The sequence below is a fragment of the Halomonas sp. H10-59 genome (assembly GCF_040070555.1).
Classification (GTDB): Bacteria; Pseudomonadota; Gammaproteobacteria; order Pseudomonadales; family Halomonadaceae; genus Halomonas; species Halomonas litopenaei.
In genome coordinates, this window is sequence record NZ_CP098828.1 from 3489134 (window position 1) to 3546386 (window position 57253).

Genomic DNA, 57253 nt, shown 5'->3' on the forward strand with positions numbered 1-57253 from the left:
CACGAAGAGATTGATGGCCGTACCGCCCTTCAGGGCGAAGCACGGCTCGTCATTGAGAAATGGCAGCAGCGAGACTAGCAGCCTGACCTGTTCGTGGTAGCGAGCGTCAATCGGCATGCAGGAACGCCTCCGGCACCGTCACGTGATATTCCCTGTCCAGCTTGCCGCTCTGGCAGAGCTGCCGCTTGCCTTTGCCAAGGTCCAGTCGGCGTGGTTCCAGACGACCATACCAGGCATGTCCGGCGTGGCGAGCCAGCACCAGGAAAGCCCGCTTGGTTCTCACCGAACGGCACCCCTCCAGCAATGCCTGCAGCCGACGCGGACGCAGCGTATTGAGGCCGCCGAAGGTGTCCACCAGCTCACTGCTGAACAGCAGCGCATTCGGCGTCACGGCGATCCACTCCAGCACCGCTCGCTCGGGGGTCGATACCTGCAAGCTGAAGGCCCTGCTAGCCGGCACGTAGTCCGTGAAGCTGCCGGGAAGCTGCACTGGCAGGCCCTTTTCCGAGTGGAGCACCATCCGCCCTGCCCACTCGGCGTCACTCAACCACCGGGGCAGCCGAGTGGCCTCCTTGCCATACAGGTGCGTCGTGCGCTCACCCATGGGCAGATAGTGGACAACGCCATGCAGTGCCAGGGCTGTCTGGCCACCCGGCCAAAGCGGTGGTATTCCCGTGTCGTCGCTCGCCTGCAGGGCGAAAACAGCGCTCTCCCAGGTAAGAGGCTCTCCCGCTTGGCAGTAGGCGCCGTGCCCCACGCGTTGCAGCCAGCCACTGCCGGCCAGCTTACGCGCCTGATCTGAGGTGACGCCGTGTGATGCCAGCCAGGCGGTCGTAACGACGGCGCCATACGGGATCTTGTGCAGCAGCTGGTTTATTTTCACGTCAAAAAGCGGCCTTAAATTCCGTCTTCAGAGTGAAGAATAAACCACGTTGGTTTATCTTCAAGCACAAAATCGCCATTCAGGGCCGCTTCTACAACAGAATATAAACCGAAAGCTGAGTCTCCGGCCCGGCTTGAGCCCAAATTTAGCGGGAGGAAGCTTGAGGGCAGAAGCCAGGCAGAGAAGGCCACTGCAGGGGACAAAGCGGCCACACATCACGTCAGTCTTGGTAGTGCGTGTACTTCTTTGCACTCCCCTTCACCTGGTCGGCGGGATATTTCTCGGCATTCTTCTCCATCTTCGCCCTGCATGCCGCTTCGATATCCACGTCCAGCTTGCCCGCCAGCCGGATCAGGTAGAGCTGAACATCGGCAATTTCGTCGCGCACGGCGGCCAGTTGCGGCTCATCCAGCTCTCTGGACTGCGCCTCGGTCAGCCACTGGAAGCACTCCTGTAGTTCAGCTGCCTCTACCGTTAGCGCCATGGCCAGGTTCTTGGGCGAGTGGAACTGGTCCCAGTCGCGCTCGGTGGCGAACTGGTCCATGGCGACACGGAGCTGCTTGAACGGGTCTGACATCTAGGGCTCACCTGGTTCTGCGGTATCGGATAGCGGTAAGCATGCCTGCTCAGCCGCTCGCTATCCAGCCAGCATCGGCATAGGCGGCGATCCGGCCGCCCACTCGCTCACAGCACGGAGAGGAATTCACCGATGACCTTCAGGTCCTCAAGCTCGTCCTCGAGCACGATGTCCTTGTAGCCGAAGGCGTTGGTCTGGGGCTTCAGCACGATGCGCTGGTTCACGAAATCGCCGTACTCCTCGACCTTCTCGCTCTGATACTGCTTCACCGTGAAGCTGCCCCCGTGGTCAGGGTCCTCGATGGCGCGATGCTGCACTACGACGACCTTGCCTTGCCGTGTGCCGCCGGGGTTGGCACGGAACAGACACCAGGCGCCATTGGGGATGCGCCGGTTCATCGACTCCCCCACTACCCGGCTGACGAACAGGTCGGGGCTCGCGCGCATGAAGTCCGGCAGCTCGACCCAGTGCTCGGCTTCGGCGATCTGCATCTCGCTGAACTCGCCGGCAGCGATGCTCAGGTCGTACACGGGCACATGGCGCTCGAACGGCACTGCCTCATCACGCGTCACGATGGGAAGGTGCAAGCCATCCAGCGTCTCGGCCTCTTCAGCCTGATCGATATGCTTGGTGGCTGCCTGCGAACGAGCGAAGGCCGCGAAGTACTCGCGGGTCTCGGGGTCCGTGGCATAGACATAACAGCCCTTCTGGCCCCGCGTCATCAGCGTGCGATAGGTGTTCTTGATGATCTGGTCCGCCAGGGCACGGGCATGCTCGGGCTGCTCCTTGAGCATCTTCTTGTAGCCATGCACCGAGCGGTCCTGCCCTGCCCGCTTGGCCGCGTCTGTCACCACGCGACCGTCACGAATCGCGAAGTCGTCCCCGATGATGACGCCGACGTAGTCGAACTCGAGCCCCTGGCAGGTATGGATGCAGCCGACCTGCTCAGCTGATCCATCGGCGATAGCCCACAGCATGCCGTCGTCATCGAGGTTCCACTGGGCTGCGAAGCCGTACTCGGGGAAGACGATGTCCATGGCGTGCTTGTCCTTCTTGCTGGACCAGGGCCAGCAGTAGCCCGCCACCATGCGGGCCTTGTTGGCCTTGCGGTTCTTCTCGAGAATCGCATGGCGCATGGCACTCGGGTCATCGAACACCTGGAAGTCGTAGTCGATGTCCTCCAGGTCGGTGTTGGCCGTTGTGCGAATCTGAAGGGCGTGATCGAGCCAGGCCAGATAGCCATCCGAGCCGTTGCAGCGAAACTGCGACGCCAGCTCGAGTTCGTGGACATCGGCGCCGCACTCGGCTGCCCGCCGCCGGATCTCCTCGACCGTCCCCACGTCCTTCAGCGTCACGCGCTGCGCTTCATCGATGAAGAAGATCGAGAAGCGTGACGCGGCGAGCACCTCCTTGATCTGGCTCTCGCCGAGGTTCTGATACATGCCCGACTTCTCGTTCAGGCGGTGCGCCTCGTCGACGATCAGCGCATGGAAGGTATCTGGCTCGGCGTTGACGTAGCTGCCCGAGCCCTTGAACAGGTTGTCGATGTGCGTCTTCTTGCGCGTGCCGGTCAGCTTCTTCTTGAAGACCTCACGCGGGGCCGAGTTACGCGAGACGTACTGCGTCATCAGCTCACGCTTCGTCAGCTCCACCAGCAAGTTGATGGCCACCACCGACTTGCCGGTGCCTGGCCCGCCCTTGACGATCAGGCACTGCTTGCTCCCGCTGGCCGCGCGATGCGCAAGATCGATGGCGGTTTCATAGACCAGCTTCTGGTCGTCGATCATCAGGAACTCGGCGTTGCCCTGCATCATCGAGGCCAGGGCATCCGCCAGGTTCTTGCTCGGTTTGATCACACCGTGCTCGATGCGATACATGATGTCGTTGCTGTCGCCGTACTTGATGTGCTGGCTCAGAAACTCCGAGAGCTTCAAGGCATCCTGCGAAATAAAGACCGGCGCACGGCTCGTATGGTGGGCATAGAAAGGATCATTGATGGCGTCCCCCTGCTTCATGTTGTGCAGGTAGGCGCAGGGCACCAGGCGGATCGACTCGGAGCGTACCGTCTCGTTGTAGTCCTCGATCAGCGCGCCATAGGACCATGCCTGATATGACGGATGGTTGGTCTCGCGCACTCCACCGCCCAGCTGGGTACGCACGATGGCGTCCTTCTTCGTTACCTCGACGGACTGCCACTGTTTCAGTTCCACGATGACCGCGGCATCGTCCCGCTGGTGGTTCTTGCCGGTCAGGATGAAGTCCACGCGGCGATTGGTCAGCGGGATGTTGTACTCGATGGCCACTCCCGCCGATGCGGGAATGCCCTCATCGAGCAGCACGCTCATCATGAAGCGAAGGGAGTTCTCCCAGGACGTCACCTCACTGCGCGGCGAGTTGCGGTTCAGTCTGCGCGCCACCTCGTTCTCGATGGCGTCGGTGATGACGTTGGCTCGTACATCGTCGATGAACTGCTGCTTGGTGGCGTTGTAGACCAGCATTCCCCACAAACTTCCTTTTTATAAACAAGTAGTTATAGAGATTTCAATATACATGCACCGTATAATTATGCACGCTACTGACTGCTATAACATCACCTGAAGCTCATGTGCCAGCCACAGCGGGCATGGGGAGCCATCCTGGTCGAGGCAGGCTGCGGTCCTGGCGTGGCACTTATCATTCATCGAGTTTGAAACTCAACTGCGTACTATCCGACTCGCTTTCTGGACGACCTCCTGAATCCCCGCCATATGCCGCGATCATCTCTTCGACCCATAGCTCTCCGGCAAACTTGGCGTTCTCGTACTCGACCCTCTTCATCCATCCAACATCGTGAGGTGCAGAAAACACCTCGTATCCTGGAATCTCCCAATCATCCTCAAAGTACCTTAGGACCCAGCCATAGCCTTCCTCCGGAGGGCACGGATCGACCTTGAAGCTATATCTCGGCATTTCCATTCTCCTATGCTCACACCAGATTCCAACGCTTGCGCCCACTGGAAACCAGTACCATTACGCGCTCATTAACCTCCCGCACTCTGTCTTGTAGCTCCTTGATGCTGATTTCTCCCTGGCCCTGATCCTTAATCCGCATGCGAGGCAAACCCAGCTGGGTACCGCCAGCGTTTTCAATGACGTCGGTCAGTGCGAAAGATGCTTGGATCAAGGCCGAGCGCTCATCTTCGTTCATGACCGGCTGACGTAGCAGCGTCGCCCGAATCAGAGCCGAAGCCCAACGAGTGCGATTCGGAAACCCCTCATAGGTGGCACGCTCTGTGATCAACTCCTGCTCCTGCCGAGTCAGCCGAACCGATAACTTGCAGGACTTGGGGCCTCGCATCATATCTCGCCCCTCGTCGGCGATGCTCTCGCCACAAACGCGTTGAATCATCTCCCGCAGCACATCTGACTCCGAACGGCCAGATGCCTCACAAAGGCGTTGCCAGGCTTCCTTCTCGGCTGATGTCAGCCTGGTTTTGACCACTGCTACTTCTGTCATCTCGTCCTCTTTCATCATGTACTTCCCATCGAGTGTGGTACCAAATGCCAGCACGCTGCCGGCAACGGCTGACACTTCGCGAATCCTGCCCTAGCCCAAAATCACGGTCACTTTTCGTACGTAAGAAATTTCTCCAACTTGCCACGATGGCTACTACTGGCCCTTGGTACGTTTTGCTAGCACTTCGCGAATCCTGCCCTAGCCTCAAAACCACCCACACTTTTCGTACGTAAGAAATTTTGACTTCGGGAAGACCCTCTGCGGCGCGATCAACTCAGGACGGCGGTACCATGTGCCGACACTTCGCGAATCCTGCCCTAGGCCACAGTCACGTGGATTTTTCATGCGCACGAAATCTCGCCGACCTCCTATGGCTCCCACAACCAGTGGTACGTTGTGGTACCAGCCCGCGAATCCTGCCCTAGTCCCAACCCCATCCAATCTTTTCGTACGTAAGAAAAATGGCTGCTTCTCGGGCGAGGCTATCAAGCACGGGGATACGCGTTAGGCTTCGCCATTAGTAATACGGACGGACCTGTCTCAAAACTGCTCATCGCCTGGGGCTGATCGGGTGGCTTCGCCATTAGTAATAGGGGAGGCACTTGTCTCAACCGCACCCGTCTCTCCGTGCTCCCGGCGACGCTTGGCCAGCTCAGCTTTCATCCACTGTCCAGAAGCGCGCATCTCAGCTCGCAGGTCCTCGATCTCTTCGGGTGTCAAGCGCCGGTAGCTCATGAGGTCTCCTTCTGAGGTGGATCACGCCGAAGCTCGGGATATATCGTTGCGCGCCAAAGCCACTGGAGAACACACACGGCAATACCGGCCACACAGACAAACAGGGTACGAGCAGCCTCGCCATCGCCAGCAAGAGCGACGCTGACCAAACCAGGCAGTTCAGGGAGCAACGCCACAGACAACAGGATACCCACCACCAGTAACAGGCCCGAGATGACCAGCCCCACCCCACGCTTTACCCGCGCCACACGGGCGCGCCAGGTATCTAACCACTTGATATTGGTATTCATGACTTAGCCTCCTGTCATCGTGTTGCCAGCACCGAAACGCTTCTGGTAGGCACGATAGGCAGACTTGGCGCCACGGTAAGGAGAGGTTGCCGCACTGCCTGCTAAGCGTGCATCACGTTGAACGCCGCGATACTGACGGCGGATTGCTGAGGGACGCATCGCGGACATAGCAGAGCCCAGAGCGCCCTGAGTTGCCAATGCCACACCACCGCCCAATGCAGAAGCAATGGCCGGCACCTGCTTCAGCACGAGGATTCCAAGGGCAAAAAAAGCAATCAGATAGGCACTTGTGGTCATACTGGCCATGCTGCCTGCCGAGGATTCCACGATGTTCATAAACGCTTCGCTGACATCGATGACCATTCGGCCAATGGCTGAGCCCAAAAGCAGCAGCATGCCGAAATTGATCACCATGCCCAACCAGCTCTCGAAAAAGCGTTGGGTGCTGTTAAACAGCAGACCGATGATAAAGAGCGGACCAATTGCCAGCAGCACTGTGGTAGCGACCTTGCTGGCCAGTAAGAGGAACGCCACTACGATGGCAACACCACCACCAAACACCATGATCAGAATTGCCACCAGATACATGCCGAAATCACCACTCATGACTCCCGCTTTATCCCAGGCCTGATCAGCTACGGCGAGAACGCGGGAGAACAGGCTGTCCAAAATGGCCGCTGCGCCTCCATTGGACCCCGTGATGACTGCTGCTACCTTTTCAGGGCCGTGAGCCAGTACGTCCACCACGACGCCCATATAGGTACCGACCGTCAGCCCCAGCGTCATGATGAAGCCGATGCGAAGGATGCGAAAAACGCCCTCCTGCAAGGGCTCACTGACCTTGCCAAACATCATCAAATAGCCCCAGATGGCAATCCAGACGATCAACATGCTGGTAAACATCGGAGTGATGTAAGCGATGAGGTCAGTAGCCGTGTTGATGATGTACTGGTCCAGTGCCTGATCAACGACGGAGAACATGCCTTCAAACAGGTTCATGAGTCCTCCTCGCTCTTAAGGCTAGACAGGTCAAGTTCGAAGGGCTCACCGCTAGACAGTGCCCGTTCTGCCTGGAGTGCATTGATGCAATTCGGCGTCTCCTGGAGTTCGCCAGGGTTGTTGCCGCATGTCTCCAGGGTCACCTTGCGCTCATTGTCATGCGCTTTGTACCAGTCCACGGTCTGCACCGGGCCAGTATCCGGGGTATCATCAAAACACCCAGTCAGCTCAAAGCTGATCAGAACCACAATGGCAATATTTCGTGCGCACGAAATTTTCCTGACATCCATAAGGCCTCCTTACCAATCAAGTTCGAACGGTTCCCCTGATGACGCGACGCGCATCTGCTGCACGCGCTGGTTGTGCATGGCCTGGTTGGCCTCGGCCTGCGAACGGAGCATGGACAGCTTGGCCATCTCGTTTTGCAGCATGACTTGTTCGGCGCCGATACGGGCCTGGAGGTCCAGAATGTCTTTCTGGTCCGGGCTGTTGTTGACCTCAGCCACCAAGCCGGTCAGCTCGCTGAAACGCTCCTGAGCCTGTTCCAGGGACTTTTGGGACTGACCAAGCCAGGTCGCCGTGTTCTGGTTGCCGCTGTCGTACAGGTCCGCCACGTCACCGAACAGGCCGTGTTCGCTCGCACCCCTGATACCGGCGTCACTCAGCACCTGGTTAGGATCGACGTTCACGGCGGTGTCATAGGCCGAGTCGATGACGTTGCCCAGGCCACGAACCCCGCTCATGCTGTCCAACTCCTTGTTGGCCGTTTCGAGCTGGCTTTTCAGTTGCTCGATTTGGTTAAGCATGTGCTGAACCTGCAAAATCTGCTGAGTCAGGCTCGACACGTCGATCACGGGAATCCCGCCCGCCATGGCTGGCTGCGAAAGACCAACGGTGGCCGCGAGAGCGACACCAGCGATTTTTCGTGCGCACGAAATTGTGATGCTCATGATCAAACCTCCTTTTGACGATTCTGGCGGGTCGCCTTGGCCTCCAGACGCCGCTTTGTTCTCTGGAGCGCGAGCGACCGTTTTTCAAAATCTAGACTTTTCAGGTCGATGGACTCCATCACCTCTTTCATCTCCTCGATACAGGTGAAGAAGTCTTCGGGAAGGGCTTCCAACCCTTCGGTGAGAAAATCGCAAGCGTAACCGGCGATGATTGCCAGAGTTTGAATCTCACTCTGGATGGCGTGCTGTTCGACAGCGTGTGATCGGTACAGCCGTGACAGGCCACTGTCGGTGAAGACGGGTGTGATACCCTGTCTGTTAGCCATGTATGCCTCCTATGCAGGCAGTCGTGGTTAGGCGCGGTCGGGGCCATCACCCCCGTTCCGCGCCGCTTGAATCCTATGTGCGGAGGGTTCTTCGCATTTCTTCTACTGCAGGAGCTCCAACCTTGTCACTGCCGTAACGCTTGGCAATGAGATCCGCCCTTCTCCGTCCTAGGTGCTCTGCTAACTCGGCTCGAGGAAGCTCAGCTCTATAATCTTCTGAGGCCTGGGACTTTGACATGGAACGGTTACTATCCGGTTTATTTTCTTCAGCGTTAGAAGAGTAAGATTTTCTACAAAAACTCGACTTCGCTCTTTTTTTCTTAGCCTCCCCCTTTCGGTTTTCTGAACACCAACGTGCAAGCAGGTCATTCCATCCCCTGTCGGTAAGACACCTATCCATTTCTGAGTAATGCCCAACGAAATTGGCCAGTTCCTCAGGACTAGGACTGACAATCTCAGTCATGTTTCGGCGAAGACAAGACTCGTAAAACATATCTAGATTCGGCTTCCAATCGTAATCTAACTGATACTTTTCACGAGGGCTGTCACATGGCCAGTCCATGTGAGTGTGTGTGTTTTTGGTTAAGGACGGTTTGGGTGCAGAATCTGCACCCCGCTCCGCAGGCATTTGCACCCCGTCATCGAAACGAGGTGCAGCATCTGCATCCCGTGATTTTCTGCGGGGTGCAGACCCTTCACCCCGGTGCCCGTTCTCTTCCTCATCAGTTACTAAGAATTTATCAAACCCAAGATCAATGCGAATGTCATATACTACAGGGCGCCGATCAGCTCGCTTTATTTTCGCTTCAGCAATACGTTGATTTCCTCTCACAATCACACCTACATCTTGTAGCAACTTGAGCTTGTCCAACACTGTTCGGCGCTTCAGCCCCGTATAGCGACAGAGCAAATTAACACTTGGATAAGCATCTCGACCCGTATTGTCTGCATGATTGGCTAATGCCACGAGAACATGACGGGCGCTGGCATCAGTCACGACCTGCTGCTCCAAGGCCCAAGAAATTGCCTGAACGCTCATTAGTTATCCAGGTTCAAGACATCTTTGACTTGAAGTGTCCGAAAATACACACGACGCCCCACCTTCACCATTGTCGGCTTAAGTTTTCGCGACACGTCAGTATCTGTGTAAAGGGATACACGTACACCGTCAGGTGAGCGACCCAGCAAATCAGCAAGGTCATTAATACTCATCAAAAGCCCGAAGCGCTGGATAAGATATTCCTCAGCACGCATGACCACACCTCCATAAAGCAACCTTCGACGGAGAAATTGTTAATCTATGCTAGCCAGAATTCAACGAACCAAATCCAGCCCAAGGAACTGCGACAATCAAAACGATATATTTTGACGAAAAAATGTAAACAGATAAGGAAAACCTTTTAATACATTGTCACCTCTACTTCCCAACGAACCTCTTCCAAATCATAGTATTATGAAGGATATAAGCATATTCCAAAAAAATATCAAAAAAACGGGTAAGCGGATTAAATGGTTGATCTTACCTTTGCATGAGAGTGAGACAGACCGGCATCTCATCGGATTATCTGGTTGATGCTTCACCTACTGCTGGTGCATGTTTCCTTCGCTAATTCCAGCAAGAACCCCACACGCCTCAACTTCCCGGTCATCGTTGCAACTCGCTCTCAGTGAAACGAGTTGTTTCTCAAGCGCTTGCAGAGCGGTTATCTGCGACCGCACATGAGAGATGTGATCATCGAGCAAGGCGTTGACGGCGGTACAAGGCTGATGAGGGTCGTCCTGATAGCTCTGTAGTTCGTGAATCTCAGCCAGTGACAGGCCCAGGATTCTGCAGCGACGGATGAAGGCCAGCCCCTCACCATGCTTCTCGGTATAGACACGGTAACCGTTGTCCTGCCGATCAGGCGGCGGCAACAAGCCCTGCTGTTCATAGAAGCGGATCGTCTGTGTTTCGACCCCTACCAACTGCGCCAACTGACCAATGCGCATCAGCCTCCTCCCCAACGGATTCTTTACTCTATTGACCTTATAGTAGCTTTATAGTTTTAAATGGTACCACAACATTGTTCAAGTGGAGTCGTATCATGAGCAAATCCTGTGGTGGCGCCTGTGGCGGTGATGCAACGTCCGCAGCGGATACCGATATACAGGCCTCCTCCGAGGCGCCAGGGAGATGGGTCAGTGTTTATGCCGTGCCGAAGATGGACTGTCCATCAGAAGAACGAATGATTCGCCTAGCCCTGAACGGCTTTGAGGAGATTCGGGCGCTGTCCTTCGACTTGTCGAACCGCCGGCTGAAGGTCGTGCATGACGGCGAGGTCGAGCCCGTCACCTCGAAACTGAAGACCTTGGGGCTAGGCGCCTCGCTTCAGGAAACCGTCGCTGCAAATCCGGAGACCATCAAGGCCGCCGAGTTTTCGGCAGCTTCTGCTAAGCAAGAATCCGGGACCCTGCGCTGGTTGCTCGGCATCAATGCACTTCTGTTCGTGGTGGAAATGACTGCCGGTCTGATCGCCCAGTCCACCGGCCTGATTGGAGAATCCCTGGACAATTTTGCCGATGCGGCGGTGTACGGGCTTGCCCTTTATGCGGTTGGACATAGCGTGAAAATGCAGGTACGTGCCGCGCATCTTGCTGGTGTACTGCAACTGATCTTGGCTGTGGGCGTGCTCGTAGAGGTGGTGAGACGCTTTGTATTCGGTAGTGAGCCTGAATCGCTGGTGATGATGGCTATCGCATTCGTCGCATTGATTGCCAATACCAGTTGTCTGCTGCTCATATCCAAACATCGGGAAGGCGGGGCGCACATGAAGGCAAGCTGGATATTCTCGGCCAACGACGTGGTGATCAACCTGGGGGTCATCACCGCCGGCGCCCTGGTCGCGTGGACCGGTTCCAATTATCCGGATCTGATTATCGGCACCATCGCGGGGGGCATTGTACTTAACGGTGCCAGACGCATTTTGGCGTTGAAGGGTTAAATAATGCTCATTATTGGCAAAAAGCTCTCGCCGTATGCCCTATTGTCCATATCGGGCCTGCTGGCAGCGTCTGATCAGGCTGTAAAGTGGCTGGTGCAGCAATCAATGGCCTATGGCGAGTATGTTTCGGTGACCCCGTTCTTTAACTGGGTGCACCTATGGAACACCGGTGCCGCATTCAGTCTTTTTGCGAATGGTGGAGGCTGGCAGCGCTACTTTTTTATCGGAATCGCGGTAGTGGTCTCGATTTTTCTGATCAAGCTGATCCTTGAAAATCGTCATAAAGGAGAAGCCATCGCTTACAGTCTTATCCTCGGTGGCGCCATGGGCAACCTGATTGACCGGGTCTTTCGCGGCTATGTTGTGGATTCCTTTGATTTCTATTGGCGAGACTGGCATTGGCCGGCCTTCAACCTGGCTGATATTGCAATTGTCCTCGGTGCCTTACTTTTCGTTTCCAGCAGCTTGTTGGGTAAAAAAGCAAACACCAATGCCGAGCCGGATGGATCTGACTGACACCTACGCCTATACAACACCATGACCGAACTTCCCGACAACATCCTTCACCTGCCGCAATACCAAGTACTGGGCTGCAAATCAACCGACGACGAAATGCACTTCCAGGTGGACGTGCCCGATCCCATCGCCTGCGAGGAATGCGGCGTGCAGGGTGAGTTCGTACGGTTCGGCAAGCGTGACGTTCCCTATCGTGATCTGCCCATCCACGGCAAGCGGGTCACTCTCTGGGTGGTCCGCCGCCGATACACCTGCCGGGCCTGCAAGACAACATTCAGGCCCCAGCTACCGGAGATGGTGGACGGATTCCGTATGACACTGCGGCTGCATGAGTACGTGGAGAAGGAATCCTTCAACCACCCCTACACCTTTGTGGCGGCACAGACCGGCCTGGACGAGAAGACGGTGCGCGACATCTTCAACGCCCGCGCCGAGTTCCTGGGGCGCTGGCACCGCTTCGAGACGCCCCGCATCCTGGGCATTGACGAGCTATACCTGAACAAGCGCTACCGCTGCATTCTGACCAACATTGAGGAGCGAACCCTGCTCGACCTGCTGGCCACCCGCCGCCAGGACGTGGTGACCAACTACCTGATGAAGCTGAAAGACCGGCAGAAGGTCGAGATCGTCAGCATGGACATGTGGAACCCCTACCGGGCAGCGGTCAAGGCTGTGCTGCCCCAGGCCCGTATCGTGGTCGATAAGTTCCATGTGGTGCGCATGGCCAACGATGCCCTAGAGAGAGTGCGCAAGGGCCTCAGAAAGGAGCTGAAACCGTCCCAGAGCCGGACTCTCAAGGGAGACCGGAAAATCCTGCTGAAACGCGCTCACGAAGTCTCAGACCGGGAGCGCCTCATCATGGAGACCTGGACAGGCGCGTTCCCGCAACTGCTGGCCGCCTACGAGCACAAGGAGCGCTTCTACGGCATCTGGGACGCCACCACACGGCTCCAGGCAGAAGCCGCCCTGGACGAGTGGATAGCCACCATCCCGAAGGGCCAAAAGGAAGTCTGGAGCGATCTGGTCAGGGCAGTGGGAAACTGGCGCGAAGAGACCATGACCTACTTCGAGACGGACATGCCCGTCACCAACGCTTACACGGAGTCCATCAACCGACTGGCCAAGGACAAGAACCGTGAAGGGCGCGGTTACTCCTTCGAGGTGATGCGGGCACGAATGCTCTACACCACGAAGCACAAGAAGAAGGCACCGACTGCGAAGGTCTCTCCTTTCTACAAGAAAACCATCGGTTACGGACTGCCGGACTTCGCAGAGGAACTCAACTACGGAGTCGATCTATCAACCATCTGAGGGTGGTATCAGATTGATGGGGTGAAGGTGCCCCATCAACCATTAAATCCGTATACCCTTTCTTCGTTATAGAACTCCCCTCCCCCCATCAACAACGCATAAACCCTATTCAAGACACCATAAGAAGAACCAGCTCTTCTATGAAAATAAAAAGCCAATGATAAAACTGCCAACAGCATCGAAAGAAATGCCACTGGAGAACCTAGACTGAATGAATAAAATGACTCCAACACTTCAACCCCTCCCTAGGCTGTTAAGATCGATTTAATCAAATGGAACTTCTATTGATACCATGAACTTTCACTATGGTATACAATCAAGCTTTGCCACTAAGTCTTCTGCTCTAAGGTGCGTATACCGCCTCAGCATCTGCATCGACTTGTGGCCACTGATCGCGGCGACCTCCTGATCGGATAGCCCCGCCTCTACCAAGCGGCTGACGGCCTCATGACGTAGGTCGTGAAAGCGGAAGTCATCGAGCCTGGCCTTCTTCTTGGCCTGGTTCCAGAGCTTGGTGTAGGCGTAAGGGCCGCGCTTGCCATCCTTTCCAGGCTCACCAAAGAACACCAGATCACAGTCAAGCGGGCGCACCGGGTTGTTCAGCGCCTGCTTGAACACCTCCGTGGCGGCCTGAGTCAGCGGCACCAGGCGGGCTTCGTTGTTCTTGGTGTCTGTGAGGCGCACCACGCGGCGTTTCACGTCGACCTGGGAGCGAGTGAGGGTCAGGATCTCCGAGGAGCGCATGCCCGTCTCCAGGGCAATTCTGGCGATCCAAGCCAGCATGGGGTTGCTGTGCTGACGTAGCACGGCGAACAGACGCTTCTCCTCATCAGGACTCAGGCGCCTGTCGCGGCCTTCTCCAGGACTGGGTTTGCGGATGTTCTGGACGGGGTTGTAGGTCAGGCCGAGGCCCCATTCCTGGATGGCCACAGTATAGAGATGGCCAAGCAGAGCGAGCTCCAGACGCACGGTATTGGCGCTGATGGGCTGCCCCCGGCGCCCCAGGCTGTTAAGCCGCGTGTCACGGAAGTTGGCGATCAGCTCCGGCGTCAGGGCTGCGAGGGAATACTTGCCCAGGTGCTCAATCAGCGTGTTGGCCTTGTGGCGTTCGCTCTTCTGGGTGCTGGGCTTCTTGGTGGGGGTAACGTCGGCCAGGTAACGTTTGAGCGCGGCTTCGAGCGTCATGCGCTCCGAGGCGCTGCGCTGGATATAGACGCCACGCACCATTTCGTCTTCGGTGCGGCGTGCCCAGTCCTGGGCATCTCGCTTGGTGCGGAAGGTCTTGGCGGTGGTGGGCCAGCCGGTTTTGCGGATGACGGCTTTCCAGCTTCCGGCGGGGGTCTTGACGATGGTGGCCATAAAAAACTCCAGGGGACTGAAGGATCGGCACTGTACCGAAACTGTACCCTTGGACTATGGGGCTCACCAGTGAAAATTTCTAAGCGATTGATTTTTATGGTGGGCCCAGCTGGACTCGAACCAGCGACCAAGGGATTATGAGTCCCCTGCTCTAACCAACTGAGCTATAGGCCCTTATCAGCGCGGGCGTATGATAGCGAAAGCTGCGGCCGTAGGCTAGCGGGTTTCGGGTGGACGCTTGCCACTGGTCAGTATGGCGGCTTTCGAGGCGCTTTGGCTGTGCCCTTCCTCGCATCACAGCCCTTGTCGCATCATCGTTCCGGCGCCTCGAAGTCCGGTTTTGGCGGCTGGGTGTACCGCAGGCGTACCCGCGGTTGCACCCGCATCGCCCTGCTCCTTCTCACGCTCTATCCCTCTCTACTCCACTCCAGGGCTATCCCGTCTCCGTCTCCGCATCCTGGTTCGATGTGGCGTGGTGCCATGCCTGAACCGCTTCGTGCCTACTGCACCAGTCCGAGGATGGTGTAGGGGGCTTCGCAGCAGCGGCGTTCATCGCGTTCGCTGACGCTGTGCAGGTCGTAGTTGCGGTCGTTGTCGTAGGCGACGAACAGCCGCTCGCGGTCGAGCACGGCGAGGCCTTCGGCCTTGTGTTCGAACTCGAGCACCTTGTCGTTCTCGTCGCGTACCAGGGTGGGTGCCCTGCCCTGGCGGAAGTCGTGCAGCGACATCACCCACAGATAGCCGCCGATGATCTCGTCGTCGCCTTCTTCGGTCTCGAAGCTGGTCAGCAGGTAGAGCTGGCCGTGGTAGGGGTCGTACTCGAGGCTCGACAGGCCACAGATGTGCTCCACGCCGTCGTACTCGCCGGGGTCGAAGCTGAAGACATCGTGCAGGGCGTCGACGAACTCCAGGTTGTCGTCGTCGTTGATGATGTAGTGGGCACCAATGACCCGGCGCACGTAGTCGAAGTCATCGTGGGCCTTGCCCTGCTCGCGGATGCCGAACAGCAAAAGGCCATCACCACGCTCCCCGGGGATCGCGGCCAGACCCTCGATCTTGTAGTAGGGCTCGCCTACGGCTGCGTCCATCTTGCGACGAAATTCGAGCGAGCCTTCCACACCGTCGCGGGGGTCGGGGTCCACCACCTGGACCCGGTCAGGCTCGTGAAGTGGCCAGATCAGCAGGTGGTTGTAGGCGTTGAGTTCGTGGGTCTCGTCGTCGATGCGATCGAAACCGGTGGTGGCGATCATGTGGCGCCCATCGGTGGTCAGGGCGAAGTCTTCATACTTCACCGCTTCCTTGATGGTCTGCTGGGTCAGGTAGTCGATGCGGCTGTCGTCGGGACCATCGGCGGTCAACGGCAGGCTGAAGGCGGCAGAACGCTCGTGGCCGGGAATCGGCTTGTCGCTGGCCATCAACAGTCGCTCGCCGTCGTAGGCCACCGCAGAAATCTCGGCGTTGACCAGCTCGCCCTGGTCGTCACGCAGGCCGGGAGGAAAGCAGTGGATCGTGCCCTGCTTGAGGATCTTTACTCGTGCCATCAGGCCTCCTGATCGTCGCGTGGTAGATGCATCCAGCCTACGCCTTGTGCCTCTGGTCGGCGAGGGGGGGAGCTTGACTTGCACAAATCTTAAAATTGAATACGAACGCTTCGCATTATTTTCACAATTCGCTATATTGCTTGCCGCTGCCGAAGCTGCACACCTGCCCCACGGGCAACACGCAGCTCCCTCGGCAGGTGGCGCGAGACGGGCCGCCAGAAGCCCGGTCCGCCCTGTCCCATCGGCTCGTCTCGACAAGCCGGTCAACATCAGCCAAGCGATCATTCCATGCCTTCCCAGATTCCGACCCAGATCCACACACGCCCGCGGCCCGTTACTACTGCGCCAGTCACCGGCGTTACGTCATATGGCGGCTCTCCCTTGTCAGCGTCACTTTCCCTCGGTGCAGGCCTTTTGCTGCTGGCCGCTGCTCCGTCGCTTAGCTGGGCGCAGGCGGTTGGCGCCGATCAGCCAGGCACCGACGCCAGGGCGGCCACCGACGAGGCAGCTGTCCAATCCCAGGAGACCATGGTGGTGGTCGGCTCGCGCACGCCGAAGTCGATCAGCGAGATTCCCGGTGCGGTGTGGGTGGTGGACCAGCAGCAGCTGGAGACTCAGATCGCGACGGGAGCCGACCTCAAGACCGCGCTGGGCCGGTTGGTACCGGGGCTGGATCTGGCCCCCCAGGGACGCACCAACTATGGCCAGAACATGCGTGGCCGCAGCGTGCAGGTGCTGATCGACGGCGTCTCGTTGAACAGCTCCCGGGGCCTGTCGCGCCAGTTCGACGCCATCGACCCGTTCAACATAGAGCGCGTCGAGGTGCTGTCCGGCGCCAGCAGTCTTTATGGCGGTGGCGCCACCGGTGGCATCATCAATATCGTGACGAAGAAAGGTGACGGCCCCGGTCGCCACTTTTCCACCGCGACGAGCGTCACCAGCGGATTCAATGACAGTGACGACGCCGACTTCCGCCTGGCCCAGTCGATCAGTGGCGGCAGCGAGCGTGTTCAGGGACGTCTGGCGGTGGCCTATCAGGACAATGGACGCTTCTATGACGGGCGCGGCGACGAGATATTCCCGGACATCGCCCAGACCGACCTGCAGGACAATCGCTCCATCGACATCATGGGCAGCGTCGATCTGGCGCTGAGCGCCGAGCAGACGCTGACGCTTGGCGCTCAGCTATACCGCTCGGCCTATGAAGGGGACCGTGGGCTCTACTTCCCCAACCTGGCGCTAGGCAATCTGGAAGGCGCCGAGATCCGCGACGGCTATTCGTCGGATCGCGATCCCGAGACGGATCGTCGCATGGTCAACCTGCAGTACCACCACGCCGACCTGCTGGGTCAGGACTTCTACCTGCAGGCGTTCTATCGGGAAGAAGAGGCCAGCTTCAATGCCTTCCCCTACGCCACCACTCAGGGCGTCGAATTCCGCGCCTCCAAGCAGGATACCGATCTGGGCGGTATCAAGGCGCTGTTCGATGCCGAGCTGGGCGAGCGCGTGTCGCTGACCTATGGCCTCGACATGGACCGTGAGTCCTTCGACGCCGACCAGATGTACTTCGACATCGCCACCTCGAATGCCAGTGGCGGTCTCGTCCAGGAAGAGCGCGAGATCGGCCCGCGCTATCCAAGCTACGAGGTCGACGGCTACGCCGGCTTCGCCCAGGGCGACTGGCGGGTCACCGACGGTCTGACCCTGTCCGCCGGGGTGCGCCAGCAGCATATGGACGTCGAGGTCGAAGACTTCAACGGCGTACCGGGTGGCAAGAATGACTATGACGCCACCCTGGTCAACGCAAGCGCCCTCTACGATTACGGCAACGGCCACCAGAACTGGATCCAGTTCAGCCAGGGCTTTGAGCTGCCGGACCCGGCCAAGTACTACGGCAAGAGCGCCGATGTCAGCGTCGACGACAACCCGCTGGACGCCATCAAGACAGACCAGGTGGAACTCGGCTGGCGCTTCAATGACGCCGACTGGAGTACCCAGGCGGCGATCTACTACGCCTGGTCCGACAAGGCGGTGGAAAATGCCGAAGACCTGTCGGTCAGCGTGGTCGAGGAAAACAAGCGCGACTACGGCCTGGAGGCGGCGGTGACCCGCTTCCTGGACGGCGGTTTCGAGGTCGGCGGCACCCTGCATCTGGTGCGCTCGGAGCAGGAAGACGAGAACGGCAGCTGGGAAAAGCGTGACGCCCGCTATGCGTCGCTGTCCTCCGCTACGGCCTTCGTCGGTTGGCAGGACATGGCGGCAGGACGCAGCGCCCGCCTGCAGGCCAACCATGCCCATAACCTGGAAGATGACGATGACCGCCAGATCGACGGCTACACCACGGTGGACCTGGCGCTGGCACAGGATATCGATATCGGCCGTCTGACGCTGGGTATCGACAACCTGCTCGACGAAGAATATTCCACCGTCTGGGGACAGCGAGCGGCGATGTTCTACTCGCCCTACTACGGTCCGGAGTACCTGTACGACTATCAGGGTCGGGGACGGACCTTCACCCTTGGCTGGACCATGGACTTCTAATATTCGTCCACGGAATTCCCATCCCCACCAAGCGCCGGGCCATTTCGGGTCCGGCGCTTATGGTTTCAGGCTGGTGGCGTCGCTCACCTGGCGTGACGACTTCGGGTAGCATTTCTCTCATTTGATAATGAATTGCATTTGCTTTTGCATCATGGCATGCTCTTGCCCCTCCGCATTTCCGCTTTCCAGGACTGTGAGACGGTTCATGTTCCAGGCCCGGCCCACCAACACACTCGCCAAGGCCCCTGCGTCGCGGGGTGCTGAGCTCTCTTCCGATGCCTCGTCGAAGACCCGCGTCGGGGGCGCCTGGGTGCTGGTCAGCGTGTTGTTGGGCACCTTTACCGTCAGCCTCAACAATAGTGCGCTGAACCTGGCGGTGGCGGAGCTGATGGCGACCTTCGATGCCAGCGCCAGCCAGGTGAACTGGGTCATCACCCTGTTCATGATCAGCATGGCCATGACCATGCCGCTGACCGGCTATCTGGCCGATCGCTTCGGCCGACGGGTGATCTATCTGCTGGGGCTGGTCGGTTTTATCGCCGGTTCTGGCCTCGGCGCCATGGCCGACAGTCTAGACAGCATCATCATCGCTCGGGGCGTCCAGGGCATGGCGGCGGGACTGATGATGCCGCTGTCGCTGGCGCTGATCTTCGCCGCCTACCCGCCCGAACAGCGGGGCCGCGTCAGCGGCATCTGGGGGTTTGCGGTGATGATCGCGCCGGCCATCGGCCCAAGCGTCGGCGGCCTGCTGCTGGAGGTCAGCCACTGGCGGGCGCTGTTCGTCATGAATCTGCCCTTTGCGCTGCTGGGGCTGGTGGTGGGCTGGCGCTGCCTCCATCGGGAGGCGCCCAACCGTGCCAGGCGCTTCGACCTGCCGGGCTTTTTGCTGATCACCCTCGGTATGGGCGCGGTGCTGTTTTCGCTGAGCCGAATCGACAGTCTGGCCGAACTGCTCACGCCCTCGGCGCTCGTCCCCCTGGGCCTCGGACTTGCCGCCCTGGCAGGGTTCGTGGTGGTCGAACGGAGTATGGAGTTCAAGGCAGGGCGAATGCAGGAACGGAAAGCCGACCCAACAGCAGCTCAGGGCACCCCGGCGCCTTTACTGTCGCTGTCCCTGTTTGGACACCGCGCCTTTCGCCTGAGCGTCATCCTGGCCTGCCTGCAGTCCATCATCCTGTTCGGCTGCGTGCTGCTGGTGCCGCTGTGGATGCACCAGGTGCTCGGGGCGAGTCCGCTGACCACCGGGCTTGTGTTTCTGGCCACGGCCCTGATGGCGTCGCTGTCTTCGCCCATCGCCGGGAGGATGATCGACCGCCACCCGCCCCAGTGGTGCCTGCTCGCCGGCCTGGTGCTGACCGCTGTCAGTCTGGCGGGGCTGGCGCTGATGTCGTCGGCGACGCCAGCCTGGGTAGTGGGGCTGTGGATGGGGACGCGTGGTATCGGCCTTGCTTGCGGCTATCTGCCCTCCACCACCGTGGGCATGCGCGCCCTGCCAGACCGGGACATGGCCCAGGCTTCGGCCATGAACAATATGGCGAGGCGGTTGATCGCCTCGCTGGGTCTGGTGGCGCTCTCGCTTTACTACGACACCCGCGTCAGTGGCGTCACCGCCGCTGGCGTGAGTGCCGCCGAGGCCAGCGCCCAGGCCCTGCACGAGACCTTTATCGCCCTGGCCGCCATTGCCCTGCTGTGCCTGCCGCTGGCCTGGGCGCTGGGGCGAGAAATCGGCCACTCGTCGGGCGCCAGACACGCCAATACAGGTGAAGGATCATCCCCATGACGTTCACGCCATCGCTGCGACCGCCGTCGCAACCCTCACCAGGCTCGCGCTCGCCATTTTCATCGCTCATGCCACCCAAGCCGCCGCACCGCTCCGGGCCCCAGCCTCGGCAGGCACCCTCGGTGCTGCGCAGTCTGCTGCTGGTGCTCGGGCTGTTCGCCGGCGTGCTGGCCTTTGTGGCACTCGCCCTGCTCGCCGGGATGCTGTTGTTTGCAGGCGCTGCCGAGGCCGACATCAGGGCTGATACAAGGTCTGATGTAAGCGCGGACTCGGCGGCCGCTGCGACGGTAGTCTCCTCGGCTTCGGCGCCGCGTCTGATCACCTTGTATCAGGGGGGCACGGACAGCGCGGTGGCGCTGGGGGTAACGCCCATCGGGGTGGTCGATGCCTGGATGGAGAAGCCGACCTATCGCTACCTGCGCAAGGCGCTCGATGGCGTCGAGCACGTGGGCCTGGAGACCCAGCCCAACCTGGAAAAAGTGGCCTGGCTCGATCCCGGGGTGATCGTCGCCACCCGCTTTCGACACGAACGGGTGCGCCCGCTGCTCGAGCAGATCGCGCCAACGGTGTTCTCGTCCACGGTGTCTGGCTTCAAGGACTCGCTCGAGCTGGTGGCGGCGGCGACCGGGCGCGAGGCCAGGGCCGAACAACTGCTGGCCTGCTGGGACGACCGGGTGGCAGATCTGCGCGCGAAGATTTCCACGGCGCTGGGCAACGCCTGGCCACAGAAAGCCGCGGTGGTGCGCTTCAAGAGCGACCACGTGCGTCTGTATTCCTCCGGCTTCGCCGGCAGCATCCTGGAGGAGCTGGGCTTCCGCCAGCCTGACGCCGCCAACGACAGCGGCTGGGGCATGAAGTTGACCAGCGAAGAGAACATCCCCGCGCTGGACGCCGACGTCATCTTCGTGCTGCTGGAAGACGACCCAGCGATCGAAAACACCTACCGCCACTGGACCGCCCACCCGCTATGGCAGCGGCTGACCGCGACCCGCGCCGACCGAGTGTACGAGGTGGACACGGTCAACTGGATCATGGGCGGCGGTATCCTCGCCGCAAACGCCATGCTCGATGACCTCTATCGCCACTACGGCCTGGCGCCGCAGGCGCTCTCCCCTTCCTGCGCGCGGGGTGACGCGCTGGGTGAGGAGCCTTCAGCTATTAAAGAGCCTTCAGCTGTGAAAGAGCCTTCAGCTGTGAAAGAGCCGTCGCCAACAACAGACGAGGGTGCGGCCTGATGCTGGAACGCACCTCGACCCGGGCCGCCGGACTGATCCTCGGTACCCTGCTGCTGCTGGCGGCGTTCGGCGCCAGTGTGATCCTCGGTACCACCGAGATCGCGCCGCTGACCGCCCTTGAGGCCATCACCGACTACAACGGTGGCAGGGTCAGCCATATCATCATCCTCAGCGAACGCCTGCCCCGCGCGGTGATCGCCACCCTGACCGGTGCAAGCCTAGCGGTGGCCGGTGCGCTGATGCAGACCATGACGCGCAACCCTCTGGCCTCGCCAAGCATCCTCGGCATCAACGCCGGCGCCATGTTCTTTGTGGTGGTGGCGGTATCGCTGCTGCCGCTGCACACCCCCGGTCAGTACGTGTGGGCGGCCTTGCTCGGCGCACTGGTCGCCGCGCTCGCCGTGGTGGCGCTCAGCCGTGGCCGGCGCGGCGAGCTGTCACCGCTTCGGGTCGTGCTCGCCGGGGTGGCGGTGACGGCGATGTTCGTGTCCTTCAGTCAGGGCCTGTTGATCATCGACCAGCAGAGCTTCGAGAGCGTGCTGTACTGGCTGGCAGGGTCGGTCTCCGGGCGCGAGCTAGAACTGGTGGTGCCGCTGTTGCCGCTGTTTGCCCTGGCCCTTGCGATCACCGCGGCCCTCGCCCGTCAGGCCAACGCCCTGCTGCTGGGCGATGACATGGTCACCGGCCTTGGCATGCGCGCCGGCACCCTGAAGCTTGCCCTGGGTCTGTGCGTGATCCTGCTGGCCGGCAGCTCGGTGGCGCTTGCCGGGATGATCGGCTTCGTCGGCTTGATCGTGCCACACATGGCCCGCGGACTGGTCGGCATCGACCATCGCTGGCTGCTGCCGGCCTGTGCGCTGCTCGGGGCCACGCTGCTGCTGGTCGCCGATATCGCCTCGCGCTTTCTGATGGCGCCCCAGGAGATCCCGGTCGGCGTCATGACCGCGCTGATCGGCACGCCCTTCTTTATCTATCTGGCCCGCAAGAAGCAGGTATCCGCATGAGCAGCTTGTCTGGCGCCAACGCCGAATCCGCCACACAGGATCAGACACCGGGCCATGCACAAGGCCATTCACAAGGCCATACGCAAGAACAGGCCAACCGGCGCTATCGCCGCCTGGTAGCGCTGCTGGCGCTTGCGCTGGTGGCAAGCGCAGGCCTGTCGCTGTCGCTGGGTAGCTTCCCCACTCCACCCATCGAGGTGCTGAAAGCCCTGGCCGCGCCCCAGGCCAGCGACATTGGCTTTATCGTCTGGGAATTGAGGCTGCCGCGCATTCTGCTGGCGGTGCTGGTGGGGGCGGCGCTGGCGGTGGCCGGCGCGGTGCTCCAGGGCATCGTCAGAAATCCCCTGGCCTCGCCGGATGTGATCGGTATCACCAGCGGCGCGGCGCTGGCGGCGGTGGTATTTCTGGCCGGCTTTGCCAGTCAGCTGAGCATCCACCTGCTGCCGCTGGCGGCGCTGGGCGGCGCTGTACTGGCCACCGTGCTGGTGGTGGCGCTGGCCTGGCGTAAAGGGCTCAACCCCAGCCGGGTGGTGCTGGTGGGTATCGGGCTATCCGCCGCCATGGGGGCGGCGACGACCCTGCTGATCGTGATCAGCGACGACGCCTCGGCGCTGCACGCCTACGTATGGCTCACCGGCAGCCTGTATGCGGCCCAGTGGCGCCATGTGCTGTCGCTGCTGCCCTGGCTGCTGGTGGCGATTCCGCTGTGCCTGAGCCTGGCTCGGCATATGGACGCCCTGGCACTGGGCGACGCCGTGGCCGTCGGGCTCGGTGTCGATGTGCTGAGAAGCCGGCTGATTCTGCTGGCCCTCAGCGTGGCGCTAGCCGGCGCGGCGGTGGCGTTTGCCGGGGGGCTCAGCTTCGTCGGCCTGGTGGCGCCCCATCTGGCGGCCCGCCTGGTCGGCCGCAGTCTGGCACGGCTGGTGCCGGTGGCGGCGCTGTGTGGCGCGCTGATCGTGCTCTACGCCGACTTGATCGGTCGGGTGGTCTTTCTGCCCAAGGACCTGCCCGCCGGGGTCTTCGTCTCCGCGGTGGGTGCGCCCTTCTTCGTCTATCTGCTCTATCGCACCCGGCAGTAATGGTGCTAGGTGCCTCGCCGTGATCCGGTCAGCACCCCCTCAGCAACACGTCCGACAGGAGGTCCGATGTTCCACATTGCCCCGCGCAGGGACAGCTTCAGCCAGGCGCAGATCGATCGCTTTGCCGGGCTTGCCACCTCGACCCTGGGCCACTTCAGCGACTTTGGCGCCATCGCCTCGCTGGAGCCGCTGCACCGCCCGGTACGTCTGGTCGGCACCGCGCTGACGGTCAGAATTCCTCATGTCGACGGCGCCATCATCCGCGAGGCGCTGACGCTCGCACGCCCCGGTGACGTGCTGGTGATCGACGTGTCCGGTGATCATCGTCGCGCCTGCTGGGGCGAATTTCGCGCCTACGCGGCGCTGACCAAGGGACTGGCCGGTGTCGTCACCAATGGCGCTGTCACCGACCGGGAGACGCTGTCTCGGCTGACTCTGCCGATGTTTGCTGCGGGTACCAGTCCGCTGACCACCCGCTCGCTGTCGCTGGAGGGTGAGATCAACACTCCGGTATCCATCGACGGGGTCACCATCGAACCCGGCGATCTGGTGCTGGGCGACGACGACGGTCTATTCGTGGTGCCCCCGCACCGAGCCGACGAGCTGGCCGAAAAAGCGCTGACGAAGCAGCAGGACGAAACTCGTCGGCGCGAGGCGATGCTCGCTGAGCATCCCGAATGGCTTCGCTGAATATCCCGTCTCTTGCGCACGAAAAAACGGCGGCATCGGTGTTCACCGATGCCGCCGCTCGTTTACCTGACGGTGAGATCAGGCTTGCTGCAGTGTCCCCAGACGGTCGGCTTCGCCAGCGGTACTGACACCGCATTCAACACCGGCAGTTGCCTCGGCGTTCTGATGCGTCAGCGCCCCCTGGCAGGCCCTCAGCGGATTGACGGTCTCGCTGACGCCAAAAGGCATGCTGCCGGGACCGCCAGCACGCTCGATGATCGGGGCGATCAGGCGCTTGTAGGGCCAGCGCTCGCGCTCGAACAGCGCGGACTTCAAGACATTGCGCTCGGCGGCATCGAAGGGCACGGCGTCGAGCTGGGCCTCGAGCTGAACCGCCAGATCCCGCCATAGCGCGCGCTGGCAAAGGCCATAGTGCCCCGCCAGGGTGTCGATGATGGCGCGCAGGTTGACCTGGATCGCCAGGGTCTGCAGCCAGAACAACAGCGCCTCCTGACTGTTGTGGTAGAGGGTGTTGGCGTGACCCGGCTTGATCCGGTAGCAGGGATCCTGCATGCCGTGACGCTCGAGCTGGCCGACGTTGATACGCAGCGAATCGTGGTCACGCAGCAACAGTCCCTCGACCCTACCCTGGCGCACCACCAGCACGGCGTTCTGGCCGTGCACCTCCGCCAGCATGCCGAGCCTCAGCATGCGCAGGTTGATCTCGAAGAAGCGCGCACACAGCTCACCAAACAGCGCCTGTGCGCTCGCGGCGCCGGCTTCCATGCCACGTAGCGCCATCCAGTCATCGAAGACGTGATGGGCGCTGGTGCGAGCTGGACCGGACGCCCCGACCATCGGTAGCGGCGTGCCCAGGGTCGCCATGGGTACCAGCTGGGTGCCGGCCTGCTCGAGCAGCGCCTGAGGATAGCTGCGCACCATGGCGCTCAGATGGCGCGGGGCCTCATCGAACAGACTGGCGTCCTCGGGCAGGTAGGCCCACCACTTGCCTTCGTCACACAGGTGCAGGGCGCTTTCCAGCAGTGGATCGCGCTGCCGAGCTTCTTCCAACAGCCGTGCGCTCAGATCGCCATTGATCATCTTCACCGCCGGCAGGTAGCGCGAGGCCCCCAGCGAGTGGATGGCCATGGGCAGCTTGAGGCTATGCGCGGCGCCATCTGATGAGGGCGCAGCCGGCAGCAGCGAGCGCAGCGACGAGGTTGGCCACCAGCGCCCGGCCCGTGTCTCCAGGGTGATGCAGTGACCGGCGGCAAAGTCCTCGGCGAGCCACTTCGGCAGGGCATGATCGTGCTGCCAGGGGTGCACCGGCAGTGCCAGGTGGCTGTCGGCGATGCCCTTGGCGCGCATCTCCTCGTCCAGTGCCTGACGCTCCTCGGCCGCGAGCAGCCAGTCTGCGGGTTGTTCCAAAGGGGCGCTCTCTCTATCGGCGCCCGACCCCGCGCCGGCTGTCGCTCTATCGGCGCCCGAAGCCGCGCCGGCTGCGAGCGCCCCCACCCCTGCGCCATGGGTCAGCCGGTGACGCGCGACCGCCACCCAGTAAAGCTCGACGGGGTTGGCAAACTCGGCCATATAGGCACGGTACTCGGCAGCGCTTAAACCCTGTTTAGCCTTGGCGGTGGGATGGTAGGGCCGGTCGAGCAGCGACGCCCACTGCTCCAGAATGGTGAAGTGCTCAAGGGTGCCCAGGGAGGCGAGATGGCGGGTGTCCACGCCGTGGACCATGGAGGCCGTGGCTTGCCACAGGCTGTCCTCCAGGGCGTCGAGAAAGACGCGCTGGCCAGGCGTCAGAGCCTGTTCATCGCCGCCGAACACCCGGCGCATCAATGCCACGGGATCCAGGGGCGACGGAGTCCCCCCATCAAGCGCCAGCACCGGCGTGCCGGGCACCTTCTGCCAGTCCTGGGCAATACCGGGCTCCAGCAGCATCACCAGGCTGATCTTTTGGCTAGCGCCCTGATCCCGCTCTTGGCGCCACAATCGCGCTGCTGGATGGGCGACCAGCACCTCATCACCAAACAGCTCAGCGGCAAACGAGCGGGCATCGCCGTCATCTCCGACCAGCGAGTCGATCTCGAGGATCCCCTCGACCAGCAGGCCATCGACCAGCGATTGAAGGATCTGCTCGCTGGCCAGGCGCCTCGCCTGGGGTGAAGGAACGGGTGAAGAAACGGAATCAAACGAGGCCATATTGGGCTCTCCTTGCAACTGCAACAATCGGGGGCACCGACGAAGGCGCGACAGCAGGGTTCGGGGTTCGGGCAACAGGGGTTCGGGACCCAGGGGCACCGGAAGCAAGCGGCAGCCACCTCATGCGCGTGCCTCCTTCAAGGCGCTCGTCAGGGCGCGAAAGGCGATGCCCCGCTCGTCGCCGAGCAGGAAGGTACGCACTCCGCGCTCGCGCCACTCGGCCTTGGCGTCCGCATGGCGCAGGAAGGCGGCGTAGGGAAGGCCGTGGTCCGCCGCCCGCTGCTGCACCCGGCAGAGCGCCTTTAGCACCTCGGGGTGGGCGGTCTGCCAGCTCACACCCAGGGACTGGGACAGATCGGCGGCGCCCTCCAGCACCAGGTCGAGACCATCGACGGCGCACAGCTCGTCGATGCGCTCGACCCCGGCCCGGCTCTCGATCATGGCAACGACCAGAATCTCGTCGTTGGCCTTGTGAACGTATTCGGCCAGGGAGTGCTTGCCGAAGGCACCGGGGCGCCCGGCGTTGAGGCTGCGCGTGCCCTGGGGGGCGTACTTGCAGGCACGTATCGCAGCGGCCAGCCGCTCGGGGTCTTCGACGCTCGGCAACACGATGCCCTGAGCGCCGCCGTCGAGCAGGCGCAGCAGGGTCTTGGGGTTGTCGTCGGCGACCCGCACCAGCGGCGTCAAGTCATAGCTCTCGGCGGTGCGGATCATATGCTCGACGGTTTCCGGGTTGATCAGCACGTGCTCGGTGTCGATCACCACGAAGTCGAAGCCGGCTTCGGCGATCAGCTCGATCGACGCCGCCGTGGGTAACGAGGCCAGCACGCCGTAGACCTCGCGCTGCTCGCTTAGCGCACGTTTCAGGCGGTTGGTTCTCAGCATGGGGTGCGCTCCTGTGTCCCTGCATCCTTCCCCGTGGTCACAGACGCAGGGCGCGACGCCGGCGCATGCACGGCCAGGGGATTGGGCACCCGCTTGATCTGAGGCACCTCGTCACCGAACAGCCGCCGGCGGGTCAGTGCTTCCACTTCCCACTCGGGGACGAAGACGTCGAACAGGCGATAGCGCTCGGCGTGCTCTGGATGGGCGTCCTGGTAGGCGGTGATGACGTCGGCGACCATGGCCCAGAAGGTGCCCTCGGTGAGTCCGAAGTGGCGCTCGAGGAAGATCGCCATCTCGGCCAGGGCGATAAAGAAGAAGGCGTCGCAGGAGTAGTCGCGCACCGCCGCCAGGTCGTCGGTGACGATAAAGGAGTTGCGGTTGCGCGCGGTGTGGGCCGCCGGCAGCGGCTCCAGGCTGGGGGCCAGCTCCGGGCGGGCCAGCGCCGAGGGACAGAAGCGCACCCCGTCGTGGAAGTCCTTGAGCGCGACTCGCACTGGCCAGCCATCACGATGGATCACCACGATATTCTGGCCGTGGGACTCAAGTCCCACCCCTTCGGCGAACAGCAGGTGGATGATCGGCAGTGTCGCCACCCTCACCAGTTGACGGGTCCAGGCGTCGCGCCCGTGACGGGCGATCCAGTCGGTGATGAAGGGCTCTGCGGGCGCCCCGTCCGGGTCGCGCAGACACTGGCTCAAGCCGTTGAAGGGAACCGCCTGCTCGCCAGGGGCGAGAAAGCCGTCGATATGCTCACGCCACAGGGCGCCGGCCTGGCCGTACACCTCGTCATGGCGCAGGCCGCCAAAGGCGCGTTCGTCCAGGGCAACACCGGCCACCTCGCCAAGGATCACGACGTTGGCCGCCCCGGCGCCAGCGTCGCTCTCCAGAAGCTGCTTGAGCCAGGCAGTAATGATGGGCCCGTTGGTGATGGTATGGCGCGCCAGGATACGAGTGCTGGAGGTGTTGGTGATCCCCAGCGCCAGCTTGAGATAGGGCGTCGGGGACGCGCGTCGATCGTGATCCAGCGGCGCCAGGGTACGAATCGCCTGCTGCGGCCGATAGCGGGTCTCGCCCTCGCCGAGCAGGACGATCTCGCCACTGGCAAGCTCCGGGTAGAGCGCGCCGACCAGCACGTTTTCCCACTGCCAGGGATGCACCGGCAGCAGCACCGCCTGCTCGCGGGTAAGGCCTCGCTCGACTAGCCACCCGGCCAGACGCTGCCTGGCCGGCGACCCCTCGTCGCCCAACTCGGCATCGGCCATGGCCGCGAACGTCGCCAGGGCGCCGAGACCAGGAACAGCCCCCTGATGTGCCAGCCGCGCCGGCAGCGCCAGCCACAGTACCCGCAGCGGCTGGCCGAACTCGGGACCGAAGCGACGGTTGTCGCCAAGCGTGAAACCGAGACGAGACTTGTAGCAGGGATGGTAGCTGTGGGCGTCGGTGAAGTACTGCTCCAGGGCGTCGGCGTCGAGAGCGTGCGGCGCGCTCTGGCCGTCGACGGGCGCTGCTGTCGAAGACTGCAGGTCCTTGATCAGGGTCTGCTTGAGCTCGTTGATGAACCCCGGCTGCAGCCGCCCTTGAAGGCCTCCCTCGGCCATGGCGCTCAGTGTGGACGCCAGGTCGTCCAGAAACTCCGAGAGTGACGGCGACTGGGTCGGGCCATCGTGTCCGGCCAGAGCCGGCGCCTTTGTCGACGCCCGAGCCGACGCCTGTGTCGACGCAACAGCCAGACTCTGATGATCGAGGCGAATCAGCGAGAAGCTGTGGCACAGCCAGCCTCGCACCCGATAGTCGCGCTCCCCCAGGGAGACGACAAAGGTGGTTTCACGCCCCTGCCCTTCACCCTCAATCGGGGCCAGGTGCTCGCAGCGATACTCGAGCACGTCTTCGTACAGCAGCGTCTGCAGCAATTGGCCGATGACCCGCCGCTCGATACGCGGGCGATGACGCCAGTCGTCGGAACTGGCAAAGGGAACGGCAGCGGGAACAGCACTGGGAGCAACACAGGGGGCAACTCGAGGTGCGGCGACGTCAGCGACGGCGTCAGCGGACCCCGTCGCGGGCTCGGCAACGTAGGAAGGTGATGACATGAATAACCTCAGCGTGCGGTGTCGGGTGACGCCCTGTCGGCGCCCATGAAGATCTGCGGCGGCCTTGGGTGGCACAGAAAGTCAGCGTGGGAGATGTTGTAGCCGTAGGCCCCGGCCAGCGGCAGCACCAGAAGATCCCTCGGGGCGACGTCGCCAAGCAGTCGATCGCGCCCCAGCACGTCCTTGGGCGTACACAGCTGCCCCACCACCGTCCAGGGTCGCTTCTCGCCGGACGACGCTTCGCCGCGCTCCCCGCTCGGCAGGTGGATGACCGGGTGGTCGTGGCCCTGGGCCGCGGGCAGCCGGAACTGGTGGGTACCGCCACGACAGACGACGAAACCCTGACCATGGCTGTGCTTGGTGTCCAGCACCTCGATGGCGTAGTAGCCACAGAAGGCACTGAGGAAGCGGCCGATCTCGAAGCGCACCCGCGGGGCCTGAGCCATCGCCGTGAGCCGCGCGTCAAGATGGGCGCACAGCGCCTGCCAGTCGAATTGCCGCTCGGGTTCGAACGGCGCCATATAGTCGACGCCGATGCCACCCCCGACATTGAGCTGGGTGACCCTGGCGGGCGAGGCGGCAAGCGCTCGCCACTCCGGCCAGCGCGCCAGGTAGCTGTCCAGCAACGCCTGGTGGCGCGCCACGCTCGTCTGGTGGGACATGGCGTGGATATGAAAGCCGACCAGGGTGAGATGGGCAGCGGCGTCCACCGCCGCCACTGCCTCGCCAAGCCTGGCTTCGTCGATGCCGAAGGGGGTGGCGGTACCGGCCATGCGCAGACGACTCGACAGCGCCTCGGGCAGGGTCGGATTGATGCGGATCAGCACCGCCTGGTGGCGTCCCCTGGCCGCGGCGAGTCGCTCAAGCCGCGCGATCTCGCCAAGGCTCTCCACGTGAAAGGCCTCGATCCCCTCGTCCATGGCCAACGCCATCTCCGAGTCGAGCTTGCCCGGTCCCGACAGCACCCAGGGCAGCGTGCTCGTCGCCTCACGCATGCGCTCGATCTCGCCACCGGAGGACAGCTCGAAGCCGTCCACGATGGGGGCCAAGGTCCCGAGGACCGGCGCCTCGCTATTGGCCTTGATGGCGTAGTAAAGCTCGACGCCCTCGGGCAGCGCGGCCTTGATCGAGCGCGCCCGGGCGGCGAGTGCATCCAGGTCGTAGACGAAGGCGGCGATGGGACCTTGCGCTTCGGCCTGGTGGGAACGGATCGCCTCCCGCACCGCTGGCGGCAGCCGCTGGGCCTCTCTGCGCCCCGAGACAGCAACACTGTCAGCCATGGGCCACCTCCAGACGCTCACCTGCGAGCTGATGCCAGGGGTTGGGCAGCCACACATAGTCGGCGTGACGATCGGCCCGGGCCATCAGCCTGAGCTTGAGGTTGGTCTTGCACGGCAAGTCGCCGCCGGCGAGCAGCACATCGAGCTCGGGCGTGGCGACTCCGAGCCGTTGCCTGACCCGCGAAAGCTCCTCCCCGGTAGCCATCCACAGACGCTCGGCCAGGGCCGGGCGGCGCCAGCTCAACGCCAGGATCGCCTCGGCCAGGTGGTTGACCAGCAGGCAGTAGGCGATACGCTTCCAGCCCTTGTCGCGGCTGTAGGTCATCGACTCGCGCACGCGCTCATCCAGTGTCTCGCCGGCGAGCCAGTCAAGGCCCTGATCCTCGGTCAGCTTGACGCCTTCGAAGTCGCGCAGCAGTACGCGACGGGGCCAGCCCTGGTCGTGGATCAGCACACAGTTCTGCAGATGCGGCTCGACCACGATGCCATGACGGAAATAGAGCGCCAGCACCGGCTCGACCAGGGCACCAAGATAGGCCTTGTACCAGTCGACGATCCTGTGTTCGGGCACATCGTCGGCGGGGGCGCCGCTCACAGCAGCGGACGCAGGCGAACTCGCGCGCGCCACCAACGATGGCGCCATCGGCTCCAGTTCGGTGTCACGGGCGAATACCGTCGCCGCCAGCAGGCAGCGCTCGGCGCCGAAGCGCCGGCAGAAGTTCTCGCGCAGGATGACCCCGGTCTGCTCACGGAACCAGCGGCGCTGGTCGTCGTCAGCGTCCTGCGGGGCCCAGTGCAGGGTGGCGGGCTCCCGAGCCAGCTCGAGGGTCTCGAGCGCCGGGTCTTCACTGTCGATCAAGCGACTCATGATGCGATCGATCACCAGGGTGCTTTCGAGCTCGTACCAGGCGTTCTTGCGCACGCAGTTGGTGATGCGCACGTTGAGCGAGCCCTTGATGAACCAGGGATGCTCGGGCGCATGCCAGGTACGCATCGAGGCGGTGGGCAGCGCCAGCGGGCCGCTTCTGCCCAGGTCGCGGATGCTGCCGTCGTTGATCCGCGCGGCAACATCCGGCGCCTGGCGAAACAGCTCGGCCTGGACCGGGTGCATGGCCAGCACCACCCGCCCGGCCTCGGGCTCCGCGCTCTGGTCGGCGGCCTGGCTGAGCACCTCACCGGGCTCCAGGCCATTGCAGGCGATCCGTAGCCCTTGCGCCGGAAACGAGAACTGGTGCAAGCGGGTACCCTGACCAAACTCGGGGGAGCAGTCCCTGCCCTGCCCCTTCAAGCCTTGCGGCCACTGCCTGGCCTTGGGGGTGGGGTGATTGGGATGGCCGAACCACAACCCCTGTTCGCTGGCGGCGTAGTCCTTGAGCGGGTCATGGGGGCGTCGCCGAGCGTCCTCGATGATGGAGGCCATCACCGCCTGGCTCTGCAGCACCTGGTCGCCGAACTCGGGGTTGGGGCTGGCCTCGCGCCAGGGGCCATCTTCCAGCAGGGCCGATACCAGCTCGTCGGTATCGGCCTCCCGCCAGGGCTGATCGAGGCTGCGGCGCAGATACAGCGGCGACACAACCTGATGGCAGCCCATCGCCGAGTGGCGATCGACCAGCACGAACAAGGTTAAAGAAGACGACCAGGCGACCTGCAATGGCAGGCCCTGGAGGCTCGTTGGCAGGCCACGCCTGTTGGCGGGCCAGTGGTGGCTCAACAGGTCGTGGGGGATAGCCACTTCCTTGATGATGCCGTTGAGCAGGGCATGCTGTGAGGCATGCCGAGCGATCTCGCCAGGGGTGCGAGTACATGGGGGGAATTGCATGTGCAACCTCCGCAAGGATTCCTTCCTTGTTTTGCTTCCCCGGACGTCGAATCATCGACGCCTTTCGTCAGGGGAAACCGCGCTTTCCTGGCTAGTCACTTGGCGAAGGGTTGTTGTTATGGCGTAGTTGTTATTGCGTACGTTGTTATGAAGTCGTTGATCTGGAAACTGATTCTGCAGATGGCCTGAAAACAGCCTCAGGCGTTGCCTGGTGTCATCGAAGCGGCACCACGGCCCGTCCGCGTGGACCGCCGCCGTCCTGGCGGCGGTCCGGGTCAGCCGACTAGCGGCGCTTACGAAAAGTAGCGCTTTCCAGCCGTAGTGCTTACAAACGCAGCCTTTAGAAGTCGACGCTATACCCTACCGTCAGGGTACGACCACGACCGGCGAAGTAACGGTCGTCGTTGACCAGCGCGCTCTGGGAGTAGTAGGTGATGTAGTCCTCGTCGAGCAGGTTGGACACGCCCACATTCAGCTTGCCGGTAGGCAGTTGGTAGCCCACCGCTGCGTCCACCAGCAGATAGCCGTCGAACTCGCGATCGTCCTCGTCATAGGTCTCATCGAACGAGTAGTTGGCCTGGAGGAAGGTGGACACCTTGTCGGTCCAGTTGGCGGACCAGCTACCGATCAGACGATCCGGCGAGACATCCAGGCCGGACAGTTCGGCATCGAGGTCGCCATCGTCGTCGCTGTCATACAGCCCGGTCATGTGGGAGTAGGCCAGGCGACCGGAGTGGCGCTCGGTAAAGGCGTAGTCCACCGAGGCCTCGATACCGGTGATCTGGGTCTCCTGGCGGTTCATGATGAAGACGCCGTCTTCTTCGGTCAGGCGGCTGCCGAAGTCGGAGGTGGACTCGTAGTAGCTCAGCTCTGCCGACAGGCGATCCCCTTCGAAGCGCACGCCGGTCTCGACGTTCTCGGTCACGATGGGACGCAGGTTGTCGATGCTGTCGACGGACTGTCCCGGGGTATCGATGCCGCGCAGCGCACGACCAACATCAGGGATCGAGAAGCCTTCGGAGTAGTTGGCGAACAGGCTGACGCGATCGACCGGCTTCCACACCGCGCCGACGTTGTAGAGCGTCTCGTCGAAGTCAGGATTGCCGCCCTCGACGTCGACGCCATTGTTGGCCCACACCGTCTGATAGTCATCGATATCCAGCTCGGCGTACTCATAACGCACCCCGGCGGACAGCAGCAACGAGTCGATCGGCTGCAGTTCGGCCTGGAAGAACGGCGACAGGTCGGTGTAATCGGTGGGCGGCACGTAGGTGCGGTTGCTCTGATACAGGTACTGCTCGGTCTCGTCGAACAGCGTATCGAAGCCACCGGTCAGCTTGAGCCGGTCATTCCACAGGTCGTCCTTGGTCAGCGAGATCTTGGTGCCGAACTTCTCGGTCTTGGCCGAGCTCTGGTCGTAGTAGGTGCCTACCGGCGCCAGTGACGGATCCTGGAAGCTGCTGGAGTCGGTGGCGCCGAACAACGCCTCGTAGTCCTGATAGTAGGCCTGGGCGCTAAGGTGCATGCCGGCCAGGTCGTAGTTCTCGTAGCTAAGCCCAGTGGTCCAGACCTCATTGAAGGGGGCGTCGCCCTCGGGGGTGCCACGCACGGAGGTGGTCGGAATCCCGGCGTCGCGATCGCCGGTCACGCTGACGTAGTCGTTGTGACCTTCGATGTCATAGTGATTGAGGGTGAACTGGATGCGCTGGTCATCGTCGATCCAGTAGGCAATCTTGCCGAGCAGGTCATAGCTGCGCGAGTCCATCAGGTCGCCCTGGGTGTTGTCGACACCGACCGGGTCGTCCTTGGCGTCCAGGTACAGCCCCTGGTCCTCGTAGCTCAGACCAAACAGGTAGTCGACGTTGCCCTTGTTGCCGCTGAAGCCGTAGTCGGTCTTGTAGCTCAGGGTGTCCTCGTCCAGCTCGCTGGTCGGGGTGGTCATCTGCACGCCGAAATGCTGATTGAAGGAACCCGGCTCCGGACGCTTGGTGATGATGTTGATCACCCCGCCGGCTGCGCCGACGCCGTTGGTGGCGTTGGCGCCCTGGATCACCTCGATCTGCTCCACCTGGGAGAAATCGATGGTGTGGGCCTCACGACCGGTCGGACGCAGCGGATTCGACTGGGGAATGCCGTCGATCAGAAACAGCGGTGTGCGGCCCCTCAGGGTCTCGCCGCTGCCGGTCATCTTCTGGCGGTTGGGCGAATAGGACGGCAGCAGGTTGCTCAGGATCTGGGAGGAGTCGGTGGTCACGTCCAGCTGCTGGGCGATCTCCTCCTCGCTGATGATGCGCACGGTCTGCGGCGAATCTTCCGCGGTGGTATTGGTCCGCGAGGCGGTTACCACCATGGTCGGGGCCTCGTCGGCACGGGCGCCGTTCGAGGAAGAGGTATCGACGGAGGTCTGCGCCGCGACCTGCTGTGCGGCCACCAGGCCAAGCAGTGAAACGGTGGGCCAGAGAGCATGACGTTTCATGTCGTGCATCGTTCCTTTTGCTAAATCGAATGATCGCGCAAACGCTGACTCGAGGTCTGGCGAGTCCCTCACGCCAGGACGTTGCTCTCGGACGTCGTCCCTGCCCCGTGCTGCCGCTCCCGGCGAACGGTGGCGATGCGATTCGCCACCTTCCCGAAGGGCCGCACCTTACCGAAGCCTCGATGCCGCATTGCGTCGTTTATTGCCATCTCACATACAAATGAGAACGATTATCCTAATTAATCGCTTTCCTGATGTCCACGAAATGCGAACCATTCGTTCGGCATAAGCTAACAACACACTGTGCTAAAACGCCACGCGCCATGCCGACAAGCCGCGCCGATACGGGCTTGGCCGGATTGAAAATGAGAATTTTTTGTCATACCGTGCTGCTGCCACACACCCCCAGGCGGGCCTTGCATGACCTCATCTCAGCCTTCTTTGCCGACCACACCCTCGTCCAGCGCGGCACCCCAACACCGGTGCGATGCATCGTCAGGCGTGTCGTCAGACGGATCGACCGCGGCGTCCGCGCTTGACCACCCGTTGGCGGGGCAATCTCTCAAGGTCGGCTACGAGGAACGGCTGGTACTGGACGGGGTGGATATCGCGGTGGCGCCAGGCAAGCTGACGGTGCTGCTCGGTCCCAACGGTAGCGGCAAGTCGACCCTGCTGAAGACCCTGGCACGCACCTTGAAGCCCCAGGGCGGCCAGGTGCTGCTCGACGGTCAGGATATCCACCGTCGCTCCACCCGCGAGGTCGCCCAGCATCTGGGGCTGCTGCCCCAGGGGCCGACGGCACCGGAGGGGCTGAGCGTGCGCCAGCTGGTGGCAATGGGACGCTTTCCCCACCAGCGCCTGTGGCAACGCGATGCCCGTCGCGACGCCGAGGTGGTCAAGCAGGCGATGGCCTACACCCGGGTCACCGACTTCGCCGAACGCCACGTCGACACCCTGTCCGGTGGACAGCGCCAGCGCTGCTGGATCGCCATGGTGCTGGCCCAGCAGACCGACCTGATCCTGCTCGATGAGCCCACCACCTTTCTTGACCTCAAGGTCCAGGTGGACCTGCTGGAGTTGCTCTCGGGACTGGCCCACGACCAAGGGCGCACCCTGCTTTTGGTGCTGCACGACCTCAACCTGGCCGCCGCCTACGCCGACGAGCTGGTGATGATGCGCGACGGCCGCATCCTCACCAGCGGCGCACCGCGAGAGGTGTTCACCGCCGACCATCTGAAGCGCGTCTTCGACCTGGATGCCCACGTCATGGTCGACCCGGAAAGCGGCAAGCCGCTGTGTGTACCTCTGCTGGGACGCCGTGAATCGCAGACGGCGCAGCAGAGACCAACCGACGAGTCGCCGGCGCCGCACACTCAGGCAAGGCATCCTTCGACAACGTCAGGGCCGAGGCCATGAGCCACGTCTTCTGCACCGACCTGTCTCGCGAAGCGGGGGATCCGCTGCCCGGCAGCGGCGCCCACGCCGAGCGCAATCTCTTGATCAGCTGGCCCCGGGCCAGGTGGCAGCGCAACCTGCGCCACGCCAGCGACATGCCCCCCGAGCTGGCAGCACAACTCGACGCCCTGGCCGCCAGCGGTCGCCGGGTCAATCTGATCCATCGTCGTGATCAGCCTGCCGAGGTCCACGAGGTGATCCTGATGCCGGAGCGTCGGCGTCTCCAGCTCGACCGCAGCGCGCTGCTGGCCTTTGTCGAGGCGTTGGCGGCGGGCGAGGATCTCGAGCGCTGGCCGTCCACACCACAGCACCACGACCTGGTGCTGTGCTGCACCCACGGCAAGAAGGACAAGTGCTGCGCGCGCTACGGCTATCGCAGCTACAAGGCGCTGGCCCGCGCCGTGGAGGAACATCGCCTGCCCTTCGACGTGTGGGAGAGCAGCCACCTGGGCGGTTGCCGCTTCGCCGCGAGCATCATCGTGCTGTCACCGGTGCGCAAGTACGGGCGCATCGAGCCCGACCAGGCCTTGCCCATGCTGCAAGCCGAGGCGCAGGGACAACGCTTCCTGCCCGGCTATCGCGGAGCCTCCCACCTGACCCCGGCCCAGCAGTGCGCCGAGGTCGCCGCACTCCAGTGGCTGGCCAGGGACTCGGCCCTGCCCTGTGTCGAACTGGCGCTGGTGGAGGACAACGCCCTGGCACCGGAGGAAATGCCCGGCCAGCACACATACAACGACGGCGACAACGCCCCGCAATACCGCCGTCAGATTTGGCGCTGGCGCCAGCCCGGCGAGGGCGATGGCAGAGGCAAGGGCAAGGGCAAAGGCAAGGGCGGGGCAGCGAGCGGTGAGCTGGTCGTCCATTGCCATACCCTCACGCTTGCACGGATCGACATGTGCTCGGATATCGACCAGGGGCCCAGCCCCAGCCAGGTCTGGCGGGCCGCCAGCGTTCAGTCGATCGACGCCGGCTATCGGCAATATTCTTGATAACAATTCGCATTTAATTTATGGTGTGCACCGTTGGTCTTATGACCTCAAGCCTCCGGCCTGCAGGACACCCCATGACATCAGCGCTGCCTCGTCTGTATTGCGGTCCCCTGGAACACCTTGCCGTACCCACCGTCGCGGCCGAGCTACCCGACGACGCCATGCCTGCCGAGCGTCTGCTCGAACCTGGCGTGCTGGACGAATTGCTCGAGCGCTTCGCCGCCCAGTACCAGGGCGATGACCTCAAGGCGGTGGCCTCGCTCTGGTCCAAGTGGCATTTCAGCGCCATGGCCGCCCATACCCTGGCCTCCAACCTGCTGCTGGAGCGCGACCTGCCGGTAGCGCTGGATCAGATAGGCCTGTATCTCAGCGACAGCGGCCAGACGATTGGCATCGCCCTGCCCCACGAAGGCACCCCGCTGGGGTCGCTCGACGCCTTCGAGCGCTTCGAACGCCTGCTGCAGGGGCATGTGGCACCGCTGGTCGATATGCTGGGCTGCGTCTCCGGGGCCTCTCCCAAGGTGTTCTGGAGCAATTTCGGCAACTACTTCGAGTATTTTGCCAAAGCTGCCGTGCACCACCCCATGGCCTCACCTGGGCTCGGCGACGAGGCGCTGCGCCTGATCGACCACCGGGTCTACCCGGATGGCCGGCGAAATCCCCTGTTCATGCCGGTGCGCTACCTGCCCGACGAACACGGAGAGACCCAGCGCACACGGCGGCTATGTTGCCTGCGCTATCGACTCGAGGACTTCGGCTGCTGCGGCAACTGCCCGCTGGACGATGCCGCCGTTGCCAGGGCGAGCAGCACGACCAGCAACAAGACCAGCAGCACGACCGGCAACAAGACCAGCAATAAGACCAGGCAGCCCAGGACCACAGCGATGCCCCAGAGCACGGGGGCAGTGGTGCAGACCTTCCCCTCTCGCGGCGACGCCCGCCGCCTGGTCGCAAGCTGAAGATGAGCACTGCAAGCCACGCGCAGGCCTGCGAGTCGAGTGGTGATCAGCCTCGCTCGCGCCCGCTGGCCGGGGCCGCCGCGGGACTTGGTGATACCCGGGTCATCCGCGCGCGGGACTTTCTACGCTTTGGCCAGCGCCATGGCATCGACTACCGCTTCGACGGCGCCCGCTTCCCGGCGGTGGCCCACCACCTGGAAATTCTCAGAGGCCGCGTCATCGAGGAAGAGGTGCGCAGCGGCTGGCATCTGACCTTTTCCGATGTCGAGGTGCTCAAGCCCTACGACTCCTGCTCCACCATGGCCTCGCCGCTGTTCGTGTGCGTGGTGATGGAAGGCGCCATCGTGGTCGACACCGGAGGACGGCGGCAGCGGCTCACCGCCGGCAGCGCACTGAGCGCCCGGCTCGCCGATCAGGTTTCCCTGCGCGTGCATCAGGATGAGGGGCAGCGGTTGCGCACCCTGAACCTGTCGCTGGACCAGGCTGCGATCGCCTCGTTGAGCCAGCGCCCGGACATCACCGAACTGCTCGACGCCCCGCGTCCCCATCTGCACGTCTGGCCACTGCCCGGCTACCTGGCGCCGATGCTCGAACAGGCGGTCATGCCGCAGCCTTCCCCCGGCCAGCGCCAGCTCTTGATGGAGGCCATCGGCCTGCAACTACTGGCCCACGGCCTGCGACATCCCGGCCCGCGCCAGCGCGGTGACCTGCCCCTGCCGGAGCGCCAGCGGCTGGAGCGGATCCGCCAGCGGCTGCACGACTTTCCCGCCGAGTCCTACTGCCTCGAGCAGCTGGCGGCGATGGCGTCCATGAGCGCCTCGGGCCTGCGCGCCAAGTTCCAGCGCCTGTTCGGCGTTTCGGTCTTCGACTACCTGCGAGAACGCAGACTGACCCTGGCCCACGAGCTGCTGGCGCAGGGCGCCAGCGTGCAGCAGGCCGCTTTCGAGAGCGGCTACAGCCACGCCTCCAACTTTTCCACCGCCTTTCGGCGGCGCTTCGGGGTCTCACCCCGCGACGTTGGCTAGACGCTTCCAGGACCTTCGCCCTTCGCCCAGCCCCCTCTTGGGCACCTCTCCCCTAGAGACCTCAACTGGACACAGTACACCGCAACGGCACCCAGCCGTCGGGCGGTGCTTCGTCGATGAATGGATCCACTACATCAGCTAGCACTCGCTACGCCGATAGCACTCGCTACGCCGATCGCACTTGTCTACTGAGGTTTCATTATCGGTGCAGGTCCTGTCACCCCGCATAAGGTTCTTGGCGCCGCGCATAAACAGGCCCACTCGCAAAATGTAATAATTCGCATTACCGAAACATGACCGCTTTGTTCAGGTGCCTACCCCGTGGCGCCTTTCCCTGCTCCCAATGGTAAGCGACAACATGCGTATCACCTCGACCCTGCACTTCGCGCTGACGCCTTTCGCCCTGAAACCTTTCGCCTTGAAGGCTGGCCCGGCACTGCTGGCGGCCAGCGTATCCTCCGCCGCACTGGCCCAGACCGCCCTCAGTGACAATGCCGTCAATGCTGGCACCTCCGCCGATACCGAACTGGGCACCATGACGGTCACCGGCCAGGCCGCCACCAAGACCGATACGCCCTTCCTCGAGACGCCCCAGGCCACCTCGACGGTCAGCGCCGAGCAGATCGAGCGACGTGGTGCCCAGACGGTGCAGCGGGCGCTGGACTACACCCCCGGGGTCTATACCAACCAGCTCGGGTCGTCCAACCGCTACGACTATCTGGTACTGCGGGGCTTCTCCGACGGCAGCCTGAGCAATACCTTCCTCGACGGCCTCAAGCTGATGGGCGACACCAACAGCTTCAGCTCGCTGAAGGTCGACCCCTGGATGCTCGAAAGCATCGAGGTGGTAAAGGGACCGGCCTCGGTGCTCTATGGTCGCGCCTCCCCTGGCGGCCTGGTCGCGCTGACCAGCAAGCGCCCTGAGTTCAGCGACAGCCCCACCGGCGAGGTGCAGGTCGGCTTCGGCAACAATGAGCAGCAGCGCGCCGCCTTCGATGTCACCGGCAGTGTCGACGAAGGCCAGCGTGCCGCCTTCCGCCTGACCGGCATCGCGCGCTCCTCGGATACCCAGTTCGATCAAGCCGAAGAAGAAAGCTACGCCATCGCGCCGTCGCTGACCTGGGACATCACCGACGCTACCACCCTCAACCTCAATGCCTACGTCTCGCGTGAGCCCGAGGGCGGCTATCACGCCGGTCTGCCCTACGACGGCACGGTGACCAGCCATGCCGGCGGGCATATCGACAACACCTTCTTCGAGGGCGAGGACGACTACGACAACTTCGAGCGCGACCAGACCCTGCTGGGCTATGAGCTGGAGCACCGTTTCGGCAACGGCATCACCGCTCGCCAGAAGCTCAAGTATCTGGAATCCGACGTCGAGATGGATCAGGTCTACGCCTACGGCTGGGCCAACGACACCGAGCTCAACCGCTACTACTCCGGCGCCGACGAGGATCTCGAGGCCTGGACCGTGGACAACCAGCTCGAAGCCAACTTTTCCACCGGCGGCTTCGAGCACCGGGTGCTGACCGGGTTCGATTACCAGACCCGCGAGAACGACGTGGTCTGGTCCGGGGGCACCTTCCCCAACATCGACGCCTTCAACCCGAGCTACGGTGCTGGCCCCATCGGCGATATTGTCGTGACCACCCGTGAGAAGCACGAACTCGACCAGACCGGCGTCTACCTGCAGGACCAGATCAGCTGGGATCGCTGGCACCTGACCCTGGGTGGCCGCTATGACTGGGTCGATATCGAGAACACCAATCTCGATAGCGGCGACAGCTCGGATCTCGACGAAACCCAGTTCAGCGGCCGCGCAGGCCTGCTCTACGCCTTCGACAACGGCGTCTCGCCCTACGCCAGCTACTCGACCGCCTTCACCCCGACCAGCTTCGTCGATGCCTCCGGCGATCTGCTCGAGCCGATGGAGGGCGAGCAGGTGGAAACCGGGCTCAAGTACCAGCCGTTGGGTACCCAGGACCAGTACTCCATCGCCCTGTTCCATATCACCCAGGAAAACGTGGCCACCAAGGAGCAGCCCACCGATCCGTATCGCGCCGTGGGCGAGATCGAATCCCAGGGGATCGAGCTTGAGGCGCGCACTCAGCTCACCGAGGCACTGAGCCTCCAGGCCGGCTACGCCTACACCGACATCACCTACGCCGAAAGCGATGACCCCAGCGAGGAAGGCAACGACGCCATCTACTCGCCCAAGCACATCGCCTCGGTGTGGGGCTACTACGACTTCCTCAAGGGACCGCTGGCCGGGCTCAACACCGGCCTCGGGGTACGCTACCACGCCGATATCCAGGCCGACCGCGACAACACCAAGTCGGTCCCGGACTACACCCTGGTCGACGCCACCCTGGGCTATGACTTCAGCCAGGTGGGGCTGACCAACGTCAGCGGCCGCCTCAACGTCAGCAACCTGCTGGACGAGGACTACGTGGCCTCCTGCAACTCGCTCGAATTCTGCTACTTCGGCGCCGAGCGCAGCGTCAGCGCTACCCTGAGCTATCGTTTCTAGCCACTGACCCAAATGAAGGAAAAGCGCCCCGTCCATGAACGGGGCGCTTTGCGTTTCGGCCCGACCGCTATCCTCGCCTGCTGCTGCATCGGAATCCGCTGCAAGGCCTTGTTGGAGGGCAGCCCACCGCCCCTACTCCCAACGGGCAAGCTGCCTCAGGTGGTCATCGCGGGCACGCTCCGGCGACTCCGGCACCAGGCGCACCTCGGTGCCAGGCAGGCACTGGGCCAGACGGGCGCAGGCCAGCGGGGTCAGCGCCCCCAGGCGCGGGTAGCCGCCGATGGTCTGGCGGTCGTTCATCAGAATGATCGGCTGGCCGTCCGGCGGTACCTGCACCGCCCCCAGCGGAATGCCCTCCGACACCATACCGCTCATGCTGCCCTCAAGCTGCGGCCCGGTCAGGCGAATCCCCATGCGATCGGCGCGCTGATCCAGCGTCCAGACGTCATTGAAGGCGCGATACAGGCTGGTGCCCGAGAAGCTCGCGATCTGGGCCCCGGGCACCAGCGACAGCGCCAGTGGCCCGTCGCTTGCCGTGACCAGAGCCCCCTGCTCTCGATCAGCGTCCCGCTGCCCCTTGTCGGCGTCCCGCCGTGGCAGGCGACGATCGCCGCCCGAGGGCCGATCCTGCTTTGGCGTCAGCACGTCGCCCTGGGCCAGCGACTTGCCGAAACCGTCGAGGCCACCGAGCCCTTCTCGCACGGTGCTCGTGACGCTGCCCATGATGGCGCTCGCCTCGATCCCGCCCGGCAGCGCCAGATAGGCGCGCAGACCACTTTTCGGCCGTTCGAACACCAGCCGCTGACCACGCTTGAGCGTTACCGTCTCCGCCAGAGCCAGGGGTTCGCCGTCCAGGGTCGCGCCCAGGTCGGCCCCGGCCAGCGCCACGCTCACGTCGGCCTCGGCCACCAGCGCAAGGCCGCCCACCATGATCTCGATGCCGGGGGCGTCCGGGGCGTTACCCAGCAGCCAGTTGGCCCAGCCCAGCGCCACCCAGTCCATGGCACCGCCCTGGGTCACGCCCAGATGGCGCACGCCCTGGCGACCACCATCGACCACCAGCGCCAGGGGACCTGCGCGTTCCACCTTGAGACTCATGCGCCGCTCTCCTCGGCCGGGGGTTGGGGAGTGGTGTCGCCACCCTGCGCCTCGAAGGTGGCACGGTCGATGGCCACAAAGCGCACGCGATCGCCGGGCTTGAACAGGGTGTAACCCTCGCGCTCGCGATCGAACAGCCGGGTGGCGGTGCGTCCGATCAGGTTCCAGCCGCCAGGCGACGGCGCCGGGTAGACGGCGGTCTGGCGATCGGCGATGCCGACGCTGCCCGCGGCCACCTTCTGGCGCGGTGTCTTGAGTCGAGGCGTGGCCAGGGCGTCGTCGACCAGCCCCATGAAGCCGTAGCCGGGGGCGAAACCCAGCGCGAAGACGCTGTAGTCGTGGGCACAGTGGCGCTCGATGACCTGGTCGGCGGTGATGCCTGCGCGATGAGCGATCAGCTCAAGCTCAGGGCCGACGCTTGCGTCATACCACACCGGGATCTCGTGCAGGCTGCCGTCCTCCGTCGCCCGGGGCGCAAGGCTCGCCAGGGCATCGCCGAGGCGCGCTCGGGCCTCGCCAAGCGACAGCCTGCGGATATCAAGCTGCACCAGCACCGTGGTATAGGACGGCACCACCTCCAGGGCATCCTCGCCAAGCCGCTCGCGGATGGCGTCCACCGCCGCCAGCACCCAGGGCATATGCGACTCGTCGATGGCGTCGAACAGCCGCACGATCAGGCTGTCGAAGGCCACCGTCTCCAGACGTGGGCTCGGCGTCATGCCCCCTCCAGCTGATCGAAGGCCTCGCGGATGGCGCGCACCGCCGCCACTGAACTCTCGTTGTCGCCGTGCACGCACAGGGTATCGGCGGGAAGGACCAGTTTGGTGCCGTCGCGGGCGGTCAGCGCCTCGCCCCGGGCCAGGGTCACCGCCTGGCCGACGATGGTGTCCTCATCGTGATGCACCGCGTCTGGCTCACGCCGGGACACCAGCCGACCTTCGCCGTCATAGGCACGGTCGGCGAACACCTCGAACCACAGGCTGACGCCCTCCTCCTCGGCCAGCGCCCTCACTGCGGCGGTGTCGGCGGTGGACATCACCAACAGCGGCAGGCTCTCGTCATAGGCCTTGACCGCGCGCATGGTGGCGCGCAGCAATTCCATATTGGTGGCCATGTCGTTATAGAGCGCGCCGTGGGGCTTGACGTAGCCGACCCTGGTGCCCTCGGCACGACAGACGCCGTCGAGGGCACCGATCTGGTAGAGCAGCAGGTTCTCGGCTTCGCTCGGGGACACCGCCAGGCTGCGCCGACCAAAGCCCACCAGGTCGGGATAGCCGGGGTGGGCGCCGACCAGCACCTCATTGGCCACGGCGTAGCCTACGGTGCGTCGCATCACGTCAGGATCGCCGGCGTGGAAACCACAGGCGATGTTGGCGCAGTCGATATAGGGCATCACGTCGGCGTCACGGCCCATCTTCCAGGCACCAAAGCTCTCGCCAACGTCGCAGTTGAGTCGGGGTATCGGCATGGGGGCAGCCTCTGTTGTCGACGTCCTCTGGTGAACCTTCGCCAACGGACGTCAGGTGGTTAACGAACCTGTTATTGTCGTCTTCCGCTGTCTTCTGTCGCCATCGTGGCGTCCAGCGCGCGCTCCGAGCGCTTTCCTTCGAGCCCTTTCGTGGATGCTTCGATCGCGTTGCCGGGGCGCCACACAATCTCCTCTTGTCAGTTGAATCTAACGCCCGAGTCGATTCCCGACAAATTCGGCAAGAAGATTGACGCCACGATCCTCCCCGGCCAAGAATCAGTGATATACCCCCTTCACGCACTCCGGAGTTTCCCCATGGCCGTCAGCGATCCCTTCCATCTTGCCATTCAGGTCCGTGATATCGACGAGGCCCGCGAGTTCTATGGCAACTTTCTCGGCTGCCCCGAAGGCCGCAGCTCCGAGTCCTGGGTCGACTTCGACCTCTACGGCCATCAGTTCGTCTGCCACCTGAACCCCGGTCTCAAGGACGCCGCCGACGCTGCCCACAAGAACCCGGTGGACGGCCACGGTGTGCCGGTGCCGCACTTCGGCGTGGTACTGGAAATGGACGCCTGGGAGGCCCTGGCCGAGAAGCTCAAGTCCCATGGCGTCAAGTTCGAGATCGAACCCTACATCCGCTTCAAGGGCGAGCCCGGCGAGCAGGCCACCATGTTCTTCAAGGACCCGTCCGGCAACGCACTGGAGTTCAAGGCGTTCAAGGATCGCGAAAGCCAGCTGTTCAAGAAGGCCTGAGGGCCCCGCGGCATCGGCAAGGCGGCTTGATCTTCAACGCCATCCTGCCCGATGCTGCATAGTCAGACTGATACCTCCATCACGACACGTCGTTTTCACCGCCACGTTTCTACAACAACAAGGTAGGCATCATGACTCGATACTCCTCCCTGGGGCTGGCCGTTGCCGTGGCCACACTCTCCACCGCCACTGCGGTCAGCAGCGCCCAGGCCGCCGAATGGAACCTGGCGACGCCCTATGGGGATGCCAGCTTCCACACCGAGAACACCAAGCAGTTTGCCGAGGACGTGCGCGAAGCCACCGATGGCGAGCTCGACATCACCGTGCACTCCGGCGGTTCGCTGATCAGCCACGGCGAGATCAAGCCGTCGGTGCGCCGCGGCACCGTCCAGGCCGGCGAGATATTCATGTCGATCCTGTCCAACGAGTCGCCGGTGTTCGAGCTGGACACCCTGCCGGGGCTCGCCGGCAGCTACGATGAAGCCTGGGAGCTGTGGCAGGCGAGCAAGCCGGTGATCGAGGAGCTGTTCGCCGAGCAGGGCATGAAGCCGCTGTACGCGGTGCCCTGGCCGTCACAGGGCATCTACACCGATTTCGAATTGAACGACCCCGCCCAGTTCGAGGGGCTCAGGGTAAGAGCGCCCAACATCAATACCCAGCGCCTGACCGAGAACCTCGGCGGCCTGCCCACCGAGACCGAGGAATCGGACATCCCCACCGCCTTCTCCACCGGCCGGGTCGACGCCATGATCACCTCGGTGTCCACCGGCGAGTCGATGGCGGCCTGGGACTATGTCTCCCACTTCTCCGACGCCAACCTGTGGATTCCGAAGAACATCATCTTCGTCAATCAGAAGGCCTTCGATCGCCTGGATGAGGCGACCCAGCAAGCGCTGATGGAAGCGGCGGCCGAGGCCGAAGAGCGCGGCTGGGAGGCCAGCAAGGCCGATATGGAAGGCAGCGCCCAGGCCCTGGAGGAAAACGGCATCACCATTGGCGAGCCCAACGAGGCGGTGGCCGGAGCCCTTTCCGAGGCCGGCGACAAGCTCTTCCAGGACTGGGAGAGCCGCGCCGATGACCGGGCCAAGGCGCTGATCGAGGACTACCGCGCCAATACCGAATAGCGCTCGGGACGAGCGGTGAGGGGTGTCCTCGCCGCTCGTTCGTTGTCCCGTTCACGGCCTGTCTTTCGCAACACGCCACGTCGCGACGCCGTGCAAGAAGGGTGCGGTCAACGACTCACGGACAACGTATCGCTCCACTGACGCCAAGGATCGCCCATGAAGTTTCGCCTGATGCCGCTTTACCGCCTTGGTGGGCTGGGTGCGGCCGCCTCCATGGTCGCCATCTGCGGCCTGATCACCATCCAGGTGCTGTTTCGCCTGCTGGATGCCCTGCTGGTGCTGTTCGGCAGCGCGCGTCTTGGCCTCGAGATCACCGGGGTGTCGGAACTGGCGTCCTTCCTGCTGGTGGGCGCGACCTTTCTCGGCATGGCCTACACCTTCAGCCACCACGCCCACATCCGCATGTCGCTGGTGATCCAGCGCCTGCCGGCGGCGGTGCGCGCCTTCACCGAGCTGTTCTGCCTGGCGGTGGCTTCGGCGCTCAATGCGCTGTTGTGCGTATCGCTGTGGCAACTGATGCACGAGAGCCTCGAGTTCGACGACGTCTCCTCGGGACTGCTCGCCGTTCCGCTGTGGATTCCCCAGCTGGCGTTGCTGGTCGGCATGGCGCTGATGAGCCTGGCCCTGGCCGAAGCGCTGATCCACACCGCCAGACAGGCGCTGACGGCGCCACGCCGCTTCGAGGCCCCGGACGAGGAACCCAGCCATGACTGACTTGAGGATTCCTGTTCGCCTGCAGCGCCTGTCTCGCCAGGAGGGCTTGCCGAGATGCTGACGATCAGTCTTGTCACCCTGCTGGCGCTGGCGGTGCTGCTCGGCAGCGGCGTGTGGATCGCCTACGCCCTGCTCGGCACCGGCTTTATCGTGCTGACGCTGTTCTTCCCGCTGGAGCCCGGCCCGATCCTGGCCTCGGACTTCTGGGGCGCCAGCTACGGCTGGGACCTGACCGCGCTGCCGATGTTCGTGTGGATGGGCGAGATCCTGTTTCGCTCGGGGCTCGCCAACAACATGTTCCAGGCGCTGTCGCCCTGGCTCGGACGTATTCCCGGACGCCTGTTGCATTCCAACATCATCGGCAGCGGGCTGTTTGCCGCGGTCTGCGGCTCCTCGGCGGCGACCTGCGCCACCGTCGGCAAGATGACCCTGCCGGAGCTTGAAAAGCGCGGCTACGACAACGACCTGGCCATCGGTACCCTGGCCAGCGCCTCGACCTTGGGGCTGTTGATTCCCCCATCGATCATGATGATCGTCTACGGCGTGGTCACCGAACAGTCGATCTCGCGGCTGTTCATCGCCGGTGTCGGGCCGGGACTGATGCTGCTCGGTCTGTTCATGACCTACGTGATCGGCTGGTCGCTGCTGGTGGGCAATCGTCGTGGCGCGGTGGGCAAGCGCGACAGCGACATGCCGCTGCGCCAGAAGCTGTCGGGAAGCCTGCAACTGCTGCCGCTGCTGGCGCTGATCGGCGGCATCCTCGGCAGCATCTACGGCGGGCTTGCCTCGCCCACCGAGGCCGCCGCCTCGGGGGTCGTGCTGTCGATGCTGATCGCTCGAGCCAACGGCCACTTCAACAGCACTATCTTCAAAGACGCCCTGTTCGCCGCGGTGCGCACCTCCTGCATGATCGCCTTCATCATCGCCGGGGCCTCGTTTCTTTCCTCGGCCATGAGCTTCACCCAGCTGCCCATGGACCTGGCCGAGAAGATCGGCGCCATGGGTCTGTCACCGGCCTGGCTGCTGGTGGTGCTGACCCTGTTCTTGCTGGTGCTGGGCTGCTTTCTCGACGGTATCTCGCTGATCCTGCTGGTGACCTCGATCATCATGCCGGTGATCGAGACCGCCGGCTTCGATCTGATCTGGTTCGGCATCTATCTGGTCATCGTGGTCGAGATGTCGCAGATCACCCCGCCGGTGGGCTTCAACCTGTTCGTGATCCAGGGCCTGACCGGACGCGACATCATGTCGATCACCCGCGCCACGCTGCCCTTCTTCCTGCTGATGATAGTGGCCATCGTGCTGATGAGCCTGTTCCCGGGCATCGCCACCTATCTGCCCCAGGCGATGAGTGGCTGATAGACTAGTTGACAAGATGCTAGGCAGACAGGGGTACGCTACATGAACAGCAAAGTTGAAAAGTACGGCCTCCAGGCCGTGGAACGCCCGCGAATCAAGGCGACCAGAAAATTGGACCTCTCGGGTCCCGAGGGGCAGCAAATCGTCAAGTCGGAGACCAAGCTGGCGTTACGCACGCACAGAAATACCTTCCGGAAACTAGCCGACATGTAATGGAGATTATCCAGTTTCCATTTGAAAGAGTCATTGAGATCAACACCTTGATTCTGGCCACCGAGCCAGGGATGCAAGGTTCTGTGGATGTTGGAAAACTTCAGTGAGCACTGGGTCGTATTGACAATGCCATTGTCTACAGCGGGCTGGATGATGTGTTCGAAATTGCTGCCAAATACACTGCAAGTATCGCTGTCGCCCACGCGCTCCCCGACGCCAACAAGAGAACCGGCCTTGCCGTGGCATTGGAGTATCTTTCACTCAACGAATACGAACTTACGGCAGATAACGACCTTCTGGCGGACGCCGTCAGAGATCTGGTTCTCGGAAGCATCACCGAAACCGACTTCGCCGATGTCCTGTACGCCCAGTACGTGAAAGGGGCTCATGACTCTCCGTCTTGAGTGCAATAGCTCTCGTTTACCTCTTCTACGGAGATTTTCCAGACAATCGCTCCACCTCGCCACGCTACCGTTCTTCCTGCTGATGATCGTAGCCATCGTGCTGATGAGCCTGTTCCCGGGCATCGCCACCTATCTGCCACAGGCGATGAGCGGCTGAGGCCTACGACTGCCCTACCCATCAGGCCTGGTGGCGCTGCCTGAGCGTCTCGATCACCTCTCCCAGACGACGTCTGGCCTCGCCGTCTGGCTGCTCGGCGACCAGATCATCCAGCACCTGAACCACGTCGGCGTCACGGCGAGCCCGCGCCGCCTTGCCAGTCTTGTCGCCCGCGTCATTTGCCAGCAAGGCGCAGATCACCCGGTCCAGAGTACCGAACAGAAAATCGATGCTGTAGCCGGCGAGAAAGCCCAGGGCGGCGCCGCTCAGCGCCACCTGTGCGCCCTGATCGGTGGGAATCTGGGAGACGAACAACACGATGGCGCCACCGGAGAGCGTGCCCAGCACGATGCGATTGACATGCTCGCCGATCCGCGCGGGATCGAAGGTGCGACTGTACAGCCGGGTCGCGGTCACCCGCAGCACAAAGGCGAAGGCCCCGAGGGCACCATAAAGAAAGGGCTCGGTGTGGCGAAGTCCCTCGTAGATAAAGTCGAGCGCGGTATTCCAGTGGGTCCAGTCGAGCCCAGAGGACGGCCGACCCGTATCGATGGCGTACATCAGCACGTTGGAGCCGATCACCGCCATCACCACCGCTCCGGTCCACCACCAAAGGCGAATCAAGTACTTGCCGGTGCGGCTGTCGCGCATTCGACCATCGCTGTCCGGGCGCGTGGCCGCCAGGGTACGCGGCGAGATACCTGGGTAGAGCCGGGACAGGCGCCGGTAGCAATCCACCACGCCGGCCAGTTCTTCGGTGGTCAACAGCTCCTTGCGATCGGTCTTTTCCTTGGCCACGAAGTAGGCGGTCAGGTCGATCTCCGGCGGGTAACCTTCGAACTCCTGGGCGTAGTCCAGCAGCGCCGTGGTGTCGTCGAGCAACTTGCGGATACGCTCTCCGCAGCCATCTTCACTGCCGTTGCCGTTGCCGTTGCCGTTGCCGTTGCCGTTGCCGTTGCCGTTGCCGTTGCCGTTAACATTGTCACTATCGCTGCCGCCGTCGGCATCATCGTCCCTGCGATCGCGACGAGGCCCCTCCTGCTCTGAACTGCTCATCGACAGTGTCCTCCCTCGCTTGCCTGGGTGCGCTCGTCCACCACACAGATCAGGCCGTTGATGGTGTAGCTCTCGCCATCGGTATGAACGACGATGTGGCGATTCTCGACGTAGGCCCCCAGGTAGCTTCCACCTTCGCCCTGGCGCGTCTGGAACAGCAGCGGTGCCGGGCTGAGCTTGGCCAGGCGATCCAGCGGAGCCTGCCGCGGCAGGCGATAGCGCAGGTTCACTCCACCATCGCCGACGCTGAGCACGGCCACCTCGGGTCTCAGCGTCTGCACAAAGGTGTCGCTGGTGCTGGTGTCGGAACCGTGATGATTCAGCTTGAGCACGTCGACGTTGCCCACCTGGGCGGCGACGAAGGCCTCCATGGGTACGCTGCGAGCACCACCTCCGGTGAGGTCGCCGCCGGTGAAGTAGCGAAAGCGCCCGTGCTCGATGATCAGTGCCACGCTGCGGGCGTTTTCCCGCCGTGGATGAAGTGACTGCTCACCGACCTCACAGAAACCGATATCCCCGGCCAGGTGCCGGCCGCCCGCTGCGGCCACCTGGATACGGGTGTCGGCGCCCAGGCGCAGCTGGGGATGATCGGGACGACAGTCGGGGATAAGCTCGACCAGCCGCGCCCCCACGGCCCGGGCCGCCGCCAGGTACTCGCCGTACTGGGTGTCGCGGCCGGTGGGAGACAGCACCTCGGGCTTGATGCCGGGTCGTTCCAGTACCGTCTCGACGGTGACGCCCGCCTCGATGAGTTCATCGAAGCCACCGATATGGTCGGCGTCATAGTGGCTGGCGAGAAAATAGTCGAGTCGATCGATCCCCAGTGCGATCAGGGCCGGCGCCACCACCCTGCGGCCATCACCGCGATTTCCCGCATCGATCAACAGACTCTGACCGCTGCCGGTATCCACTACCAGGGTGGCGTCACCCATGCCCACGTCGAGGTGCAGGATGCGCAGGTCGGCGAGGGCCGGCGTCGTTGCCAGGCAACCCAGCAGCAGAGCCGCCCGGACCAGGGCACTCGGACGCCAAGCCGCCAGTAAACAAGCCGCCTGTAAACAAGACGCCGACACTCGCAAGGCCCGCATCGCCAAGGCGGGTGCAGCTAAGCCTGGTATAACAAAGCCCGGTACAACAAAGCCCGGTACAACAAAGCCCGACAGCAGACGATGGAACGCCCGGCGACGAACCCCGTCCCCGAGCAGTACGCAGCTCATCCTTCACGCCTCATGCAGCATAGGAAGTTACTACTTACTTACCCTAGACTGCACAGACGGTGCTGGCGAGCCGTATCCTCCACGCCTGAACCGGTTTCGGGGCCTGTTCCGGGGCCGGCACCGAGCCCGCGGCCAAGTCCCGCGCATCGCGACAGGTCAGCGCGACAGGTCAGGGCAACGTGGCTGCCACCGTCGCCGCCTCGCCGGTCTGCACCTGCCACTGGGCGGCGTAGCGCCCGCCCCGGGCGATCAGCTCGGTGTGGACGCCGCGCTCGACCACCTGTCCGCGCTCCATCACCACGATCTGGTCGGCGTGGACGATGGTCGAGAGCCGGTGGGCGATCATGATCACGGTACGCTCACCGCCGATGCGCGACAGCGAGCGCTGGATCGCCGCCTCGGTCTCGTTGTCCACCGCACTGGTGGCCTCGTCCAGCACCAGCACCGGGGGATCCTTGAGCAGCGCCCGGGCCAGCGACAGACGCTGGCGCTGCCCGCCGGACAGGCGCACGCCGCGCTCACCGACACGGGTATCGAGGCCGTCCGGCAGACGCTCGATGAACTCCCAGGCTTCGGCGGTGCGTGCCGCGGCGATGACCTCCTCATCACTGGCCTCGGGACGGGCATAGGCGATGTTGTCACGCACGCTGCCCTCGAACAGGTAGACGTCCTGGCTGACCAGGCCGATGGCGTCGCGCAGCGCTCCCTGGCGAAGCTCCGCCACCGGGACGGCGTCGAGCTCGACCCGCCCCTGGTCGGGGTCGTGAAAGCGCAACAGCAGCTTGATCAGGGTCGACTTGCCGGAGCCGGTGGGCCCGACCAGCGCCAGGGTACTGCCGGCGGGTACCGCCAGCTCCACAGCGTCGATGCCGGCGCCGCTGCCCGGGTAGTGAAAGCTCACTTCTGCAAAGCGCACCTCGCCACGCACCGGCGTCTCGAGCTCACGGCGTCCATCGTCACGCACCCGGATCGGGGTAGCGATCAGATCGAGGATGCGCCGGGTGCTGGCCATGGCCCGCTCGAACAGGTCGATGACCTGGGCCAGTCCGGTCAGCGGCCATAGCAGCCGCTGGGTCAGGAACACCAGCACGCCGTAGGCGCCGACGTTGAGCTCACCGGACAGCGCCTGCATGCCGCCGACGATGAAGGTGGCCAGAAACCCGGTGAGGATCGCCATGCGGATCACCGGAATAAAGGCCGAGCTGATACGAATGGCACGGCTGTTGGCGTCCACGTAGGCCTCACTGTCGGCCTTCAGCCGAGCCGCCTCGCGGGCCTCTGCGGTAAAGCTCTTGATGGTGGCCATGCCCTGAATATTGTTGGACAGCCGGCTGGACAGCACCCCGACCTTCTCACGCACGTCGGCATAGAGGGGACCGGCCTTGCGCTGAAACACGAAGGCACCCCACAGGATCAGCGGCACCGGGGTAAAGGCCAGCAGCGCGATCAGCGGCGACAGCACGAAGAACACCGCCCCTACCGCCACCACGGTGACTGCGACCTGGATCAGTGAGTTGGCACCGCCGTCGAGGAAGCGCTCGAGCTGGTTGACGTCGTCATTCATGGTGGCGACCAGCTCACCGGACGAGCGCGACTCGAAGAAGCCCATGTCCAGGCGCTGCACGTGCTCGTAGGCGTCCTGGCGCAGGTCGGCCTGCAGGCGCTGGGCAAGATTGCGCCACAGGATCTGATAGAGGTACTCGAACAGCGACTCGCCGGCCCAGATAAAGAAGGTCAGCACCCCCAACACGATGATCTGGGAGCTGGCCGAGACGAAGCCGAGCCCCGCCACGAAGCTCTGCTCCTGGTTGACCACCACGTCGATGGCCACCCCGATCAGGATCTCGGGGGCGATATCAAACAGCTTGTTGATCATCGAACACAGGGTGGCGGCGACGATCCGTCGACGATAACCGCGGGCGTAGCGCAACAGGCGCCCTAGCGCCTGCAGGCTGGATGAGCGGGACACGGCGTGAACTCCTTGCTGTCGCACCACAAGGGCGACGACCAATCCAGACGGCGCCCCGACCGGGGCACCAACGAAAAGCGCCGCGGCCCTGGGGGCCGCGGCGCGGGTCTTGCGCTAGCGCGGATGACGTCGAGACATCGACGTCAGGCCGGCTTCGCTCAGGCAGTGGCGGCCTGGTAGCGACGCTCGACTTCGTCCCAGTCCACCACGTTGAAGAAGGCGGCGATGTAGTCGGGGCGCTTGTTCTGGTACTTCAGGTAGTAGGCGTGCTCCCACACGTCCAGACCCAGCACCGGGGTGTTGCCGTGCATCAGCGGGCTGTCTTGGTTCAGGGTGTTTTCCACCACCAGGGCACCGTCCGGAGTGACGGAGAGCCAGGCCCAGCCAGAGCCGAAGCGGCCCAGCGCGGCCTTGGTGAAGGCATCCTTGAAGGCGTCAAAGCCGCCCAGTTCCTTCTCGATGGCCTCACCGACCTTGCCCTTGGGGTCGCCACCACCGTTCGGGGACATCACGGTCCAGAACAGCGAGTGGTTGGAGTGGCCGCCGCCGTTGTTGATGACCGGCTGGCGCTTGTCTTCCGGCAGACGCTCCAGGTTGGAGATCAGCTCGTCGACCGGCAGGTCCTCGAGACCGGTGCCTTCCAGGGCGCCGTTGAGGTTGGTGACGTAGGTGTTGTGGTGACGAGAATGGTGGATCTCCATGGTCAGCGCATCAATGGAGGGTTCCAGTGCGTCGTAGGCGTAGGGCAGTTCCGGCAGAGTATGTGCCATGGTGATACCTCCTTCCTTGTCGAAATTGGGCTGGGTTCAGGGGGGATAATCGTATCCCACTCACCAGCTTACGTCATCGTGGGCCTCATACTATAGGCAAGACGCGTTCTTCTCGCTAGCGTGCTCCACGCCAAACGCATTGCCCGCCTGGCGGTGTCGGCATCCCTGCCGCCGTTGAAGAGGCCCGATGTCGTGGACCACAGGGTGTCATCCTTTACGCCCCTTCTACAAGGGTTGATCAATAGTCTTTCAGCACAACGCCTCCCTGACGTGCATCATTGACAATAACAAACAAATTGATAACCATTCCTATCCATTGTCTTTCCTGCCCGGTCGCCCGGACCAGCCAGCCCAAGCCACCCTGCCCCAGTCACCCAGCGGAGCCGTCTTCATGTTCGATCTTCAGTCCGCTTCCTTCGCGATCCCGGGCAAGACCCTGCTGTCGCCGACCAGCCTGAGCTTCGATGCCGGCCGGGTCCACGGACTGATCGGCCACAACGGCTCGGGCAAGTCGACCCTGCTCAAGCTGATGGCTCAGCAGCAGCCGGCCAGCGAGGGGCGCATCCTTTTCAACGGCCAGCCGCTCGAGGCCTGGGGGCGCCGCGCCTTCGCCCGCGAAGTGGCCTATCTGCCGCAACACCTGCCCAGTGCCGAAAGCCTGACCTGTCGCGAGCTGATCGCCTTTGGTCGCTACCCCTGGAAGGGGCTTTTGGGTCGCTCGCGGCGCGACGATCACGAACACGTGGCCCGAGCCATGGCGCTGACCCACACCGAGGGCTTTGCCGATCGCCTGGTGGACACCCTGTCCGGCGGCGAACGTACCCGGGTGTGGCTGGCCATGCTGCTGGCCCAGGGCAGCCGCCTGCTGCTGCTTGACGAGCCACTGGCGGCGCTGGATATCGCCCATCAGGTGGAAGTGATGACCCTGGTACGCAAGCTGTCGCGAGAGCTCGACCTGGGCGTGGTCATCGTGTTGCACGACATCAACATGGCCTCACGCTTCTGTGATCGCCTGGTCGCCCTGCACAGCGGCCGCGTCATCGCCGAAGGCGACCCGCAGACGCTGATGACCGGCGACCTGCTCGAGGACATCTACGGCGTGCCGATGCAGGTGATGCCCCATCCCTCCGGCGAACACGCGGTGGCGCTGGTGCAATGAGGTTGTCCTTGAATGTCCGCCTTGCTCTGACTGTCCGCCGTTCTCTGGTGTCCCTGGCTTCCCTGCGCTTGCGTTCTGGCCTTTTTCGCTCGGGTCGTTGCCATAGCCTGGCGTGGCTGGCGCTATCGGCCTGGCTGCTGGCGTCTCCAGCCGGTGCCGCGCCGCGTATCGCCAGCCTTGACTGGACCCTGGCCGAGACGCTGATCGCACTTGACGCGCCACCGGTGGCGCTGGCCCAGGTCGACGACTACGAAAGCTGGGTGGGGCTCGAGGCGCCGCCAGGTGCCACCGACATCGGCCTGCGTACCCAACCGAACCTGGAACTGCTGTCCGAACTCGACCCCGACGCCATCGTGATCTCGCCGATGTTCGCCAACCTGGCGCCGCGCCTTTCATCGATCGCCGAGGTCAAGCAGCTCGCCATGTACAGCGGCGAGGGCACCTTCTGGTCGCAGTCTCTGGCGCTGACCCGACAGCTCGGCGAACTGGTGGATCGCCAGAACGCCGCCGAGGCGCTGATCGAGGAGACCGAGGCCTACATCGCGGACATCGCCGCTCGACTGCCCGAGGACACCCGCCCGCTGTTGCTGCTCCAGTTCATGGATGAACGCCACGTGCGCCTGTTCGGTGAGCACAGCCTCTACCAGGCGGTGCTGAAGCGCATGGGCCTGACCAACGCCTGGCAGGGCACCACCAACGCCTGGGGCTTCAGCCTGATCGGCATCGAACAGCTGGCCAACTATCCCGAGGCCCGCATCGTGGTGGTCGAACCCTATATCGCCGGGGTCCGCGAGGCGCTGGCCGACAGTGGCCTGTGGCGCCATCTGGGCAGCGTCCAGCGCGACGACGTCGTCACCCTGCCACCGGTGTGGAGCTTCGGCGCCCTGCCCTCGGCCAGGCGCTTTGCCACCCTGCTGGGTGACGCCCTCTCCAGCAACATGCCAGATACCCGCGCTCCCGATACCCACACTCCCGACACCAGCGCTTCCGATACCAGCGCTCCTGACACCAGCGCTCGCGACACCAACGAAAAGGCCACCACACCGGATCAGGCACAAGGAAATACCGATGCTCGCCGCTGAATCCCGCGTCCGCCGTACCTCCGCGCTGGGCATCACCGGCCTGGTGCTGGCGCTGGCCTGCATGCTGGCCGCCTTCTACTCCCTGGCCGAGTTGGGCGGCCCACAGGCGGCGCTTGCTGCTCTGATCGATTCGGGGGCGCTCGGCGCCAATGAACCGCCAGACCCGGATACGCTGGTGCTGCACTACAGCTGGTGGCCGCGCCTGGTAATGTCGCTGAGCGCCGGCGGCGCCCTGGGGCTGGCCGGGGTGCTGATGCAGCAGGTGCTGCGCAATCCACTGGCCGCCCCCACTACCCTGGGGGTGGCCAGCGGCGCCAACCTGGCACTGATGGTCGCCACCCTGATGGCGCCTGGCCTGCTGGTGCTGGGCCGCGAGTGGGTGGCGCTGGCCGGCGGTGGCCTGGCCATGGGACTGGTGTTCGCCCTCGGCTGGCGCCGTGGCCTGTCACCCGGCGTCGTGGTACTCGGTGGCCTGGTGGTCAACCTCTACTTCGGCGCCCTGGCGGTGGTGCTGTTGCTGTTCAACCAGGAGGCGCTCAAGGGGGTGCTGGTGTGGGGCGCCGGCTCGCTGGCCCAGAACGGCTGGGACGGCGTGCTCTACCTGTTGCCGCGTCTGGTGATCGCCGGCGCCCTTGCCATCTGGCTGCTGCGCCCGCTGGCGCTGCTGGAGCTGGACGATGCCAGCGCACGCAGCCTCGGCGTCTCGCTCAAGTGGCTGC

52 protein-coding genes and 1 tRNA gene (2 of these 53 cut by a window edge) are annotated in these 57253 nt (G+C 63.2%); 22 read left to right on the top strand and 31 right to left on the bottom strand.

Annotated elements, in window-relative coordinates; translation table 11 throughout:
• From NFG57_RS15170 to cadR, 14 genes are all read right to left on the bottom strand, one after another.
• Positions 1 to 117, bottom strand: the 5' end (the start) of a protein-coding gene (locus tag NFG57_RS15170) for a nucleotidyl transferase AbiEii/AbiGii toxin family protein (protein ID WP_348814677.1). It extends 804 nt beyond the left edge of the window; the window shows 117 of its 921 coding nt (coding positions 1-117); it begins with the start codon at positions 115 to 117; its stop codon lies off the left edge, out of view.
• On the bottom strand, positions 107 to 883 hold the full coding sequence (locus NFG57_RS15175; RefSeq protein ID WP_348814678.1) for a type IV toxin-antitoxin system AbiEi family antitoxin domain-containing protein: 777 nt from the start codon (positions 881 to 883) through the stop codon (positions 107 to 109). Before NFG57_RS15175 ends, NFG57_RS15170 begins: the two co-directional genes overlap by 11 nt.
• A 220-nt stretch (positions 884 to 1103) precedes the next feature.
• Entirely contained in the window at positions 1104 to 1460 is a 357-nt protein-coding gene (locus NFG57_RS15180; protein ID WP_348814679.1) for a nucleotide pyrophosphohydrolase, read from the bottom strand.
• 107 nt (positions 1461 to 1567) lie between these two features.
• Entirely contained in the window at positions 1568 to 3958 is a 2391-nt protein-coding gene (locus NFG57_RS15185) for a DNA/RNA helicase domain-containing protein (protein WP_348814680.1), read from the bottom strand.
• 175 nt (positions 3959 to 4133) lie between these two features.
• Entirely contained in the window at positions 4134 to 4409 is a 276-nt protein-coding gene (locus NFG57_RS15190) for a hypothetical protein (RefSeq protein ID WP_348814681.1), read from the bottom strand.
• Positions 4410 to 4425: 16 nt separating this feature from the next.
• The gene (locus NFG57_RS15195; RefSeq protein ID WP_348814682.1) at positions 4426 to 5031 is read right to left on the bottom strand and encodes a hypothetical protein; all 606 of its coding nucleotides are present in this window, start codon (positions 5029 to 5031) and stop codon (positions 4426 to 4428) included.
• A 656-nt stretch (positions 5032 to 5687) separates the two neighbouring features.
• Entirely contained in the window at positions 5688 to 5981 is a 294-nt protein-coding gene (locus tag NFG57_RS15200) for a hypothetical protein (protein ID WP_348814683.1), read from the bottom strand.
• A gap of 3 nt (positions 5982 to 5984) precedes the next feature.
• Positions 5985 to 6980 carry a type IV secretion system protein gene (locus NFG57_RS15205; RefSeq protein WP_290311372.1) on the bottom strand — a complete coding sequence of 332 codons (996 nt, stop codon included), beginning with the start codon at positions 6978 to 6980 and terminating at the stop codon, positions 5985 to 5987.
• Positions 6977 to 7270: an EexN family lipoprotein gene (locus NFG57_RS15210; RefSeq protein WP_348814684.1), complete on the bottom strand. Its 294-nt coding sequence runs from the start codon at positions 7268 to 7270 to the stop codon at positions 6977 to 6979. Before NFG57_RS15210 ends, NFG57_RS15205 begins: the two co-directional genes overlap by 4 nt.
• 9 nt (positions 7271 to 7279) lie before the next feature.
• Entirely contained in the window at positions 7280 to 7930 is a 651-nt protein-coding gene (locus tag NFG57_RS15215) for a type IV secretion system protein (RefSeq protein WP_348814685.1), read from the bottom strand.
• Positions 7931 to 7932: 2 nt separating this feature from the next.
• Positions 7933 to 8256: a hypothetical protein gene (locus NFG57_RS15220; RefSeq protein ID WP_348814686.1), complete on the bottom strand. Its 324-nt coding sequence runs from the start codon at positions 8254 to 8256 to the stop codon at positions 7933 to 7935.
• A 73-nt stretch (positions 8257 to 8329) separates the two neighbouring features.
• Complete coding sequence (locus NFG57_RS15225; protein WP_348814687.1) at positions 8330 to 9295, bottom strand: helix-turn-helix domain-containing protein; 966 nt, start codon at positions 9293 to 9295, stop codon at positions 8330 to 8332.
• On the bottom strand, positions 9295 to 9510 hold the full coding sequence (locus NFG57_RS15230; RefSeq protein ID WP_348814688.1) for a plasmid-related protein: 216 nt from the start codon (positions 9508 to 9510) through the stop codon (positions 9295 to 9297). Before NFG57_RS15230 ends, NFG57_RS15225 begins: the two co-directional genes overlap by 1 nt.
• Positions 9511 to 9837: 327 nt before the next feature.
• Entirely contained in the window at positions 9838 to 10245 is a 408-nt protein-coding gene (gene cadR / locus NFG57_RS15235; RefSeq protein WP_004364961.1) for a Cd(II)/Pb(II)-responsive transcriptional regulator, read from the bottom strand.
• A gap of 95 nt (positions 10246 to 10340) precedes the next feature.
• On the opposite strand from cadR, the gene NFG57_RS15240 reads away from it, so the two are divergent.
• Genes NFG57_RS15240 through NFG57_RS15250 form a run of 3 tightly spaced genes read left to right on the top strand, consistent with a single transcriptional unit; the run spans position 10341 to position 13064 of the window.
• Positions 10341 to 11237 carry a cation transporter gene (locus tag NFG57_RS15240; protein WP_004574643.1) on the top strand — a complete coding sequence of 299 codons (897 nt, stop codon included), beginning with the start codon at positions 10341 to 10343 and terminating at the stop codon, positions 11235 to 11237.
• A 3-nt stretch (positions 11238 to 11240) separates the two neighbouring features.
• On the top strand, positions 11241 to 11753 hold the full coding sequence (gene lspA, locus NFG57_RS15245) for a signal peptidase II (RefSeq protein WP_004863699.1): 513 nt from the start codon (positions 11241 to 11243) through the stop codon (positions 11751 to 11753).
• A 21-nt stretch (positions 11754 to 11774) separates the two neighbouring features.
• Positions 11775 to 13064: an ISL3-like element ISPpu12 family transposase gene (locus NFG57_RS15250; RefSeq protein WP_004574636.1), complete on the top strand. Its 1290-nt coding sequence runs from the start codon at positions 11775 to 11777 to the stop codon at positions 13062 to 13064.
• 303 nt (positions 13065 to 13367) lie between these two features.
• On the opposite strand, the gene NFG57_RS15255 is transcribed toward NFG57_RS15250, so the two are convergent.
• The 3 genes from NFG57_RS15255 to NFG57_RS15265 form a co-directional block, all read right to left on the bottom strand.
• Entirely contained in the window at positions 13368 to 14423 is a 1056-nt protein-coding gene (locus NFG57_RS15255; protein WP_348814689.1) for a site-specific integrase, read from the bottom strand.
• A gap of 97 nt (positions 14424 to 14520) precedes the next feature.
• Positions 14521 to 14597: transfer RNA gene (locus tag NFG57_RS15260), tRNA-Ile, on the bottom strand.
• A gap of 326 nt (positions 14598 to 14923) precedes the next feature.
• Complete coding sequence (locus NFG57_RS15265; RefSeq protein WP_348814690.1) at positions 14924 to 15964, bottom strand: hypothetical protein; 1041 nt, start codon at positions 15962 to 15964, stop codon at positions 14924 to 14926.
• Positions 15965 to 16345: 381 nt separating this feature from the next.
• On the opposite strand from NFG57_RS15265, the gene NFG57_RS15270 reads away from it, so the two are divergent.
• From NFG57_RS15270 to NFG57_RS15295, 6 genes are all read left to right on the top strand, one after another.
• The gene (locus NFG57_RS15270) at positions 16346 to 18505 is read left to right on the top strand and encodes a TonB-dependent receptor (protein WP_348814691.1); all 2160 of its coding nucleotides are present in this window, start codon (positions 16346 to 16348) and stop codon (positions 18503 to 18505) included.
• A 205-nt stretch (positions 18506 to 18710) separates the two neighbouring features.
• Positions 18711 to 20285, top strand: coding sequence for an MFS transporter (locus tag NFG57_RS15275; protein ID WP_348814692.1), 1575 nt, complete (start codon positions 18711 to 18713; stop codon positions 20283 to 20285).
• Positions 20282 to 21520 carry an iron-siderophore ABC transporter substrate-binding protein gene (locus NFG57_RS15280; protein WP_348814693.1) on the top strand — a complete coding sequence of 413 codons (1239 nt, stop codon included), beginning with the start codon at positions 20282 to 20284 and terminating at the stop codon, positions 21518 to 21520. Before NFG57_RS15275 ends, NFG57_RS15280 begins: the two co-directional genes overlap by 4 nt.
• The gene (locus tag NFG57_RS15285; protein WP_348814694.1) at positions 21520 to 22524 is read left to right on the top strand and encodes an iron ABC transporter permease; all 1005 of its coding nucleotides are present in this window, start codon (positions 21520 to 21522) and stop codon (positions 22522 to 22524) included. Before NFG57_RS15280 ends, NFG57_RS15285 begins: the two co-directional genes overlap by 1 nt.
• Entirely contained in the window at positions 22521 to 23603 is a 1083-nt protein-coding gene (locus NFG57_RS15290) for an iron ABC transporter permease (RefSeq protein ID WP_348814695.1), read from the top strand. Before NFG57_RS15285 ends, NFG57_RS15290 begins: the two co-directional genes overlap by 4 nt.
• A 66-nt stretch (positions 23604 to 23669) precedes the next feature.
• Complete coding sequence (locus NFG57_RS15295) at positions 23670 to 24293, top strand: RraA family protein (RefSeq protein WP_348814696.1); 624 nt, start codon at positions 23670 to 23672, stop codon at positions 24291 to 24293.
• Positions 24294 to 24371: 78 nt separating this feature from the next.
• Here NFG57_RS15295 and NFG57_RS15300 read toward each other — a convergent pair whose 3' ends face one another.
• The 6 genes from NFG57_RS15300 to NFG57_RS15325 all read right to left on the bottom strand — a co-directional run bounded on the left by NFG57_RS15300 (position 24372) and on the right by NFG57_RS15325 (position 35030).
• Positions 24372 to 26480 (bottom strand): IucA/IucC family protein, encoded by a 2109-nt coding sequence (locus NFG57_RS15300; protein ID WP_348814697.1) that lies wholly within the window; start codon positions 26478 to 26480, stop codon positions 24372 to 24374.
• Between the two features lie 120 nt (positions 26481 to 26600).
• Complete coding sequence (locus NFG57_RS15305) at positions 26601 to 27365, bottom strand: aldolase/citrate lyase family protein (protein ID WP_348814698.1); 765 nt, start codon at positions 27363 to 27365, stop codon at positions 26601 to 26603.
• Positions 27359 to 29455, bottom strand: coding sequence for an IucA/IucC family protein (locus tag NFG57_RS15310; RefSeq protein ID WP_348814699.1), 2097 nt, complete (start codon positions 29453 to 29455; stop codon positions 27359 to 27361). Before NFG57_RS15310 ends, NFG57_RS15305 begins: the two co-directional genes overlap by 7 nt.
• 8 nt (positions 29456 to 29463) lie before the next feature.
• Positions 29464 to 30735 (bottom strand): type III PLP-dependent enzyme, encoded by a 1272-nt coding sequence (locus tag NFG57_RS15315; RefSeq protein ID WP_348814700.1) that lies wholly within the window; start codon positions 30733 to 30735, stop codon positions 29464 to 29466.
• Entirely contained in the window at positions 30728 to 32554 is a 1827-nt protein-coding gene (locus tag NFG57_RS15320; protein ID WP_348814701.1) for an IucA/IucC family protein, read from the bottom strand. The genes NFG57_RS15315 and NFG57_RS15320 overlap by 8 nt, the downstream gene beginning before the upstream one ends.
• A gap of 340 nt (positions 32555 to 32894) precedes the next feature.
• Positions 32895 to 35030 carry a TonB-dependent receptor gene (locus NFG57_RS15325; RefSeq protein ID WP_124803174.1) on the bottom strand — a complete coding sequence of 712 codons (2136 nt, stop codon included), beginning with the start codon at positions 35028 to 35030 and terminating at the stop codon, positions 32895 to 32897.
• A gap of 546 nt (positions 35031 to 35576) precedes the next feature.
• Here NFG57_RS15325 and NFG57_RS15330 point away from each other — a divergent pair.
• The 5 genes from NFG57_RS15330 (at position 35577) to NFG57_RS15350 (ending at position 41991) form a co-directional block, all read left to right on the top strand.
• Positions 35577 to 36446, top strand: coding sequence for an ABC transporter ATP-binding protein (locus NFG57_RS15330; protein ID WP_348814702.1), 870 nt, complete (start codon positions 35577 to 35579; stop codon positions 36444 to 36446).
• On the top strand, positions 36443 to 37474 hold the full coding sequence (locus NFG57_RS15335) for a sucrase ferredoxin (RefSeq protein WP_348814703.1): 1032 nt from the start codon (positions 36443 to 36445) through the stop codon (positions 37472 to 37474). The genes NFG57_RS15330 and NFG57_RS15335 overlap by 4 nt, the downstream gene beginning before the upstream one ends.
• Before the next feature lie 74 nt (positions 37475 to 37548).
• Positions 37549 to 38433 carry a siderophore-iron reductase FhuF gene (fhuF, locus tag NFG57_RS15340; protein WP_348814704.1) on the top strand — a complete coding sequence of 295 codons (885 nt, stop codon included), beginning with the start codon at positions 37549 to 37551 and terminating at the stop codon, positions 38431 to 38433.
• A gap of 2 nt (positions 38434 to 38435) precedes the next feature.
• The gene (locus tag NFG57_RS15345; RefSeq protein ID WP_348814705.1) at positions 38436 to 39458 is read left to right on the top strand and encodes an AraC family transcriptional regulator; all 1023 of its coding nucleotides are present in this window, start codon (positions 38436 to 38438) and stop codon (positions 39456 to 39458) included.
• A 535-nt stretch (positions 39459 to 39993) separates the two neighbouring features.
• Complete coding sequence (locus NFG57_RS15350) at positions 39994 to 41991, top strand: TonB-dependent siderophore receptor (protein WP_261395211.1); 1998 nt, start codon at positions 39994 to 39996, stop codon at positions 41989 to 41991.
• 132 nt (positions 41992 to 42123) lie between these two features.
• Here the strand turns inward: NFG57_RS15350 and NFG57_RS15355 are convergent, their stop codons facing one another.
• From NFG57_RS15355 to NFG57_RS15365, 3 genes are read right to left on the bottom strand one after another with little or no spacing between them, the layout of a single operon-like run.
• Positions 42124 to 43089 carry a biotin-dependent carboxyltransferase family protein gene (locus NFG57_RS15355; protein ID WP_306168577.1) on the bottom strand — a complete coding sequence of 322 codons (966 nt, stop codon included), beginning with the start codon at positions 43087 to 43089 and terminating at the stop codon, positions 42124 to 42126.
• Positions 43086 to 43808, bottom strand: a complete 723-nt coding sequence (pxpB, locus tag NFG57_RS15360; RefSeq protein ID WP_348814706.1) for a 5-oxoprolinase subunit PxpB — start codon at positions 43806 to 43808, stop codon at positions 43086 to 43088. The genes NFG57_RS15355 and pxpB overlap by 4 nt, the downstream gene beginning before the upstream one ends.
• On the bottom strand, positions 43805 to 44557 hold the full coding sequence (locus NFG57_RS15365) for a 5-oxoprolinase subunit PxpA (RefSeq protein ID WP_045992312.1): 753 nt from the start codon (positions 44555 to 44557) through the stop codon (positions 43805 to 43807). The genes pxpB and NFG57_RS15365 overlap by 4 nt, the downstream gene beginning before the upstream one ends.
• Positions 44558 to 44872: 315 nt before the next feature.
• On the opposite strand from NFG57_RS15365, the gene NFG57_RS15370 reads away from it, so the two are divergent.
• From NFG57_RS15370 to NFG57_RS15385, 4 genes are all read left to right on the top strand, one after another.
• Positions 44873 to 45310, top strand: a complete 438-nt coding sequence (locus tag NFG57_RS15370) for a VOC family protein (protein WP_045992313.1) — start codon at positions 44873 to 44875, stop codon at positions 45308 to 45310.
• A 128-nt stretch (positions 45311 to 45438) separates the two neighbouring features.
• On the top strand, positions 45439 to 46434 hold the full coding sequence (locus NFG57_RS15375) for a TRAP transporter substrate-binding protein (RefSeq protein WP_260425304.1): 996 nt from the start codon (positions 45439 to 45441) through the stop codon (positions 46432 to 46434).
• A 156-nt stretch (positions 46435 to 46590) separates the two neighbouring features.
• Positions 46591 to 47148: a TRAP transporter small permease gene (locus tag NFG57_RS15380; RefSeq protein ID WP_108132497.1), complete on the top strand. Its 558-nt coding sequence runs from the start codon at positions 46591 to 46593 to the stop codon at positions 47146 to 47148.
• A gap of 54 nt (positions 47149 to 47202) precedes the next feature.
• On the top strand, positions 47203 to 48507 hold the full coding sequence (locus NFG57_RS15385) for a TRAP transporter large permease subunit (protein WP_045992316.1): 1305 nt from the start codon (positions 47203 to 47205) through the stop codon (positions 48505 to 48507).
• Positions 48508 to 48977: 470 nt separating this feature from the next.
• Here the strand turns inward: NFG57_RS15385 and NFG57_RS15390 are convergent, their stop codons facing one another.
• Complete coding sequence (locus NFG57_RS15390; RefSeq protein WP_348814707.1) at positions 48978 to 49109, bottom strand: hypothetical protein; 132 nt, start codon at positions 49107 to 49109, stop codon at positions 48978 to 48980.
• On the opposite strand from NFG57_RS15390, the gene NFG57_RS15395 reads away from it, so the two are divergent.
• Positions 49108 to 49281 carry a hypothetical protein gene (locus tag NFG57_RS15395; protein ID WP_156088603.1) on the top strand — a complete coding sequence of 58 codons (174 nt, stop codon included), beginning with the start codon at positions 49108 to 49110 and terminating at the stop codon, positions 49279 to 49281. The two genes, NFG57_RS15390 and NFG57_RS15395, sit on opposite strands and share 2 nt — an antisense overlap.
• Before the next feature lie 21 nt (positions 49282 to 49302).
• On the opposite strand, the gene NFG57_RS15400 is transcribed toward NFG57_RS15395, so the two are convergent.
• From NFG57_RS15400 to NFG57_RS15415, 4 genes are all read right to left on the bottom strand, one after another.
• Positions 49303 to 50337, bottom strand: coding sequence for a hypothetical protein (locus tag NFG57_RS15400; RefSeq protein ID WP_348814708.1), 1035 nt, complete (start codon positions 50335 to 50337; stop codon positions 49303 to 49305).
• Positions 50334 to 51410 (bottom strand): MBL fold metallo-hydrolase, encoded by a 1077-nt coding sequence (locus NFG57_RS15405; protein ID WP_348814709.1) that lies wholly within the window; start codon positions 51408 to 51410, stop codon positions 50334 to 50336. Before NFG57_RS15405 ends, NFG57_RS15400 begins: the two co-directional genes overlap by 4 nt.
• A 313-nt stretch (positions 51411 to 51723) precedes the next feature.
• Positions 51724 to 53523, bottom strand: a complete 1800-nt coding sequence (locus NFG57_RS15410) for an ABC transporter ATP-binding protein (RefSeq protein WP_348814710.1) — start codon at positions 53521 to 53523, stop codon at positions 51724 to 51726.
• A 158-nt stretch (positions 53524 to 53681) separates the two neighbouring features.
• Positions 53682 to 54293, bottom strand: coding sequence for a superoxide dismutase (locus NFG57_RS15415; protein ID WP_045992322.1), 612 nt, complete (start codon positions 54291 to 54293; stop codon positions 53682 to 53684).
• 391 nt (positions 54294 to 54684) lie between these two features.
• Between NFG57_RS15415 and NFG57_RS15420 the strand changes: the two genes are divergently transcribed.
• From NFG57_RS15420 to fhuB, 3 genes are all read left to right on the top strand, one after another.
• On the top strand, positions 54685 to 55452 hold the full coding sequence (locus tag NFG57_RS15420) for an ATP-binding cassette domain-containing protein (protein WP_045992323.1): 768 nt from the start codon (positions 54685 to 54687) through the stop codon (positions 55450 to 55452).
• Positions 55453 to 55520: 68 nt separating this feature from the next.
• Positions 55521 to 56534, top strand: coding sequence for an iron-siderophore ABC transporter substrate-binding protein (locus NFG57_RS15425; RefSeq protein WP_348814711.1), 1014 nt, complete (start codon positions 55521 to 55523; stop codon positions 56532 to 56534).
• Positions 56521 to 57253 carry the 5' portion of a Fe(3+)-hydroxamate ABC transporter permease FhuB gene (fhuB, locus tag NFG57_RS15430; protein WP_348814712.1) on the top strand. It continues 1274 nt past the right edge of the window, so 733 of the gene's 2007 nt are visible here — the first part of the coding sequence; it begins with the start codon at positions 56521 to 56523; its stop codon lies beyond the right edge, outside the window. The genes NFG57_RS15425 and fhuB overlap by 14 nt, the downstream gene beginning before the upstream one ends.

Bases quoted from the DNA above. Each gene is read 5' to 3' on its own strand.
- NFG57_RS15265 (WP_348814690.1), bottom strand. From the start codon at position 15,964: ATGGCACGAGTAAAGATCCTCAAGCAGGGCACGATCCACTGCTTTCCT.
- NFG57_RS15275 (WP_348814692.1), top strand. From the start codon at position 18,711: ATGTTCCAGGCCCGGCCCACCAACACACTCGCCAAGGCCCCTGCGTCG.
- NFG57_RS15400 (WP_348814708.1), bottom strand. From the start codon at position 50,337: ATGAGCAGTTCAGAGCAGGAGGGGCCTCGTCGCGATCGCAGGGACGAT.
- NFG57_RS15420 (WP_045992323.1), top strand. From the start codon at position 54,685: ATGTTCGATCTTCAGTCCGCTTCCTTCGCGATCCCGGGCAAGACCCTG.
- pxpB (WP_348814706.1), bottom strand. From the start codon at position 43,808: ATGACGCCGAGCCCACGTCTGGAGACGGTGGCCTTCGACAGCCTGATC.
- NFG57_RS15240 (WP_004574643.1), top strand. From the start codon at position 10,341: ATGAGCAAATCCTGTGGTGGCGCCTGTGGCGGTGATGCAACGTCCGCA.
- NFG57_RS15230 (WP_348814688.1), bottom strand. From the start codon at position 9,510: ATGCGTGCTGAGGAATATCTTATCCAGCGCTTCGGGCTTTTGATGAGT.
- NFG57_RS15395 (WP_156088603.1), top strand. From the start codon at position 49,108: ATGACTCTCCGTCTTGAGTGCAATAGCTCTCGTTTACCTCTTCTACGG.
- NFG57_RS15220 (WP_348814686.1), bottom strand. From the start codon at position 8,256: ATGGCTAACAGACAGGGTATCACACCCGTCTTCACCGACAGTGGCCTG.
- NFG57_RS15225 (WP_348814687.1), bottom strand. From the start codon at position 9,295: ATGAGCGTTCAGGCAATTTCTTGGGCCTTGGAGCAGCAGGTCGTGACT.
- NFG57_RS15210 (WP_348814684.1), bottom strand. From the start codon at position 7,270: ATGGATGTCAGGAAAATTTCGTGCGCACGAAATATTGCCATTGTGGTT.
- NFG57_RS15370 (WP_045992313.1), top strand. From the start codon at position 44,873: ATGGCCGTCAGCGATCCCTTCCATCTTGCCATTCAGGTCCGTGATATC.
- NFG57_RS15320 (WP_348814701.1), bottom strand. From the start codon at position 32,554: ATGCAATTCCCCCCATGTACTCGCACCCCTGGCGAGATCGCTCGGCAT.
- NFG57_RS15315 (WP_348814700.1), bottom strand. From the start codon at position 30,735: ATGGCTGACAGTGTTGCTGTCTCGGGGCGCAGAGAGGCCCAGCGGCTG.
- NFG57_RS15180 (WP_348814679.1), bottom strand. From the start codon at position 1,460: ATGTCAGACCCGTTCAAGCAGCTCCGTGTCGCCATGGACCAGTTCGCC.
- NFG57_RS15415 (WP_045992322.1), bottom strand. From the start codon at position 54,293: ATGGCACATACTCTGCCGGAACTGCCCTACGCCTACGACGCACTGGAA.
- NFG57_RS15335 (WP_348814703.1), top strand. From the start codon at position 36,443: ATGAGCCACGTCTTCTGCACCGACCTGTCTCGCGAAGCGGGGGATCCG.
- NFG57_RS15300 (WP_348814697.1), bottom strand. From the start codon at position 26,480: ATGGCCTCGTTTGATTCCGTTTCTTCACCCGTTCCTTCACCCCAGGCG.
- NFG57_RS15285 (WP_348814694.1), top strand. From the start codon at position 21,520: ATGCTGGAACGCACCTCGACCCGGGCCGCCGGACTGATCCTCGGTACC.
- NFG57_RS15190 (WP_348814681.1), bottom strand. From the start codon at position 4,409: ATGCCGAGATATAGCTTCAAGGTCGATCCGTGCCCTCCGGAGGAAGGC.
- NFG57_RS15380 (WP_108132497.1), top strand. From the start codon at position 46,591: ATGAAGTTTCGCCTGATGCCGCTTTACCGCCTTGGTGGGCTGGGTGCG.
- NFG57_RS15310 (WP_348814699.1), bottom strand. From the start codon at position 29,455: ATGTCATCACCTTCCTACGTTGCCGAGCCCGCGACGGGGTCCGCTGAC.
- NFG57_RS15345 (WP_348814705.1), top strand. From the start codon at position 38,436: ATGAGCACTGCAAGCCACGCGCAGGCCTGCGAGTCGAGTGGTGATCAG.
- NFG57_RS15390 (WP_348814707.1), bottom strand. From the start codon at position 49,109: ATGAGCCCCTTTCACGTACTGGGCGTACAGGACATCGGCGAAGTCGGT.
- NFG57_RS15385 (WP_045992316.1), top strand. From the start codon at position 47,203: ATGCTGACGATCAGTCTTGTCACCCTGCTGGCGCTGGCGGTGCTGCTC.
- NFG57_RS15250 (WP_004574636.1), top strand. From the start codon at position 11,775: ATGACCGAACTTCCCGACAACATCCTTCACCTGCCGCAATACCAAGTA.
- NFG57_RS15200 (WP_348814683.1), bottom strand. From the start codon at position 5,981: ATGAATACCAATATCAAGTGGTTAGATACCTGGCGCGCCCGTGTGGCG.
- NFG57_RS15325 (WP_124803174.1), bottom strand. From the start codon at position 35,030: ATGAAACGTCATGCTCTCTGGCCCACCGTTTCACTGCTTGGCCTGGTG.
- fhuF (WP_348814704.1), top strand. From the start codon at position 37,549: ATGACATCAGCGCTGCCTCGTCTGTATTGCGGTCCCCTGGAACACCTT.
- NFG57_RS15280 (WP_348814693.1), top strand. From the start codon at position 20,282: ATGACGTTCACGCCATCGCTGCGACCGCCGTCGCAACCCTCACCAGGC.
- NFG57_RS15185 (WP_348814680.1), bottom strand. From the start codon at position 3,958: ATGCTGGTCTACAACGCCACCAAGCAGCAGTTCATCGACGATGTACGA.
- NFG57_RS15305 (WP_348814698.1), bottom strand. From the start codon at position 27,365: ATGCTGAGAACCAACCGCCTGAAACGTGCGCTAAGCGAGCAGCGCGAG.
- NFG57_RS15355 (WP_306168577.1), bottom strand. From the start codon at position 43,089: ATGAGTCTCAAGGTGGAACGCGCAGGTCCCCTGGCGCTGGTGGTCGAT.
- NFG57_RS15365 (WP_045992312.1), bottom strand. From the start codon at position 44,557: ATGCCGATACCCCGACTCAACTGCGACGTTGGCGAGAGCTTTGGTGCC.
- NFG57_RS15215 (WP_348814685.1), bottom strand. From the start codon at position 7,930: ATGAGCATCACAATTTCGTGCGCACGAAAAATCGCTGGTGTCGCTCTC.
- lspA (WP_004863699.1), top strand. From the start codon at position 11,241: ATGCTCATTATTGGCAAAAAGCTCTCGCCGTATGCCCTATTGTCCATA.
- NFG57_RS15295 (WP_348814696.1), top strand. From the start codon at position 23,670: ATGTTCCACATTGCCCCGCGCAGGGACAGCTTCAGCCAGGCGCAGATC.
- NFG57_RS15290 (WP_348814695.1), top strand. From the start codon at position 22,521: ATGAGCAGCTTGTCTGGCGCCAACGCCGAATCCGCCACACAGGATCAG.
- cadR (WP_004364961.1), bottom strand. From the start codon at position 10,245: ATGCGCATTGGTCAGTTGGCGCAGTTGGTAGGGGTCGAAACACAGACG.
- NFG57_RS15350 (WP_261395211.1), top strand. From the start codon at position 39,994: ATGACGGTCACCGGCCAGGCCGCCACCAAGACCGATACGCCCTTCCTC.
- NFG57_RS15255 (WP_348814689.1), bottom strand. From the start codon at position 14,423: ATGGCCACCATCGTCAAGACCCCCGCCGGAAGCTGGAAAGCCGTCATC.
- NFG57_RS15205 (WP_290311372.1), bottom strand. From the start codon at position 6,980: ATGAACCTGTTTGAAGGCATGTTCTCCGTCGTTGATCAGGCACTGGAC.